This window comes from Campylobacter sp. BCW_6463 (genome assembly GCF_001762785.1).
GTDB classification, from domain to species: Bacteria; Campylobacterota; Campylobacteria; order Campylobacterales; family Campylobacteraceae; genus Campylobacter_D; species Campylobacter_D jejuni.
Genome location: NZ_MJXL01000077.1, coordinates 28709 through 86379, shown reverse-complemented (window position 1 = coordinate 86379; position 57671 = coordinate 28709). Strand labels below are relative to the sequence as shown.

The window sequence follows — 57671 nt, the reverse complement described above, 5'->3', positions numbered from 1 at the left end:
TATGTAATGAAATTGGTGTGCGTAATGAATTTGAGAATAAAAAACTTGCTTTAGTAGATAACATCTATAGTAGTTTGTATCAAAATATTTCAAAAAAAGCAGATAAAAAAGATGAAAAAAGATTTTAAAGCCATTTCAAAAAAGATGCTTAAAGAAAGAAAAATTTGTATAAAAAATATGCAAAATACAAAAGCAGGGGAAAATCCTATTTTGCCTTTACTCAATGCAAGTGATTGCATGCAAGAAGCTTATATTAAGGCTTTATTAGAGCTTATGCAAAGAGCAAAAGATATAAAGACTAAAGAAGTTTTAGAGCAAATTTTTAAAAATAAAGTTGATAAATATGAAAATTTACTCACTCAAAGTTTAAATACCAATAAAGATTTGCAAGATTTTATAGACAGCTTGGCTAAAGAAGATTTGATTGATTCTAGGGCTAAATTAAGCCTTAGGATTTAAATTAATTGCGAATTTAGCCGCTTCAAAATAACTTTTAGTGTTGATTTTAGCATTTTTATAGGCCTTATCAAAGGCCGTGCCATGATCAACGCTGACGCGTATGATGGGTAAATTTAAACTCACATTGATGCTTTTATCAAAATACAAGGCCTTTAAAGGAGCAAGGGCAAGATCGTGATACATAGCCACTAAACGATTGCAGTTTTTTAAACCAGCCTTAGTAAAAGCCGTATCAGCTACTAAAGGATAGGGTAGATAAACACCCTTGTCTTTAAAACTTAAAAGCAATTCTTTTTGTAAATTTTCATCTTTTAAAGCTTTTTTGAAAAATTTTTCATCTTTTTTAGAGCGTAAAAAGGCATTAACAAAAGTTATAGCTTTTTCCATGATTTTTTCTTCTTCTCCGCCTATGACTCCATAATCTCCAGCGTGAGGATTAAAACCTAAAAGCCCTATTTTTTTAAAATGCGTTTCTTTGTAAAAATCTTTTAAAAAGATGCTTAAATTTTTAAAAGTGATTTTTTTACTCACCTTAGCTAAAGGTACATGTTCGCTAAAAAGTCCTACAAACAGCTCTTTACAACCTAGCATCATAATGGCATTTTTTTTAAAAAAATCCCTTAAAGCATCGGTATGTCCTTTGTATTTAAGTCCTGCGTCTTCCCAAGCTTTTTTGTGTATAGGTAGAGTAAGCAAGGCATGGGCGTGTTTTTCATAGACAAAATAACTTGCCGCCTTAAAGCTTAAAAAACCATAAAGTCCACTTTTTGCATCTATTTCTCCGGCTTTGATTTCAAAATTTTCATCTACTTTAAAGCCTAAAGGAAGGCAAAAAGAGTAAATTTCAAGAGAATTTTGCTTTTTAAGAAATTTAAACTCATAGTCTTTTTTATCTTTAAAAGCTACGATTTTTACATTAAAAGGTTTTAAATTTAAAAGTTTTAAAGCTTTATCAAGCAAGCTTTCGTGGATAAAATAAAAAGGCGTGCAGATTTTACTTAGTTCTTCATGAGAACGCACTAAAATTTCAAGTCCTATGCCGTTTATATCGCCTATGCTAATGGCTAGTTTTTTCATCTTTTAATAAGTTCTTTCATTTCTAAAATAGCGTTTTGAAGTCCTGTAAATACAGATCTTGCTACAATGCTTTGTCCTATATTTAGCTCACAAATTTCTTTAATTTTTGTTATAGGTTTTACATTTTTGTAATTTAAACCATGTCCTGCGGCTACTTTTAAACCAAATTCTGTGCCTTTTTTAGCACAGAGTGTTAAATTTTGCAATTCTTTTTCAAAGTGAGCTTGCAGGGTTTTTTTATCTTGATCAAGTTCTTTTAAGGCAAAAGCAGTATGAGAGATATTGCTAAAAAGTGCGTTGTGTAAATTCGCATAATGTCCTGTATGAAGCTCTATGAATTGGGCTTTTAAAATTTTTGATTTTTCTATATCTTCTAAACTAGGATTGATAAAAAGCGAAACTTCAATGTTTGCACTTTGAAGTTTTTCTATGCTTTGTTTTAATTTAGCATGATTTAAACAAAGCCCTCCTTCTGTAGTAAGCTCTTCTCTTTTTTCAGGCACTAAAGTAACGCGGTGGGGTTTGAGTTTAAGAGCTAAATTTAAAATTTCATCATTTAAAGCACATTCTAAATTGATAGGGCTTTTGCAAAATTTTATAATATTTTCCAAGTCAAAATCCTGAGCATGACGGCGATCTTCTCTTACATGCAAAGTGATTTGATCTCCGTGTTTAGCTGCTATAAAAGCAGCCTCTAAAAGATCAGGATCATTTACCATTCTAGCTTGTCTTAACACTGCGATATGATCGATATTTACACCTAAAAGCATATTTTTCCTTTAGAACTTTTTTGCTATTATACTATAAAATCAAACAAGGAAAGTCATGTTAGGTATAGATCTTGGTTCAAATACTTTAAGAGCAGTACAAATGGATGAAAAATTAAATAAATTAAAAGAATATGAATTTGTTATTGGAGCAGCGAAAAATCTAAATCAAAGTGGAGAAATTTCTAAAGAAGCCATACAAAGATTAAAAAATGCTTTGAGTATTTTGGCTAAAGAGCAAGATTTAAGCAAAGCAAGAGCTGTAGCGACTGCAGCTTTTAGAAAAGCAAGCAATACAAATGAAATTTTTGCCCATTTAAAAGAAGAATTTGGGATTGATTTTAAGCTTATAGATGCCAAAAGTGAAGCTAAGATCAGTGTTTTAGGTATGCAAGTGGGCTTAAGAAGGCTTAAAATTTGGGGAGAGTTTGCGTATTGTGATTTAGGAGGGGCTTCTTGTGAGCTTTCTTTTGGAAAAAGTTTTAAAAGTTTTGATTTTGGTATTATTAGTTTTTATGAAAAAAATTGCCATTCTTATTATAAATCTTGTATTTCTTACAAAAAATTGATAAAAAAATATCCTAAATTTATCATCAATATTAAAGATAAAAAACTTAAAATTCATTTTTTAATTGCAAATCCCTATTTAAAGCATTTAGCTTTTATGGCTTTTGATGAGGTGGCTATGATTAAAAAGGAACTTCGTTCTTTAGGGGCTAAAACGGTGGTTTTAAATTCCGGAGTTCCTACTACACTTAGCGCATTAAAACAAAATATAAGCTATGAAAAGTATGAAGCAACTAGAGTAAATGGTAAAAAACTTTGCCATAAGGATTTTTTAAACTATGCTATTAAACTTTTTCATATGGAAGAAAAAAAGGCTATAAAAGAAGTAGGCATGATGAGAAAAAATTATTTGAGTGCAGGTTGTTTGCTGTTTTATGCTTTGTTTGATAAACATAAACTTCTAGTCATTGATGAGGGTTTAAGGGAGGGAGTTTGTTTAGCAAGTATGAAAAATATAAAATTTTAGTTTTTTTGAAATTCGAAAAAATGAAATTTTTCATCAAAATTAAAAAATAAAATTTTAGCTTGAGATAAAAAACTTTCGTAAGTTTTAATGTTTTTATTTTTTGTGTATTCTAATAAATCTTCAAAACCAAAATCCATTAAAGCAAGACTTTGTTTTTTAAAAGCTAAAGGTTTAAAATCATATTCTTTGATGAGTTTTTGAAGATGGGTAAAATTAACATTATAAGTTAGATCGCTTTTGCCGAAAAAATCTTTTAAAGATACTTCAAAAGGGCTAAAAACTTCGTGCTTTTGATAGATTCTTAAGCTAAAATTTTGTGGATTCAAAGTTCCATAGTCAAATCCCGCAAATATAAATCTCTCGCAAGCTTGATCTAAATCTTTAAAAAAATTTTCAAGCTCTAAGCTGAGTTCACCTTTTTTAAGATTTAAAGCTTTACATTTTGTGATCAAATTTTCATCCATATTTTTAAAAATAAGTTTAAAATTTTCTACAAATGCCATTTTATCATGATTTATAAGTTCGCAGGTAAAACTATCAAAAAGTTCATTGCAAAAGAAAAAAGCGTTCTTAAAATGGCATTCTTTAAGACTATTTTTGTGAGTAAATTCCACTCCTTCTAAAGTCTTTTTTTGTAATGTTCTTAATTTTTCATGTGGCTCTATGATGAAAAAAGAAATTTGAGAAAAAATTTCAGGTCTTAATTCAAGCAAAGCGGTTAAAAAATCACGACTTAAGTAGCCTTCATTAGCGCCTATTTCTACAAGTTCTAAAGGGGGTTGTAAAATTTTTTTATCTATTAAATTTAAAAAATGCTTGGCTAAAAGTGTGCCAAAAAGATTTCCTACGCTAACAGCAGTAAAAAAATCCCCATTTTTTCCTATACTTACAGCATTTTTATAATAGCTTTCATGTAGCCAAGCATGGAAAAAGTCGCTAAATTTCATTGAAAAATAGCATTAAATTTGGATACAAAATCCAAAGGATCAACTTGTTTGCCTCCGGCTAAAATTCCAAAATGCAAATGCGGCCCACTTACCCTACCACTAGCTCCGCTAATTCCTATAAGTTCGCCTTTTTTTATCTTTTGTCCTACTTTAACATCGATTTTAGAAAGATGATAGTATTGTGAATAAATTCCAAAACCATGATCAATGACTACTGAATTTCCCGCAAAATAACGATCTTTTGCAATTTTTACTACGCCTGAATTGGCTGCATAAATAGGCGTTCCTGTGGCGGCTCTAAAGTCCGTTCCACTATGATAACTTGCTACTTTTTCATTAAAAGTTCTTGCTTTGCCAAAATCACTTGTGATAAAAGAATTTAAAGGTATATTAAAAGCACTGTTAAATAAAGCTTTTGGAGTATAAGAACTATAAATCGCATTGGCTTCTTTTAATTCTTTAGCGATGCGTTCTTGTACGGTTTTTGGTGGAAAAATCTTTTTGTTTTCAACTTGCAATTTTTCACTTTTATAATTACCTTCTAAAGTTTTTATGAAAATTTCTTCTTTTTTATCTTTATAAAATGCGATAAGTTTTGTATTTTGCGGGGGATTTTTGTAAGGTAAGGAAAAAATAGCTAGAATTTTTTCTTGATTTTTAGGATGTGCAAAGGTGGGAATATTTTTATCATTATTTTTCAAAGATAAAAAATCTTTCTTATCTAGTTCCAAAAATAAAGCTTGACCTTTGATGAGTTCTAAATTTTGAGCTCCAAAAAGCCAAAGAGTAAAGCTTAAAAAAAGCCATAAGGCTTTCATAGGCTTAACTCTTTAAGATCGGCGATTTTTAAAAACTCCGCATAAATTTCATAAACCAAAGCTTGGCGATTATTTTTAAGTTTTTCATCTTCAGCATTAATCATCACTTGATTAAAAAACTCATCAATAAAAGGCTTAAGTGCAAAAAGATTTTCAAGTTTTTCTTGTAAAGAGTTGGCTTTAGTTTTTTCTTGAAAAGCTTTGTAAAGTTTGCTTTCTGCTTCTTGAACAAAAAGACTTTCATCAACTTTATGAGAATTTTTAGTGGCGATATTGGCTAGTCTTTTAAAGGTTACAAAATTTTCATTAAAATTGTCTTTTTTGCTAAGTTTTATAAGAGCATTTACGCTTTGATTGATATGGATAAGATCTGTATTTTGTGAGCTTAAAACTGCTTTTACAAAAGAAGCATTGACTGTATAAAAAGTATAAAGTCTTTCAAAAATAAAATCTTTTAAAATTTGCATATCAAAGCTTTTATAATGACTTGAAAGTTTTTCTAATAAAATTTGGATATCAAATTCTTTATTTAAATTTAGAGCGATTTTAATGATCCCATTGGCTGCTCTTCTTAAGGCATAAGGATCCTTTGTTCCGCTTGGAATTTTTCCTATGCTAAAAAGTCCTATAAGGGTATCAAGCTTGTTTGCAAGGGCTACTATGCTTGAAAATTCTGTGCTTGGAAGTGGAGCTTGTTCAGAATTAGGAAGATATTGTTCTTTGATGGCTAAGCAAATTTCATAATCTAATCCCATTTTTTGCGCATAATAACTTCCCATAATGCCTTGCAAATCAGTAAATTCATAAACCATTTGTGTGGCTAAGTCTGCTTTGGCGTATTTTAGTGCTGTGCTGATATTTTCGATTTTATCATTATGAAGCATTTGACATAAAATTTCAGCAATTTTAATCTCTCTTAAACTTTTATCTTGCATTGTGCCTAAACCTTCAAGATAAGTCATTTTGGCAAGTTTTTCAGGTTGTAAACCATTTTGTAAATCATTTTGATAAAAAAACATTGCATCGCTAAGTCTTGCACGCAAAACTCTTTCATTTCCATGTATGATTTTTGAATAATCCTTACATACTGCATTGCTTACTACTATAAAATGATTACTTAAGCCTTTGTCGTTAAAAACCGCAAAATAGCGTTGATTTTCTCTCATTGAAGTGATGATGACTTCGCTAGGAATTTCTAAAAATTCTTCTTCAAAGCTTCCTAAAAGTGCATTAGGATATTCTGTGATAGCAACTACTTCAGCTAAAAGCTCTTCATCTTCTCCAATTTGTATATTTTTTTGACTTTCTATGAGTTTAAATTGTTCAAGTATTTTTTCTTTTCTTTTGATTGGATCAAGGATAATATAGTTTTTTTCTAGTAGTTCAAAATATTCTTTTGCATTGTTAAAATCTTTCAAATCATAACTTACACTTCTGTGAATGAAAGTTTTTTTAGCACTTTTTACCCCATAACTTTGAAAATCAACAAGTTCATCATTTAAAATGCAAGCTATAGAACGGATCGCACGAATGAATTCAAAAGAATTTGCACCCCAACGCATACTTTTGCCAAAACTAAGACTTTTTAGAAATTTTTCTACCATTTCTCCTAAAATTTCTTGACTTTGTAAACCTTTGATAGCTTTTTGATGATATAAAACTTCCTTACCTTTGATTTCTTTAAAAGCGAGTTCATTTTCACTGATCCCTGCTTTTTGCAGGAAGCTTTGTCCCGCAGGAGTTAAAACTCCATCTTTATAAGCAACATTTTTAGGTGCTCCTATAAATTCAGCAAAACTATCTTCTTGTTTGTCTGCAAAATCTTCATGAAAAAAAACTAAACGACGCGGAGTATAATAAAATTTAAAATCACTTACCAAGCGATATTCTTCTAAAACATTTTTCCATTTTTTTTCTATATTAGCTAATTCTTTTAACAAAGGAATAGCAGGTAATTCTTCTGTGCCAATTTCTATTAATAATTCACTCATAATTTACTCTTTTTAAAATTTGTTTCTAATTTTAACTAAAATTTCATTAAAAAACTTATAAATACTTTTGCAAAAAGCCTTTAAGTTCACTAGCGTTGCTAAATTCATTTTCTTTTAAATCTTTTTGATACCATTTGGCATGAAAATAAGGCAAATTGGCATTTTTAGCACATTCTTTATCTTTTTGACTATCTCCTATAAAAACGCTTGTTTTATGTGGAGCCTCGCTTTTTAAAAGCTCTAGCATCATAGGATGAGGTTTGGGTTCTATGCCTAAACTTATGCCTAAAATTTTATCAAAATAAGGAATGATATCGTGTTTTTTAAGTATACTTGAAAGTGAGCTTTGAGGGGCGTTAGTAGCAATAGCTAAAAAACAATTTTTGCTTTTTAAAAATTCTAAAAGTTCTTTCACTCCTTCAAAAAGCACCACGCTTTGTTCATAGTGTTTGACAAAATATTTTTCATAGCCTTCTTTAAAACTAGAATGATGGAAATTTTCTATATTATAAAGTTCTTTTGCCCAGTCAATATTGGGAGTATTGATGGTTTGCATAATGATTTCTCTTGAAAGTGGGGCTAGGTTTAAATCCTGCCTTATTTCATTAACTGCACAAGAAATGGCATTTGCACTATCGATTAAAGTTCCATCCATATCAAAAAATACATTAATCATTCATAATCCTTTAAATAATTTTTATGTTTTTCTTTTTTCTCACCTTGTTTTTTTTGCTTATCTAAAGCATTGGCAAGATTTAAAAGTTCACTTTTTTCTTTGGAAAAATCTAAACAAGCATTGACAAAAAATTCAAGATTTTTTGCATAGGTTGAGTTAAGATTTACTGCGAGATTTTTTTCAAAAAATTTAGCATTTTTTAACATTCTTTCTTGAAATTTAATTTTATCAAAATCTTCTTTTTTAAGCGCAGATATGGCGCCATTGAAAAATTTTTCAAGATTTCTTAGGTATTTTACACGTAAGGCTTTTTCTTCATTTTTTGTCAAAATTCTTCCTTAGGTATTTTTATGAATGCGACATTCTAGCGCTTCTTGAACTAAATTTCTAGCGATTACTTTTTCAGAGCGAATGATGCGTATATTTTCATCTATGCTTGAAAAAAGCATCTTTTTCAAAGTTCCATTTACATGAATGATAGTATCTATAGGTTTTGGATAATTAGCTAGCACTTGACATAAAATTTCAAGTTTAGCTTCATTTGTAACTGTGATAATAGCTACTGCACATTCTTCTATATTGGCAATTTTTAAGGTTTCTTCTTGAGCAGCATTGGCAAAAACGACATTTTCACCCCGACTAACTCCAAGTTCTACTAAATTTAAATCACTTTCTAAAACAAGATAAGGTACGCCTGTGTTTTTGATTTTTTGTACGACTTCTTGTCCTAAGCGTCCATAGCCAAAAACAACAAGATGATTTTTAAGCTTGATATTGCTGTCAATATTTTGCACAGCGTTGGTATTAAGTGCTATATCTTCTACAACATTGGTAATTTTTCTTATATTGTTTAAAATAAAAGGCGTGATAATCATGGTTAAAATAGAAACAACAATTAAAATTTGTGAAGTTTTGATATCAAGCATGTTTTTTGCTTGCAAAAGAGAAAAAATTGCTAGGGCGAATTCGCCAATTTGCGCTATGGCAAAAGCTGTTTTAAGCGCTACTCTTTTTTTGGTGTAAAGAAATAAAAAGCCAAAAACTATGCCAAATTTTAAAGCCATTACAAGAAGGGTTAAAACTATGATTAAAAACCAATTTTGTGCCACTACATCAAGTTGAATTTGCATGCCTACAGTTATGAAAAAAAGCCCTAAAAGCAAATCTCTAAATGGGATCAAGTCCGCTTCTATTTTGTGTTTATATTTTGTTTCTGCTATCAAAGCACCTGCTATAAAAGCACCCAAAGAATAAGAAAATCCAAAATAATTTGCTAAAAAACTTGCTCCAATAACCATAAATAAAACAGTACTAATAAAAATTTCTTGAGAAGAAGTGTGGATAATGAGTCTAAAAATTCTATCCACTAGATATTTACCTATGAAAAATAATAAAGTGATTAAAATAAGTGCTGAAATTAAAGTGGTAAAAAGGAGTTTTTCTATGTTTTGATTGTTGGATGAAAAAATATCTACAAGCAAAAGCAAAGGAATAACAGCTATATCTTGAAAAAGCAAAATTCCCAATGCTTTTCTGCCATATTGCTCATTTATATCGCCATTATCATTTAAAATTTTAAGCACCACTGCGGTTGAAGAAAGTGCTAGTGTAAAGCCTACTATGGTAGCGCTTTTATCTCCAAGTCCTAAAATTCCTATAGCAAGTAGCATAAAAACAAAGCCACAAGTAAGTATCTGCAAAGAGCCGTTTAAAAAAACTTCTTGTTTCATCGCCATTAAATGCTTAAAAGAAAATTCAAGCCCTATGGTAAACATTAAAAACACTATACCAAATTCGGCTATATGGGTGATTTCGCCTTTGCCGCTTAAATGATAAATTTCAGAAATGATTTCTCCAGCAGCTATATATCCAATGATAGTTGGAATTTCAAATTTTTTAAATATGACATTTAAAACTATAGCTATAGCAACGGTGATTAAAAAAATTTCTAAAAAATTATCCATTATTTTTTATTTTTTCTCATAAAAAATCAAATCAAAGCTATTTTTATGCTTGACAACGGCTTTGCTAGCCGCTTCTTTATCTTGTTGTTTACTTAATTCTAAGCGTAGTTCATCAATTAAATTTTCAAATTCGTGAAGTTGGTTTTTCAATTTTAAGATAACATCTACCCCAGCAAGATTGATTCCCATGTCTCTTGTTAAACGCAATATAAGTTTAATACGGTCAATATCTCTTTGAGAATAAAGTCTTATTTTGCCATCGGTTCTACTTGGTTCTATCAATCCTTCTCTTTCGTATTGCCTTAAGGTTTGTGGATGTATGCTTAAAACTTTAGCCACAACACTGATTAAATATACAGGTTCATCATAATGGTGTTCCATATTTTATTCCTTTCTTTAAGGTAATTTTTCTTTTAAGAGTTCTATAAATTTTTCATCAAGAGTATCTAAATTTGGCAAAACAACATTTAAAATCAAATACATATCCCCATAAATATCACTTTTTCTATTTTGCACTCCATAACCTTTTAAACGAATTTTTTGGTTATTTTTTGAATTAGGCGTTATGTTAATTGTCGCTTCTTCCTTGCCTTCTTTGAGTGTTTTTATATTTATTTTTCCACCAAAAAGTGCAGTTTTTAAAGAAATATCAACTTTTTGATATAAATCATCGTCTTCTCTTGTGTAAATAGGACTTTCTTCTATTTTTACAATAATGATTAAATCGCCTCTAGTTCCATTTCTGCTTTGTTTTCCTTTAGAGCGAATTCTTAGTTTCTCGCCTTCTTTTATACCGTGTGGAATTTTAAATTTAATGGTTTCGCCTTGAAAATTAAAACTATGCTCCCCGCCTTTAACAGCTTTTTCAAAAGGAATGTGAAGCTCTAGATTGCTGTCTAAATTTTCTTCTTCAAAACCTCCAAATCCTCCAAAACCACTGTTAAAGCCTTTTGAAGAAAAGCCGTTAAAACCCCCTCTTGAGCGTCCACCAAAGCCTCCTCCAAAGAGATCTTTTAAAATATCGTCTAAATTTACCCCACCAGTATTTCTTGAAAAATCATGAAAACTTTGTCCACCAAACATAGAATCGCCGTATTGGTCATACTGAGCTCGTTTTTTTTCGTCACTTAAAATTTCATAAGCAGCATTAATTTCTTTAAATTTTTCTTCCGCACCTTTTTCTTTGTTGATATCAGGATGGTATTTTCTAGCTAGGCGACGGTAAGCTTTTTTTATTTCATCTGCACTAGCGTTTTTGCTAACTCCAAGAGTTTCGTATAAACTATTCATGTTATATTTCCTTAAAAATTTTTACTTGATTATATAAAGGATTAAATTATAACATAAACTTTAGCCTAAGTCAATCAAGTTTTATAAATTTTTATCACTCAAGGTTTTATTTACAATTTTGTAAATTTTCAGTTTTATACTATGAAGACAGTAAAATATTTTACGAGATAATTTATCTTTAAGAACAAAAGGAAATGAAATGAAAAAGATTTTTTTATCATTAAGTTTAGCGAGTGCTTTATTTGCCGCAAGTATTAATTTTAACGAATCAACTACAACGGCTAATCGTGTAAATCCTGCTGCTGGAAATGTAGTGCTTTCTTATCATGATTCTATTAAAGATGCAAAAAAATCAGTGGTTAATATTTCTACCTCAAAAACTATTACAAGAGCGAATCGTCCAAGTCCTTTGGATGATTTTTTTAATGATCCTTATTTTAAACAATTTTTTGATTTTGATTTTCCTCAAAGAAAAGGAAAAAATGATAAAGAAGTAGTGAGTTCTTTGGGATCAGGGGTGATTATTTCAAAAGATGGCTATATAGTAACAAATAATCACGTTGTAGATGATGCTGATACGATTACAGTAAATTTACCAGGAAGTGATACAGAATATAAAGCAAAACTTATAGGTAAAGATCCAAAAACAGATTTGGCTGTTATAAAAATAGAGGCTAATAATCTTTCAGCTATTACTTTCACAAATTCTGATGATTTAATGGAAGGAGATGTTGTTTTTGCACTTGGAAATCCTTTTGGAGTCGGTTTTAGTGTTACAAGTGGGATAATATCTGCTTTAAATAAAGACAATATAGGTTTAAATCAATATGAAAATTTTATACAAACAGATGCTTCTATCAATCCAGGAAATTCAGGTGGAGCTTTGGTGGATAGTCGTGGATATTTAGTAGGTATTAATTCAGCTATTCTTTCTCGCGGAGGTGGAAACAACGGCATAGGTTTTGCTATACCTTCAAATATGGTTAAAGATATAGCTAAAAAACTTATTGAAAAAGGCAAGATTGATAGAGGATTTTTAGGTGTGACTATTTCAGCTTTGCAAGGTGATACTAAAAAAGCTTACAAAAATCAAGAAGGAGCTTTAATTACTGATGTTCAAAAAGGTTCAAGTGCTGATGAAGCAGGGCTTAAGCGTGGAGATTTAGTTACTAAAGTTAATGATAAGGTTATAAAAAGTCCTATTGATCTTAAAAATTATATAGGAACTTTAGAGATTGGTCAAAAAATTTCATTAAGTTACGAAAGAGATGGAGAAAATAAGCAAGCAAGTTTTACTCTTAAAGGTGAAAAAGAAAATCCTAAAGGCGTACAAAGCGATTTGATTGATGGTTTGAGTTTGAGAAATTTAGATCCAAGACTTAAGGATCGTTTGCAAATTCCAAAAGATGTTAATGGTGTTTTGGTTGATAGTGTTAAAGAAAAGAGCAAAGGAAAAAATTCTGGTTTCCAAGAGGGTGATATTATCATAGGTGTTGGACAAAGTGAAATTAAAAATTTAAAAGATTTAGAACAAGCCTTAAAACAAGTTAGTAAAAAAGAATTTACTAAAGTTTGGGTATACCGCAATGGTTTTGCGACTTTGCTTGTGCTTAAATAAAAATAAAGGAAGGATTTTCCTTTCGTTATAAATTTTAGTTTAAAATTAAAATTAAGTTTAAAATAAAGGAAAACTATGACAAATATTCTTATGATAGAAGACGATTTAGAATTAGCAGAAATTACAGCTGAATATTTGGAAAAATTTGATATGAAAGTTGATATAGCTCATGAGCCTTATATAGGTCTTTCTAAGCTCGCATTAAAAGAGTATCAGCTTATCATTTTAGACCTTTCTTTGCCAGGGCTTGATGGGCTTGAAGTGTGTGAAGAAATTCGTAAAAAGTATGATACGCCTATTATTATTTCAAGTGCAAGACATGATATTACAGATAAGGTTAATGCTTTAGAGCTTGGAGCAGATGATTACCTACCAAAACCTTATAATCCAAAAGAATTACAAGCACGTATTAAAAGTCATTTAAGACGTATTTCAAATACAAAAAGCGCCATAGCAAAAAGTGTAAAAGATCTTGTTTATGATCAATATAAGCATATTATTACCATGAAAGGACAAGAGCTTACTTTAACTAATGCTGAATTTGATATTTTAAGCTATTTGATTAAAAAAGAGGGTGGAGTGGTAAGTCGTGAAGAGCTTGTTTATAATTGTTCTTCTATTAGTGAGGATTCTAGCAATAAAAGTATAGACGTTATTATTAGTAGAATTCGTCAAAAGATGGGAGATGATCCAAAAACTCCAAAATATATTCACTCTATACGTGGAATAGGTTATAAGCTTACTCAATGAATAAATCTTCGATTTTTTATACTATAACTTTTATTTTTATTTTTGCTGGGGTTAGTGTTATACTAGGCTTTTTGTGGCTTATAGAATACGATCAGCAAAATTATACTAGAGAATTAAATACAAAATATTCTTTAATAGCTAATGCAAGACTCTTAAATTTTGCAGGAGTTATCAGCGAAAAAGAATTTGAAGAGCAGACAAAAAATTATAATAAAATGGATGAGATAACAGAAGCAAAGCAGATCCGTAAAATTCTTTTTAGAGGTGATGTTTTAGCTAGGGTTGAGGTTAATAATGGCTTAATCGAGATTATTTCTTATAATAGACAGGTGTATTTAAATATTATTTATGATGGAAAGGTTTATCTTTATAAAGATCAAGATTATCAAACCTATAGGTATTTTATTATCAAAGCTATAGCTGTAGCTATGATTTGTATTCTTGTATTGCTTTATATTTATATATTTAAAAAATTAAAACCACTCAAAAGACTTAAAAAACAAATTGATAAATTTGCCCAAGGAAAGCTTAGTGATATAGAAGATGTAAGCACTGGGGTGGATGAAATTTCACAAGTAAGTGAAGCTTTTTATCAAGCCATTGTTCAAATTCGAAAGCTAAACCAATCTCGTCAGTTTTTTTTAAGAAATATTATGCATGAACTCAAAACTCCTATTACTAAAGGGCTCTTAACGTTAGAAATGATAGAAGATAATAAATATAAAGAGCGCTTAAATGGGGTTTTTACTAGACTTGAAATTTTAATTAATGAATTCGCTGCTATTGAGCAAATTACTTCAGGGGCTGCTTTTATAAATAGAAAAAAATACAATATTTTAGATGTTTTAGATGAAGCCAAAGAAATTGCAATGCGAGATGATAGCAATATACGTATTTTTATGGAAGAAAGTTTTTTTGTAAATGTGGATTTTAAACTTTTTACTACAGCGATTAAAAATATGATAGATAATGGTATTAAACATTCTGAAGATGGGTTTGTGCAAATTGATATTATAGACGATTATATTTGTTTTAAAAATCGTGGTCCTGAGCTTAACAATACTTTAGAATATTATACTCAAGCTTTTACTCAAGGATCAAAACAAAAATCAAGTTTTGGATTAGGGCTTTATATTGTAAATACTATTTTAGAAACACATGGAATGAAGCTTGATTATTTATATGAAGATGGGGTAAATTTGTTTTATTTTAGAAATTTAAAAAGTGTTATTGTTAAGGAGTAAATTAATTTTTTGTATAAAAAATGCATTTTTGTGTAAAAACCCTTGACAAAGTTTTTTAATTTCACTATAATTACATTTTACTTTTAAATATTCCGGATTAGCTCAGCGGTAGAGTAGTCGGCTGTTAACCGATTGGTCGTAGGTTCGAATCCTACATCCGGAGCCACTTTTTAACTCCATTTTTAATATTCGTAAATGTATTTTAACATAAAAAATTAATAAGTCTTTATCACAAAAAATTGTGATAAAGTTTTTATTTTGTTTGTTTAAGATTTTTGACAATTTTATCTATTTTTTTACTTGCCTTTTGATAATCCCCATCTTTAAGTTCTTCTAAAGCTTCAATAGCAAAATCAAAATCACCAAGTTCGTTATCATTAGAATCTTCTTGAAGATTTTTGACAATTTTATCTATTTTTTTACTTGCCTTTTGATAATCCCCATCTTTAAGTTCTTCTAGGGCATTAACAGCAAAAGAAAAATCTTCAACTTCATTAAGATAAGCTTCTATAGCTTCTTTTACTATAGCTGATTTTGGCTTAGAAAGATTTTTACTTAAATTATCCAAACGCTCCTTAAGCTCTAAAGGCATTCTAAAAGAATAAGTTTTTACATTGTGTTTCATTTTATCCTCCTTAAGAATGTTTTTTGTAAAATTTTATAATTTGCTTACAAGTTTTGCAGGTAAATTTGTGACCTTGTAGTTCTATTTTTTGATGAATATTATAAGGAACATCGTGAATTTTACCAGGACAATTACAGGTATAAAGATAAAATTGTGGATGCTCATTATCTTCATCTTCTGCTGCTTCAAAGCTAATATCACTGCCATCATCTGTAGACAAAGAAGAACTTCTCCATTTTTCAACTTTCATGTCTTCGTATAGTATGTGTTCTAAAAGCCACTTTTTAGCCACTATATAAAGTTTTTCTTTAAGATCATTGGTTGATTTGATATCTTTGATTAAATTAATCATGGTTTGGATGATTTCTTTATGTATTTTTCGATGTTCTTCTAAATTTGGATAGCCTATTAGCTGCATGTATTTTTCTTCATCATTAAAGTGATCTTTCATATAATTAAAAAATTCAGCCAAAAGTTCTTTGACTTCATTTTTACTTACAGATCTATCTGATACAACTTCAACTTTTGCAGCAAGTTCAAAAAGCTTTTTATGTTGCTCGTCAATTTTAGCATTGTGCACACTATAGCTATTATCCCATTTTGGAAGCATTTTAACTCCTTAAGGAAAAATTTATTTATATAAAAGGATTATAGATAAAAATAAATTAAATAAAAATGAAATTTTATTAAATAATTGATAAGAATTTTGATACAATGATATATATTTTAAGAGATTTGAAGTTAGAAAGATTTAAATTATGGCTGTTAAAATTTTACTTTTAGAAGATGATTTGAGTTTGAGTGAGATCATTGAAGAGTTTTTAAATGATGAAGGATATGAAGTATTTTTATGCAATAATGCGCAAGAAGCTTTAGATATAGCTTATGAAAGATATTTTGATCTTTGGATTTTAGATGTAAAAGTTCCTTTAGGAGATGGATTTTCATTGCTTAAAGAATTAAGAAAAAGCGGAAAGCAAACCCCAGCAATTTTCATGACTTCTTTAAACACAACAAACGATTTAAAACAAGGTTTTGATGCAGGTTGTGACGATTATATAAAAAAACCTTTTGAACTTGCTGAGCTATCTATTAGGGTTAAAGCTTTGCTTAAAAGAGCTTTTTCACATAAAAATGAAGATTTTGAAGATTTAGGGGATGGATTTAGATTTGAATTTACTACACAAATTCTTTACTATAATAATAAAGCCTTGACTTTACCGAGTAAAGAAATTAAGCTTTTGTCTTTATTACTTAAAAATAAAAACAACTTTTTAAGCACAGAGAGAATTTTTGAAGAACTCTGGGATTATGATGAGGAGCCTAGTGAGCTAAGTTTAAGGGCTTATGTGAAAAATTTACGTAAAATTTTAGGAAAAGAAAAAATTATAAATCAAAGAGGCAGGGGATATTGCTATGGCTAAAAAAGTCATTAGGCAAATTTTATTAATCTATCTAACAACTACAGGTATTTTTTTAACTATTTTTTTTGCATTATGGTATCAAAAATTATATGAAGAATTAGTTGTTTTAAAGGGTGCCACTTTGAGAGAAAATCATAGAAATATTGTTATAAGCATCTTAAATTCTCGTTTTACCCCTATAGATATAAGTGCAAAAAATATTGCTCAAAGCACAGCATTAAAATTTGCTATATTTGATACTAAAAAGATTGTTTTTAGTAATATAGATTTTGATTTAAGAAAGGCAAAGATAGAGCTTAAAGGTAGAGGTATTTGTGATAATAAGGTTTTTTTTCTTGCTCCTATGAGTGCAGATCATTATTTTTTAAGACATGCTAGCAATGAAGAAGTAAATACTAACGATGGTTTGCAAATTTTAATACAGGGTGAAGATGTTGGTAAAGATCTTTTTTGGATTAGAACGAAAGTTTTTGGTTTTGCTATTATGGCTTTTTTCATATTGGGCTTAATATCTTATATTCTAGTAAAAATTGCTCTAAAGCCTTTAGAGGATAAAATCAGCACACTAAATCGTTTTATTAAAGATTCAACTCATGAACTCAATACCCCATTAAGTATTATTTTGATGAGTATAGAACAACTTGATCATCAAAATTTAGGAGATAATGCTAAATTTACAAGGATTAAGCTTGCTGCAAAAAGTTTGTCTCAAGTGTATTCTGATCTTGTTTTTTATAATTTTCCTAATACCTTAGAAACAGAAAAACAAAAATTTGATTTAAGAATGCTACTTGAAGAAAGATTGGAATATTTTAAAGTATTTTTTGAGCAAAAAAAAATTACACTAAAGCTTGATTTAAATCAAGCAAATATTTTTGCCTCTAAAAATCAAATTTCTAAATTGATTGATAATCTTATAAGCAATGCTATTAAATACAATAAAAAAGGTGGAGTAATTTCTATAATTTTGAAAGCCAATTTTTTAAGTATTGCGGATACAGGTTGTGGAATTTCAAAGTCAAATTTAAATCAAATTTTTGATAGATATACAAGATTTAATACCGATCAAGGAGGATTTGGTATAGGGCTTTCTTTGGTAAAAAAAGTTTGTGATGATAATGATATTAAGATTATTTGCGAATCTGTAGAAAATCAAGGGAGTGTTTTTAAATTAAATTGGTAATCAGCAAGAATTTTTCTTGCTGATTAGAGGTTAGAGCAGATATTACATCATTCCGCCCATACCACCCATTCCTCCCATACCGCTCATATCTGGCATAGCAGGTTTATCTTCTTTAATTTCACTAATTGTTGCTTCTGTGGTTAAAAGCATACTAGCTACAGAAACTGCGTTAAGTAAAGCTACTCTTTCTACTTTAACAGGGTCGATAATTCCACTTTCAAGCATATTGACATATTCACCTTTTGCAGCATCAAATCCTGTGTTTTCATCTTTAGCATTTTCTACACTATTTACAACCACACCTGCATCAAATCCTGCATTTTCAGCAATTTGTCTTAAAGGTGCTCTTAAAGCTCTTTCAACGATAGCTGCACCAATTGCTTCATCACCTTTTAAATCAAGTTTGATTTTAGCTTTTGCTTTGATAAGTGCTGCACCACCACCGATTACTATACCTTCTTCCACTGCTGCTTTGGTAGCACTTAAAGCATCATCAACGCGATCTTTTTTCTCTTTCATTTCAGTTTCAGTTGCTGCGCCTACTTTAATAACTGCAACACCGCCACTTAATTTTGCAAGTCTTTCTTGCAATTTTTCTCTGTCATAATCTGAAGTTGTTTCAGCAATTTGTGCTTTGATTTGATTTACTCTTGCATCGATATTTGCTTTTTCACCTGCGCCATTTACTATGGTTGTATTGTCTTTATCGATAATTACGCTAGAAGCTTGTCCAAGATCTTGTATGGTCGCACTTTCAAGAGTTCTTCCAAGTTCTTCAGAAATCACTTCTCCGCCTGTTAAAATTGCTATATCTTCAAGCATAGCTTTCCTTCTATCGCCAAAACCTGGAGCTTTTACGGCTGAAATATTAAGAACACCGCGAAGTTTATTTACAACTAAAGTTGCAAGCGCTTCACCTTCAATATCTTCAGCGATAATTAAAAGTGGTTTGCCTGTTTTTTGAATTTGTTCTAAAACCGGTAATAAATCTTTTAAATTTGCAATTTTTTTATCAAAAAGCAGGATATAAGGGCTTGAAAGCTCTACGGTCATTTTTTCTGCATTAGTGATAAAATAAGGGCTTAAATAACCTCTGTCAAATTGCATACCTTCAACTACATTTAATTCATCATTGATTGATTTTGCCTCTTCAACAGTGATAACACCATCTTTGCCCACTTTTTCCATAGCATCAGCGATTAAATTTCCGATTTTTTCATCAGAGTTGGCTGAGATTGTAGCAACTTGTGCAATTTCTTTTTTATCTTTTACTTCGCGAGAAAGTTTTTTAAGTTCGCCTACTATAGCTTCGCAAGCCTTATCCATACCGCGTTTTACTTCAATAGGATTTGCGCCTGCTGTGATATTTCTTAAACCTTCTTTGAAAATTGCATGAGCTAAAACCGTTGCAGTAGTTGTTCCATCCCCTGCTTGATCAGCTGTTTTGCTTGCTACTTCTCTTACAAGTGAAGCACCCATATTTTCAAGACTGTCTTTAAGTTCTACTTCTTTAGCAACACTTACGCCATCTTTAGTAATGCTTGGAGCACCAAAGCTTTTTTGTATTAAAACATTGCGTCCTCTTGGCCCCATAGTTACTTTTACCGCGTCATTAAGTTTTTTAACGCCCTCATAAAGTTTATTTCTTGCTTCATCTGAAAAAATAATTTCTTTTGCCATTTTTTATCCTTTTTATAAATTATTTTAAAATTCCTAAGATATCATCTAAATTTAAAACTAAATATTCATTATTATCAAGTTTAATTTCTGTTCCACCGTATTTAGCAAACACGATTTTATCACCATTTGCAATATCAGTGATTTCTTTACTTGCTGCCACTACTTCACCCATTAAAGGCTTTTCTTTAGCATTATCTGGTATAATTATGCCTGAGGCTGTTGTTTTGGTTTCTTCAACGCGTTTAACTAGAACACGCTTTCCTAAAGGTTGAAAATTCATTTTTGTCCATCCTTAAAAATATTGATTTTAGCACTCTTTTATTTAGAGTGATAAAATCATACTATAAAAAATGAATTTTGTCAATACTTTAAATTAAAATATTTATAAAAGTTTAGTTTTATAGACTAAAGTTATTTTATAAAATAAACTAAAGGATAAAAATGAAAAAGATTTTTTATGGAGTTATAGCTTTTGTTGTTGTGCTTTTAATTGCTATTTATACCATACTTTTCACAAGTTTTGGTAATAATATAGTGGCAAATATAGCACAAAAAAAAATCAAAGAAAGTGCGAGATTAGATGTAAATATCACGCATTTTAATTTACGTTTTTCAAGTCTTGAACTGCAAGCAAATATCGCAAATATGGCAGATTTTAATCTTAAGGGAGCTTTGAGTCCTTTTAAGCTTGGATTTGATCTTGACTATCTTATTTCTTTAAATCAAAATTATGCTAAAAATTTAGGTTTAAATTTAAATCAAAACCTTTCTTTTGGCGGTAAGATTCAAGGTAAAGCAAGTGATTTTACTTTAGATGGAAAAGGTTATTTATTAGGTTCAAATGTACTTTTAAATGCAAGAATGTATAATTACAATCCTATTGCTTTAAATTTAGATGCGCAAAATCTTAAGGTAGAAGAAATACTTCATCTTTTATCTTACCCTAGTTACGCTAAAGGTTTTTTAAATGCTCAAGCAAAAATTTCAGCACAGGATTTAAAACCTGATGGAAATATTATCATAAAACTTGATACAAGTTATATAAACTATGAGGCGATAAAAAAAGATTTTTCTTTAGACTTGCCTTTAAATTCTAATCCTAAAGCAGAAATTTTGGCCAATGTTAAAGAAGATAAGATTTATGCTGTAAGTAAAATTTACAATGATTATCTTAACTTACAAACCCAAAAAACTCTTTATGATATTAGCAAGAATGCTTTAAGTACTGATTTTAATTTAAGTATTCCTTCTCTTGCAAAGCTTGAAAAACTTACAAAAACTAGACTAAATGGTAGTTTGGGTGTGATAGGTCAAACAAGTGTTGTAAATAATGCCTTATCAAGTTTAAATGCTCAAGTTATCGGACTTGGTGGAGAGGTAAAGGCAAGTTTGAAAAATAATAAAATTTTTGCAGATATTAATGAAGCAAGTTTGGAAAAATTATTAGCTCTTGCAGGATATGGAGCTTTGGTTTCTGGAAATTTAAATGCTAAGCTTCTAAATGCGGATTTAGATTTTTCTAATTTCGATCTTGAAGCAAAAATAAACAATGCAAAGATTAACACCAATGAGCTTAAAAAAATAGCCAAAATAGAACTTCCAAATACAATTTTTAGTCTTGATACTAAAGCAAATGCAAAAAATAGCAATATTTCTTACAATGCTTTACTTGCTTCAAATTTGCTTAATATTAAAAAACTTCAAGGAACTTATAATTTAAAAAATAGTGAGTTAAATACAGATTTAAATGCTTTTATTGATGACTTGTCTCAGTTTAGTACTATAGCAGGACAAAAATTACAAGGTAAGGCAGATCTTACTGCAAAAGCTCATATTATAGGCACTCAAATACAAAATTTAAATGCAAATGCAAATTTGGCAGATGGTGTAATCAAGGCTGATTCAAATGGTAAAAAACTTGATTTAAACATTGATAAACTTGATTTATCTAAACTTTTTGTTATAGCAGGTATGCCAAATTATGCCAGTGGAATTGTTAATGCAAAAGTTAATTTAGATAATATCGATTTTAACAACCTTAATGGTAAAGCAAATTTAGAAGCTAAAGGTATTTTAAATGTTACAACTTTAAGTAACATTTTAAATAAAAATTTTCCAAACAATACAAGTTATGATTTAAATACCAAAATTAATTTTAAAAATAATATCGCTCAATTTGATTCCGTTTTAAATTCATCTTTAGCTGATCTTACAAAACTACAAGGAAGTTTTGATATAGGCAAAATGCTTTTAAATTCGGATTTTAGTCTAAAGATAAATGATTTTTCAAAACTAGGCTTTTTGTTGGATAGAAAACTTAAAGGTAAGGCAGAATTTAATGGAAAGGTAGGTTTTGATAAGAGTTTAAATTTTGTTGTAAATAGTCCAAATTTATTTGAAGGGAAGCTTCAAAGCACACTTAAAAATAACCTTTTGCTTGCTGATTTAAATGGAGTGGATTTAAGTAGTCTAGCTCAAAGTTTGGACTTTATGGATGTTTATCAAGGCAAGGCAGATGTGAAGGCAAATTACAATCTTTTAAGCGAAGAAGGCGAGGTTAATTTGGACATGAAAGAGGGTAAATTAAAACCAAATCTTATTACCAATGCTTTAAAAATTTTAATGCTAAAAGATATTACAAATGATGTTTATCGCACTGTTAATGCTAAAGCTTTGATTAAAAAAGAAAATATCAAACTTGATCTTAATATGCAAGCGGATCGTTCTTATATTTTAGTACAATCAGGAGCTTTAAATTCTAAAAGCGGGGCTTTAAATTTGCCTTTTGATATTAAACTCGATAGAGCCAATTTTAAAGGAAGCATTACAGGAACTACGGAAAACCCTAAAGTAAATTTAAATGCAGGAAGTGTGTTAAATTCTATTAAAAATGTAGTAGGTGGTGGTGTGAGTGATGGTGCTAAAAGTACAGGCGATAAAGTAGATAAAGCGGTAAATAAATTATTAAATAAGATTTTTTAAGGTAAAAAATGTTTAATGGACTCATAAGAGAAATTGCTAAAGTTCAATCTTATCAAAACAATACTTTAAGTTTAAAAGCAAAATATCGCCCAAATCTTGGCGATAGTATAGCTGTGAATGGAGCTTGTTTGAGTGTGACAAAACTTTATGAGGGAGGTTTTGAAGTGGAGCTTTCTCGTGAAAGTCGCACTCATATAGCTATAGAAAATTTAAAAGATAAAGTTCATATAGAATCTGCTTTAAGATACGGTGATAGAATTGATGGACATCTTATGCAAGGACATATTGATTTTATTGGCACACTTGAAAAAATTCAAAAAGATGAAAATGGAGTAGATTTTCATATATCTTTACCTAAAGAAGCTATGAAATTTATAGCAGAAAAAGGAAGTATAGGCGTTGATGGAGTAAGTCTTACTATCAATGAAATTTTAAAAAATGGTATCAGGCTTACTATTATTCCTATTACCTTTAAAGAAACGCTTTTTAAAGACTATCAAGTAGGTAGAAAAATCAACATAGAAAGTGATTTGCTTGCTCGTTATATTTATGCACAATTACAAGGTAAAAACAAAGGATTGTCATGGGAAGAAGTGGAAAGAATTTCTTATCTTTATTAGAAAATGATAAAGTCGGTATTTTTTGCGCTTTTGATAAGGATTATAATGTTTTTAGAGCTAAAATTTATAATGAGAATTTATTTTCTCATTTAGGTTTTAAAGACATTGAAAAATGTGTTTTTATGGATCAAATTCACTCCCATAAAGTTATTATTTATGATAAAAATTTAAAAAATCTCAGTTGTGATGGACTTATAAGCAAGGAAAAAAATACTGCTCTTTGTGTTTTAAGTGCGGATTGTTTGCCTTTAATTTTATATCATGAAAGTGGTATTATAGCAGCTTTGCATTCAGGTAGAAAAGGAAGCTTTGAAAATATCCTAAAAGAATGCGTTGATCAAATTGCTATGCAAAATTCACATTTAGATAAAAATAAATTTCATCTTTTTATCCTGCCTGGAATTTGTGCTAAAAATTATGAAATAGATGGAGAAATTTTAGAATTTGCTAAAAAAGAATTTAAAGAATTTGTTCAAGACGATAAACTTGATTTAAAAGCTTTAGTAAAATTTCAAGCGCAAAATTTAGGCATTGAAAATATTAAAGATTGTGGAATTTGTAGCTTTGATGATGAGAGTTTTTTTTCTTATCGTCGAGATAAAACGACTAAGCGTTTTGTGAGTGTGGTTTATTTAAAGGATTAAAATGTACGAAAGAAAAGATTTAAGAGTGTTAAAAATCATTCAAAAAGCTAGAGAATTTGGCGATGGGGATTTGCTAAATGAAGCTTTGGTGAAACAATTGATTGATGCAGATTTTTGTGAAATTAATGAAAAAGAAAAAGAAGAGCTTGCAACTCTTCTAAATTCTTTAATCAATGCGAAAGATAAAGCGTTATTGAGTAATTAAAATTCTATATAGTTTTCAAAATCTTCTTCTTTTGGAGGATTAGGTTGATTTGAAGCTAGGGCTTCTTTAACAACCTGGTCGTATCCAGCTATGATATGCTTAAAATTCTCTTTCGCTTTTCCACTAAGTTCTGATTTGGTGATTTTTACAACAGATGCAGGATTTATAGCTCTATTATTTAAATATACTCCAAAATGCAAATGAGGACCTGTGCTCATACCTGTTGAACCAACATATGCAATTACTTGTCCTTGATTTACCTTTTGTCCGTTTTTAATTTTTGCAAAACGACTAAGATGAGCATATAAAGTCATATAACCTGAGTCATGCTTGATTTGAATTACATTTCCATAACCACCTTTTGTGCCTATAAAGGTTACTACTCCTTTGCCAGCACTTTTCACAGGAGTTCCGGTAGGTGCAGCATAGTCTATACCAAGATGGGCGCGATAGCGTTTTAATATAGGATGATATCTTGCTGTTGTAAAAGGAGAAGAAATTCTAGTGTAATTCACAGGTTTTGTAAGTAAAAAAGATTCCAATTCTTTGCCATCACGATCATAGAATATATCATTATAAGAAAAGACTTCTCTTGCGCTTTTATTGATTTCTACCATTGCCATTTTTATATTTATATCACCCCAAAGTTTACCCATGCGTCTTTTTTGTTCATAATATAGGGTTACTTCATCACCTTTTTGGATATTGTGAAAATTTATACTTCCTCGAAAAGCACGAACCATAGCACGAGCTAAAGTGCTGCTACCACTTTCTTCATAGACATCTTGATAAGCAGAGCTTTTAATGGTTAAATGTAAAATTCTATCTTCTTTTTGATAAGATACAGGAGTAAAAGCAAGAGTGTATTGTCCACCTTTATCTTTATAGATATGAATTTGTAAATCATCACTAATTGGAATTAAAACTTGTTCTATGTTGTTGTTTTCATCTTTTAAAACTTGATATTTTATTTTGTAGGCTATATCAGAAGCAAGCTCTTGATCTTCTCTATCAAGTCCATAATAAAGCGACATAGGTATGGAATTTCTTTGTAAGAATTTAAGTAAGGTATCTCCATTATCCCAAGTTAGCTCTTCAACACTTAAAGCTGCAAAACTTTGAATAACAAAAATAAATAAAAGTAATAATTTTTTCATGAGATAACCTTAATTTTTAAAAGAATTTTGAAATTTTGAAAGCTATATTTTACTTTATTTTTCTTACAATTGCTTAACAAAAAAGGATTATAATTCTATAAATTTTTATTTAAGGAGTAAATTTGTTTAAAACTATAGTGTGTTTTTTAGCTTTAAACCTTAGCCTCTTTGCGGTTGGATTTGATTTAAAACCTATAAAAAGTAAACTTGTAAAAGTTGATGATATTTATGGCTATATTAAAGATAGTGATGATATAAAACTTTATTCAAGTGGTGTAGTAGTGCAACATTTTAGCAATTCGCAAAGTATCATCGCTAGAGCAAGTGTTATAGATAAAAAAAATGGTTTGGCAAAATTAGAATTTAGTGTTTTTTCAGCTCTTAAGCAAGATGCTTTGCCTTTACCAAATGTTTTACCTAAAGTAGGTGATGAGGTTGTTTTAAATTTTCTTTATGATAGAGGATTGGTAATTGCTCCTGATGAACAAACTTATAATGAACTTGTTAGAGAATTTCCGCAGATATATTTTACCCATATTGACATTTTTGGAGCACAATTAATTAGAACGGCCACTCTTTCTCCTAAGCGTTCAGATTTTAGGCAATTTTGTGATGATAATGCGGTTGGCATTTTGGTTGTGGCTTTGGAAAATCAAGCAGAAGTTGTGGATTGTCAAGATTTTAATAAGCTTTATGAAGTGCCTATAAGCAAGCCAACTAGCGTTCAGGTTCCTTTTTATTCTCGTATAGGTGGATATAAAAGTAATTTTTTTGATTTTAACTCTCAAGAAATAGGAAATTATTATAGGTATTATGATGCTTTGATTAATCTTCCTAAGGTGCAATAAACATGAAAAAAGAATTTGAACAATATTTTAAACGATTTTTAGGAGAAGAAAACGCTTATTTTGATGAAATTCACAAAAGAGCTTATAGCTATGATGCGACAAAAAAACATTATTTACCCGATGGGGTTCTTTTTCCAAGACATGAAGAAGATATTGCTCAAATTTTAAAATTTTGCAATGAAAATAATATCATAGTCATACCACGAGGCTCAGGATCTGGTTTTACAGGAGGAGCTTTAGCTGTTAATGGCGGGGTGGTGCTTGCTTTTGAAAAGCATATGAATAAAATTTTGGAAATTGATCTTGAAAATTTAGTGGCTGTTGTGCAACCTGGGGTTATTAATATACATTTACAAAAAGAAGTGGCTAAATACGGACTTTTTTACCCGCCTGACCCTGCTAGCATGGAGTATTCTAGCTTAGGGGGTAATGTAAGCGAAAATGCTGGGGGAATGAGAGCTGCAAAATATGGCATTACAAAAGATTATGTGATGGCTTTAAGGGCTGTTTTGCCTAGCGGAGAAATCATTCGTGCAGGAAAACGCACTATTAAAGATGTGGCAGGTTATAATTTGGCAGGAATTTTAATCGCTAGTGAAGGTTCTTTGGCAGTTTTAAGTGAGCTTACTTTAAAATTAATGCCTTTACCTAAATTCAAAAAAACCGCTTTTGCTATTTTTCCAAGTATAAAAAGTGCTATGAATGCGGTTTACAAAAGTCTTGCTAGCGGCGTAAGTCCTGTATCTATGGAATTTTTAGACAATCTTAGCATTAGAGCGGTTGAGAGTAAATTTAATAAAGGTTTGCCTATAGAAGCTGGCGCTATTTTGATTGCTGATGTGGATGGTAATGTTAAAGAAGCTATTGATGAGGATTTAAGAAATTTAGAACATTATTTTTTAGAAGCTGGAGCTAGTGAATTTAAAATAGCAAAAGACGAACAAGAAGCCGCAGATATTTGGTTTGCTAGAAGAAATTGTTCTCAAAGCATTTCCATGTATGGAACTTTAAAACTTAATGAAGATATTACAGTTCCGCGTTCTAAACTACCTGCCTTGCTTGAAGGTATAGATGAGATTTCTAAAAGATATGGTTTTAAAATTCCTTGTTTTGGGCATACAGGGGATGGAAATGTGCATACTAATGTGATGGTTCCTGATAAAAATGATCAAGAGCAAGTGAAAAAAGGCTATGAAGCTGTGGAAGAGATTTTTAAATTAACAGTGAAACTTGGAGGAACTTTAAGCGGAGAGCATGGTATCGGACTCTCTAAAGCACCTTTTATGAATTTAGCTTTTTCTGAAGCCGAAATGAATTTAATGAGAAATATTAAAAAAGCTTTTGATCCAAATAATATACTAAATCCTTTTAAAATGGGACTTTAGAAGGTGAAAAATTTTTTTACTATTTTGCTAAATTTGCGTGATAAGGAAATTTTAAATTATGCAGCAGCGCTTAGTTTTTATACTGTATTATCTTTAATACCTATTTTATTTGTATGTTTTTCTGTTTTTACGCAAATTTCTAGTTTTAAAGCTTATTATGAAAAAGCAAAGCAAGTAATTTTTGCTTTTTTAATACCAACGCAACAAGATGTTGTTGCTACTTACATCGATACTTTTTTAAAAAATAGTGTAAATTTGGGTATTGTAGGTCTTATTGCTATGGCATTTACTTCTTTAGCTTTTTTTTCAGGCTATGATTTTGTAATCAATCGTATTACTAAAAATGAACCTAAAGGACTTTGGCAAAGCATTAGTTCTTATTGGACTCTTTTAACTCTTGTTCCTTTGGGGCTTGGGCTTAGTTTTTATATTTCAGGTTTTATCCAACAAGCTTTAGATGATTATAAAATAGGGTTTAATTTTTTTGAAATTTTACCCTTTGTAATTATTTGGGGTTTATTTTTTATATCTTATTCAAGTTCTGTTCATAAGGGAACTCTTAAAAGTTTAGCTTTAGTATCTTTTGGAGCGGGTGCTATTTGGTATATAGGAAAAAATTTATTTGTATATTATGTGGTATATAATAAAACATACGCTAGTGTTTATGGATCTTTTTCTACTATTTTATTCTTTTTTATTTGGATTTATATTTCTTGGATTATTTATCTTTTTGGGCTTAAACTCTATTATTTTCTAAATTACAATCATAATGAAGGGAATAAAATTCGCAAAAATACAAAGAAAAGCTAGATATTTAAATCGTACAGAGATTAAAGAAGCAATAAGATAACTTATAAAAATCCAAAATGGGATATGGATATTAGTTCCATAAATTTTAAATTTAAAAAATTCATCTAAGATAAAATTGAGCAAATCTCCATAGTTTATAAGATGCAAAAATAATACTAAAGGATAAAATATTACAAAAATTCCACTCAAAATAATACCTAAAATTTGTTGGTAGCTTATAAGTGGAAAAAAATAAAGCACAGGTAAAACCATAGCAAAAAAAGTCCAAATATTAAGCAAAATAATATTTATAAGATTATTAAATTTATTTGCAAAATGATGCATTTATAAAAAAATATAAAAAACACCTAAAATAGAAAATAAAAATCCAATGCTAAATAAAAGTCTAGGGTAAAGAGAAATGCATAATAAAATACTACAAAAAAGCGTAAAGAAATTAATAATTTTTATATTTTTACACAATAGATAAAAAACCCAAAAAGCCATAATCAAGGAGCGCACAAAAGAAGGGACAAATCCTATTAAACAAGCATAAGCTAAAAGTAGTGTAAAAATTAAAATACTTAAATCTAAACGTAAATTTCTATAAGGAAAATATCTTTTTTGGAAAAAACTATAAATTGGAGCTAAAATAAAGAAAATTAAACTAAAAAGCAAGCCTATGTGATAACCGCTAATTGCTATAAGGTGTGCTATGCCGTAGTAATTTACATCGTTTCTAAGCTCTAAAGATATGGGCAGTGCAAAAAATAAAGCACCATAAAATTCTTTAATTTTTTCATTTGTATGTTGATTTAAGAAGTAAGATATAATGGGATTGTATTCTTTTTCTTTTAATTTTTTAAAATCATAAGAAGGTGCATAAAAACTTTTGCTCAGATAGTCTTTAAAGTTAATATTATGGGTGATAATTCTAAGGCTTAAAAGTTGATTCTTGCTTAAATTTAAATCCTTAAAACTTGTAGTATAAAAAGTGAAGTTTTCAGTTTGTAGCTTTAAAACCCAGTATTTTTTATTTTTTTTATTATATTTTATATATTGGTGCGTTAATAGAGCGTTACTTATAAAGTAATGTTTTTGGTTTTTAAAGTTTAAAAAATTATTATATTCTAAAAGGATATTAAAAATAAAAATAATAACAACAGATAAAAATAAATAATGAAATTCTTTAAAAGAGTAAAAAAAAGAATTCCATAGAGACATTATTTTTTGGAAAATTTACTTAAATAAAACCAAATTATTCCAGCTAAAAATAATAAAAATAAAGGAGCAGCATAAGGATATAAACTCAGTTTATCAAAAATTGCTTCAATAATATACCCAAAAGTATAAGCAGTAAAACCTAGAACAATAGCCCATGACAAACTAGCTAGAGTATTGATAATAAAAAATTTAATAAAATTATATTTTGCCATACCTGCAGCTATAGGAATGAAAGTTTTTAAACCATAAATAAATTTTTGAGTTACAAATAAAATAATTCCGTGTTGTTTTGTTTTCATCATAGCAAGGGCTAGCTTGCGTCGGTGTTTTTTAAAATAAGGCATAATATCTTTTTTATAATATTTTCCAAGTATAAAAAGCAAAGTTGAACCTATGGTATTAGCAATAAAAGCAAGAGCAATGCAAAAACTAAGATCCATTTTTCCTTGAGAACTTAAAACTCCTGCAGCTAAAATTCCAACCATTCCACCTCCTAAAGAGTAAAAGAATAAAACAATATAACCATATTTTATTAAAGTATCAATCATATCTTGCATAATAAACCTTATTTAGCGTATTCTACAGCTCTAAGTTCACGTATAACATTGACTTTAATTTCACCAGGATATTGCATTTTTTCTTGAATTTCAGCTGCTATTTCCTTAGCTAAAAGTACACTTTCATCATCATTAACAAGCTGAGCATTGGCTATGACGCGAATCTCTCTTCCGGCATTGATTGCATAGGCATTTTTAATTCCTTCTTTACTTTTAGCGATATCTTCTAGCTCACTGACTCTTTTTAAGAAAGCTTCTAACACTTCTCTTCTAGCTCCAGGTCGTGCAGCACTTAAAGTATCTGCTGCACAAACAGCTGCTGATTCTATGCTTGTAGCTTCTTCGTGTCCATGATGTGCGTAAATAGCATTGATTACTACAGGATGCTCTTTGTAGCGTTTGCAAAGTTCTGCACCTAAATCCACATGAGATCCTTCAAAATCATGGGTTAATGCTTTTCCTATATCATGTAAAATTCCCGCACGACGTGCTAAATTCTCATCTCCACCACACTCAGCAGCAATGATTCCTGCAAGGTGAGCCACTTCCAAAGAATGTGCTAAAGCGTTTTGTCCATAGCTTGCTCGGTATTTGAGTTTTCCTATGAGTTTTACAATTTCAGGGTGTATTTTATTTAAACCTAGATCCATAACTATGGTTTCGCCTTCTTCTAGAATGGCACTATCAAATTCTTTACACACTTTTTCGTGAATTTCTTCTATGCGCGCGGGTTGAATTCTGCCATCTTCAACTAAAAGTTCTATAACTTTTGTAGCAATAGCACGGCGATAAAGATTAAAACAACTTACTATAATAGCACCTGGTGTATCATCGATGATAATATCAACACCTAAAACCATTTCCAAGGTTTTAACATTGCGTCCTTCTTTACCAATGATACGTCCTTTAAGTTCATCGTTTTTAATGTTAATAACATTGATAAGTCTTTCAGCCGCAAATTCACCTGCAAAACGAGAGGTAGCTTGAGCAATGATGAAATTAGCTTTTCTTTTGGCTTCATTTTTTGCTTCTTCTTCATATTTTCTTACTATATGTGCAATTTGCTCGCGAGAATTTTCTTCTACTTTTTTAAGAATGATTGCTTTAGCTTCATTTTGTGTAAGTCCTGTAGAATGTTCTAAAATTTTTAAAACATCGTCAAGTTTTTCTTGATATTTATTTTTTAATTTATCAACATCAGATTGTAAGTCTTGAATGTGTTTTTGTGACTTACAAAGGTATTCTTTATCTTCTTTTAGTTTTTCTTCTTCTTGCTGAAGTTTTTGTTCTTTTTTAGAAAGATCATCAAATTTTTGATTAAAATCTTTTTGAATTTTGTGAGTTTTTTCTTCATATTTTTTTTTAACTTCTAATTCTGCATTAAGAATTGAATTTTTTGCATCTTTTAAAATAAGCTCTGCTTCGTATTCTATAGCTTTAGCTTTAGCTTTAGCTTGCTCTACGAAAATTTCATATTTGGCATCATTGATTTTTTTTGCAACTAAATATCCTATACCGAGTCCGACTATAGCGGCTATAAATGCGATAAGTGATTCTATCATTTTTTCTTTCTTTCTTGTAATATTTTTTATAAGGGTTTATGTATAATTTTCCTGAAATATCATGCTTTTGTGTTAGATTATTTTGACTTAAAGCATCTATACTTTGGACAAATATTATATGAGGTTTGTAATTTAAATTTTCAAAAAATCTATCATAAAAACCTTGCCCATGTCCTATTCTTTTTAAATTTTTATCGACGCCAATTACAGGCACAATAGCTAAATCAATTTTTGCTTTAAAAAAAGAATCTATAGGCTCTAAAACCCCAAACCTTTTTTTAATAAAAGGCAATCTTAATTTTACAATTTTTAAACTTTTATCTTGCATAAATGGAACAAAAAGTTTGTAATTTTTATTAAGAATATGGCGAAATTTTATTAAGTTTGGTTCATAATGCAAGGGAATAAAAATTAAAATATTTTTAGCTTTAAATAGTTTTATTATTTTAAGACATTCTTTAAATATTTTATAATCTTGTTTGAAATTTAGTTTTGAATGTTTGAAAAGGCGTATTTTTTGCAATGCCCTAAAATCTGTTTTTTCCATTAATATGCCTTTAAAAAAATATTATCTTATATATGTTATAATTTTAGCATTTTTATAAAGAAGAATAAAGGATTGATAAATAATGAAGATTAAAAAAATACTTTTACTAGTGGTAATATCTTGTTTATTTGTTGCTTGTAGCAATGATAAAGAAAAACAGCAAAATGATGTAAATTTAAGCACCGAGGCAAGTATAAATCAAAGTGATGATATGAATTTTAAACTTAATTTGATTGATGGAGGATCAATTTCAGTAAAAAAAGAAAATGCCGTTTTAAATTTCAACGATGAAGATAAGGCAACTTTGTTTGTATTTTTTACTACTTGGTGTACTCCTTGTATTGTCGAAATTCCTCATCTTAACAAACTGCAAGAAAAGTATAACAATGATTTTAATATAGTTGGAGTTTTATTAGAGGATAAGTCTAATGAGGAGATTCAAAAATTTATAGAACAACATAAAATATCTTATAAAGTCTCTAATGGTGAAAATAACTATCTTTTAGCTAAAGTTTTAGGTGGGGTAAATGGAATTCCTACCATGTTTCTTTACAACAAGCATTCTAAATTGATTAATCAGTATTTAGGGCTTATTCCTGAAGAAATGCTAGAAATCGATATACAAAAGGCTATACTTTAATGTTTAATTTTTTTAAAAAAGGACTTGCAAAAACTCTTGAAAATATTATTGGAGTTAAAGGAGAGAATAAAAAGATAACCAAAGATTTGCTTGAAGAAATTTTGCTTGAAGCAGATGTAAGTTATGAAATAGTTGAAGAGATAATTTATTATTTACCGCCTCAAAATGAAGTAAAAAAAGAAGATTTAAAGCGTGTTATGGGTTCTTATTTTCTTTATGAAAAAAAAGAAACCAATCAAGAAAAACCTTTTGTAGAGCTTATTTTAGGAGTAAATGGAGCGGGAAAAACAACAAGTATTGCCAAACTTGCTTATTTATATAAAAACCAAAATCAAAAAGTGATTTTAGGAGCGTGTGATACTTTTAGAGCAGGTGCGATTGAGCAATTAAAACTTTGGGCGCAAAAAGTGGATGTAGATATAGTTTTAACTGCACAAGGGCATGATCCTTCAGCGGTTGCTTTTGATACCATTTCTAAAGCAAAAGCAAAGGATTTTGATAGGGTTATTATCGATACAGCAGGGCGTTTGCAAAATCAAAAAAATTTAACTCATGAGCTTGAAAAAATTGTAAGAATTTCAAACAAAGCTTTAGAAGGTGCACCACATAGAAAAATTTTAGTTTTAGATGGAACACAGGGAAATGCTGGAATTTTACAAGCTAAAGCTTTTAATGAGCTTGTAAAACTTGATGGCGTGATTATCACAAAGCTTGATGGGACTGCTAAAGGGGGTGCGCTTTTTAGCATAGCAAGAGAGCTTGAACTTCCTATTTTTTACGTAGGCGTAGGTGAGCAAATGACGGATTTACAAGAATTTAATGCAAGTGCTTATTTAGATACTTTATTAGATCCTATTTTTGAATAATGGCAAAAAATAAAGCACTTTTTGAATGTCAAGCTTGTGGAAATCAACAAAGCAAATGGCTTGGAAAATGTCCTGATTGTGGAGCTTGGGATAGTTTTGTAGAATTAAAAGCTGAGCAAATTAAAGTTTTAAAAGAGCTTGCGCAAGTTAGTATGAAAACAAGTGAAGCTGTTTGTATTGAAGATGTGGAGTTAGAACATTTTGCAAGATACAGCACAGATGATAATGAGCTTGATTTGGTTTTAGGTGGAGGGCTTGTTGAAGGTTCTTTAGTGCTTATAGGTGGAAGTCCAGGTGTGGGAAAATCTACGCTTTTGTTAAAAATTGCTTCAAATTTAGCTAAACAGGGTAAAAAAGTGCTTTATGTCAGTGGCGAAGAAAGTAAAGCCCAGATTAAATTAAGAGCTGATCGTCTTGAGGCTAATACTCCGAATTTATTTTTACTTACTGAACTTTGCCTTGAAAATATTTTAGAAGAATTGCACAAAAAAGATTATAGCATTCTTATCGTTGATTCTATACAAACTCTATATTCAAATAAAATCACTTCAGCAGCAGGAAGCATCACTCAGGTGCGTGAGATTACTTTTGAACTTATGCGTGTTAGCAAGGCTTATAATATCAGTACTTTTATCATAGGGCATATTACTAAAGAAGGTGCTATAGCAGGGCCTAGGGTTCTTGAGCATATGGTAGATGTGGTGCTTTATTTTGAAGGAGATGCCACTAAAGAAATCAGACTTTTAAGAGGCTTTAAAAATCGTTTTGGTGGAACGAATGAAGTAGGTATTTTTGAGATGACTGCTAAGGGTTTGATCAGTGCAAAAGATTTAGCAAATCGTTTTTTTACTCGTGGAAAGGCTATTTCAGGAAGTGCTTTAGGTGTTGTGATGGAAGGATCTCGTGCCTTGGTTTTAGAAGTTCAAGCTTTAGTGTGTGAAAGTTCTTACCCAAAACGCAGCGCTACAGGATATGAAAAAAATCGCTTAGATATGCTTTTGGCTTTGCTTGAAAGAAAACTTGAAATTCCTTTAGGGCATTATGATGTATTTGTAAATATTAGCGGCGGAGTAAAAGTAAGTGAAACTGCGGCGGATTTGGCTGTGGTTGCAGCTATTATTTCAAGTTTTAAAAATCGCCCTTTGAGCAAAGATAGTATTTTTATAGGGGAGCTTAGTTTAAATGGAGAAATTAGAGAGGTTTTTAGCCTTGATATTCGTTTAAAAGAAGCTAAAATGCAAAAATTTAAAAATGCCATTGTTCCTTCTAAGCCTTTGGAAGATATAGGGCTTAAGTGTTTTGTTGCTAAAGAACTTTCGCAAGTTTTAGAATGGATGTAAATTTTCATTAAAATATAAGTAAGATTTTGCTAAAATTTCGAGTTTAGAATAAAATTTTTGAGGAAACCATGAAAGATTTATTTTTATTTAGCTCTTTGCTTGATGCAAGTCATACTTTTTCTTATTTTTTTCACATAGGTTTGGTAGCTTTAATTGCTGTTATAGTGGCTATGATGGCTACTCGTTCTATGCAACTTGTTCCACGCGGTATGCAAAATTTAGGCGAGGCTTTTTTAGAGGGAGTTTTATCTATGGGTAGAGACACCATGGGAAGTGAAAAAGGTGCAAGAAAATATCTTCCTTTGGTTGCAACTTTGGGGATTATAGTGTTTTTTAGCAATATTATAGGTATAATACCTGGTTTTCACGCTCCAACTGCAAGTTTAAATTTGACTTTGTCTTTGGCTATTATAGTTTTTGTATATTATCATTTTGAGGGTATTAGGGCGCAAGGTTTTGTAAAGTATTTTGCTCATTTCATGGGACCTATTAAACTTTTAGCTCCTTTGATGTTTCCTATAGAGATAGTCTCTCATCTTTCTCGTGTGGTTTCTTTGTCCTTCCGTTTGTTTGGAAATATTAAAGGTGACGATTTATTTTTGATGGTAATTTTAGCTTTAGTTCCTTATATAGCTCCACTTCCTGCTTATGTGCTTTTAACTTTTATGGCATTTTTACAAGCTTTTATTTTTATGATTTTAACTTATGTATATTTAGCGGGTGCAACTGTTGTTGAGGAAGGTCATTGATCTATATTTTAGAATTTTTCAAAGGTGCATCTTTAGCTTTAATGCTTTTGTGCACCTTTTTTCTCTTTTTTAAATTTATATCTTATTTTTATCTTGTTTTGGGGTTTATTTTTAGCCTGCTTTTATTTTTGGTTTTTATGTTGTTTATAGAAAACCATGAACTTAAAAATCAGAAAAAATAGTTGTTTTATAATTTCATAATTTTAAAATTAAACAAATACAAATCAAAGTCTAATATTTAAAGCCTTTTCTAAAAGAAAAAAAGATAAAATAAAGCATTTAAAAATTCAAGGAAATTTTATGTTTGAAGTAGTTATAGGTCTTGAAGTTCATACTCAATTAAATACTAAAACAAAAATCTTTTGTTCATGTGCAACTTCTTTTGGAGAAGCTCCAAATACCAATGTTTGTCCCACTTGTTTGGCCTTACCAGGAGCTTTGCCTGTTTTAAATGAAGAGGTTGTAAAAAAAGCTATAGCTTTTGGAAAAGCTGTCAATGCAACAATTAATAAAAAAAGTGTTTTTAATCGTAAGAATTATTTTTATCCAGATTTACCTAAGGCTTATCAAATTTCACAATTTGATATCCCTATAGTAGAAAAGGGTGAGCTTTTTATCAATGTAAAGGGTGAAAATAAACGCATAGGTATTACAAGAGCACACTTAGAAGAAGATGCAGGTAAAAATATCCACGAAAATAATTTTTCTAAAGTGGACTTAAATCGTGCAGGAACTCCTTTGCTTGAGATTGTCAGCGAACCTGAGCTTAGAAGTAGCGATGAGGCAGTAGCTTATCTTAAAAAGCTTCATTCTATCATACGCTTTTTAGACATTTCAGATGCAAATATGCAAGAAGGAAGTTTTAGATGCGATGCAAATGTTAGTATAAGACCTAAGGGTGATACAAAACTTTATACTAGGGTAGAGATTAAAAATCTTAATTCTTTTCGTTTTATCCAAAAAGCTATAGAATATGAGGTGAAAAGACAAAGTGAGGCTTGGGAAGATGGAACTTACGAACAAGAAGTAGTTCAAGAAACCAGACTTTTTGATACAACAAATTTAGTTACAAGAAGTATGCGTGGTAAAGAAGAAGCGGCAGAATATCGCTATTTTCCAGATCCTGATTTATTGCCTGTTTTATTAAAAGATGAGTTTTTGGATATTAAAATCCCTGAACTTCCTGATGAGAAGAAAGCACGCTTTATAGACGAGCTTGGTATAAAAGAAAGTGATGCTGAGGTTTTAATCAGTTCTTTAGAAATGAGTCGTTTTTTTGAAAGTCTTATTTCTCAAAATTTAAATCCTAAGCTTTGTGTAAATTGGTTAAATACTGAACTTATGGGACTTTTAAAAGGAGAATTGACTATAGAAAATTCTCCCGTAGATGCTCAAAAGCTTGGAGTTTTAATTAAACGTATAGAAGATGGCACTATCAGTGCAAAAGCGGCTAAAGATGTCTTAGCTTTTGTGTTTGAAAATACTAGCATGGAAATTGATGAGGCTATAGAAAAGCTAGGACTTAAGCAAGTAAGTGATGATTCAGCTATAGAAGCGGTAATTGAACAAATTTTAAATGCAAATGCTGATAAGGTTGCAGAGTATAAAAGCGGTAAAGACAAGCTTTTTGGATTTTTTGTGGGTCAAACAATGAAAGAGGGTAAGGGAGCTTTTAACCCTGCAAAAGTAAATGAAATTTTAAAAGCAAAGCTTGGTTGATGCGTATAGCGGTTATTGGTGCGGGAAAATGGGGCAGTGCTTTACATCTAGCCTTAAAAGAAAATCACAATTGTTTTATCAGTTCTTTGCATCAGCGTGATTTAGAAGATTTTGTTAGCATAAAAGAAGCTTTAGAATGTGAATACCTTGTTTTTGCTTTAAGTTCTCAAGGGATGCGTGCTTGGCTTAAAGAAAATTTCATCAACAAAGGACAAAAAATTTTAATTGCTTCAAAAGGCATAGAAGATCAAAGTTGTCAATTTTTAGATGAAATTTTTTTAGATTTTGTGCCAAAAGAAAATTTTTGTGTTTTAAGCGGTCCTTCTTTTGCTGCTGAAGTAATGCAAAAACTTCCTACTGCTTTGATGATTAGTGGGATAAATCAAGAGCTTTGTAAAAAATTTGCGAGTTTTTTCCCTGATTTTATTAAAACTTATATTGATAATGATGTGCGTGGTGCTGAAATTTGTGGTGCTTATAAGAATGTTTTAGCGATTGCAAGTGGGATTAGTGATGGGTTAAAACTTGGCAATAATGCAAGAGCAGCATTGATTTCAAGAGGACTTATAGAAATGCACCGTTTTGGTAAATTTTTTGGTGCTAAAGAAGAAACTTTTTTAGGGTTAAGTGGAGCAGGGGATTTGTTTTTAACTGCAACCAGTGTTTTATCAAGAAATTATAGAGTGGGTTTAAAACTGGCGCAAAATCAAAAGTTAGATAGTATTTTAGCCGAGCTTAATGAAGTAGCAGAAGGTGTAAAAACTGCTTATGCTATAGAAAAATTAGCAAAAATGAAAGGAATTTATACACCTATTGTAAATGAAGTAGTGGCAATTTTTAAGGGTAAAAGTGTGCAAGAAGCAACGCAGAATTTATTAAAGCAAAATGATTAAGGAAAAATCATGATAATTAAAAATGCAAAAATTTATGGAGATTCTTTACAAGATATAGAGATTAAAGAAGGAAAAATTACCAATATTGGTTCTAATTTACAAGGTGAAGAAATTTTAGATGCTAAAGGTATGACTTTACTTCCATCTTTTGTGGATTTGTGTGTAAGTTTGAAAAATGATAAATTTTCTTTAGCTAATTTAGAGCTTTTAGAAAATGAGTGTCTAAAAGGAGGAATTTCTAGTATAGTTTTGCGTGATTGCATGGATTTTGATGAAGAAAGTTTTGCTTTATTTTTACAAAATTTAGCTCAAAGAAAGATGCAAATTTTTTCAAGTGTGCGGGTTAAGGATGCAAATGGCAAGCTTAAAAATTTAGCCACTCTTTTAAACAAGGGGGCTTGTGCTTTAGAGCTTGATAGCTCTTTGGATGCAAATACTTTAAAAGTAAGTTCACAATATGCTTTTATGAAAGACTCTCCAATTTTTGTGCGTTGTTATGATAAGGATTTTGATGATAATGGAGTGATGAATGATTGTGAAATGAGTTTTGAGCTAGGGCTTATAGGCATGAGTAAAATTGCTGAAACTAGCCAGATAGCTAAAATGAAAGAATTGGCTAAATTTTATAAAAATAAGGTTATTTTTGATCTTTTAAGTTTGAAAGATTCTTTAGTATTATTAGATGAAAAGGATTTAAAACTTGTAAGCATTCATCATCTTATCAAAGATGATAGTGCTTGTGAAGATTTTAATACGGCTGCGAAACTTATGCCACCTTTAAGAAGCAAAGAAGATGTTTTGGCTTTAAGAGAGGCTTTAAAAGAAGGAAAGATCAGCTTTTTAACTTCCTTGCATAGTGCAAAATCAATTTCTTTAAAAGATTTAGCTTTTGATGAAGCGGCCTTTGGAATCCATAGCGTATGCGAATTTATAAGTCTTTGCTATACTTTTTTAATCAAAGAAGGATTTTTAAATTGGCAAGAGCTTTGTCAATTTACAAGTAAAAACCCTAGTGAATTTTTAGGTTTAAATAGTGGAGTTATAGAAGTTGGCAAAGAAGCTAATCTAGTTCTTTTCGATGAGAATGAAGAAATTTTTGCTCCAAAAAGTTCTCTTTATTCTGAGGATAAACTTTTTGGAAAGATTAAAATGCATATAATTAAAGGAAAAAATATTTTAGAAAAATAAGCTTTACTTAAATTCCTAAAGATAGTTTAAATCCTAAAAATACAAGTGCTGCCATAATACCAGCGGCTGGTAAAGTGATAATCCAAGCCAATCCTATAGGCTTCATCATAATCCAATTTGCGTTTTTATTATACACTCCTATACCCAATATAGCACCTATGAGTATATGGGTGGAGCTAACAGGAATTCCAAATTGTGTAGCTAAGAGTATAACTATACTTGCACCAAGTTCTGCAGAAAATCCAGTAGTAGGGCGTATGGTTGCAAGTTTTGAACCCACTGTAGTAATCACTTCTTTACCTAAAAACCAAAGCCCTACAACTAGAGCAACTCCAAACATAGCTAAAGCAGCAAAAGGTACAGGAGAAGTCGCGTTAATTGTGCCGTTTTTTAAGACATCTAAAATCGCTGCAAAAGGACCTATAGCATTGGCTATATCATTGGCTCCGTGTGAAAATGCAAAACTAGAGGCTGTAAATATTTGAAACCATGAGAAAATTCTATCAGTAGTTTTATTAAGTTCTGTTTTTTTAACGATTTTGACTATAGCAAATGTTACAACATAACTTATAGTTCCTATAATTCCGATAATCCAAAAGTTTTGTAAAATATCTAAAGTGCTAACATTATTTAAACCTTTAAATAAAAACATTGCCGAAATGATAGCAGCAGCAATACAAGCAATGATTGGCATATGAGTTTTTAAAATAGAGTAAATATCTATATCTTTTTCTTGATCCTTAAATTCCTTCATTTTATTTCTATAGAAATTATTTTCTTGTTCTTCCTCATCTAAAGCTATAGCGGAAAGTTCTTTGATTTGTTCTTCTTGGGATTTTGTTTTTAAATTTAAAAAGTATTCTTCTTTGAATTTTTTTCTTTCTTTTTTGATATTTTTCAAATCATCATTTAGTTTTTCTGATGGTTTTAAAATTTTCTTATCAATATATGAATAAATAATATAAGCTACAATACCCCCTAAAAGAGGAGAAGCTACCCAAGAAATAGCTATTCTTAAAATTTCGCTCCATTTAACCATAGAGAGTGTTTGGATCCCATCAAATTTTAAAAGCCCCATCATAATACTAGCACCTACAATCCCACCAACTATACTGTGCGTGGTTGATACAGGTAAGCCTTTCTTGGTTGCAATAAAAATCCAAACCCCAGAGCTTAAAAGTGCAGCAAGCATAATGATAACAAAAAGCATAGGATCTAAAGAATTTGGAAAAATAACAATACCGCTGCGTATGGTCTTAGTAACTTCTGCGCCTGCGAAGATTGCCCCGCTTAGCTCAAAAACAGCTGCTATAATTAAAGCTTGTTTAATGGTTACTGTTTTTGCGCCAACGCTTGTTCCAAAAGAATTGGCTACATCATTTCCACCTATATTAAATGCCATAAAAATACCAAATATAGAAGCAAGAATAAAAAGAATCAGTTGATGTTGCGAAATATAACCAAATCCCCAAATAACAAATGCGATAGTACTGATAATAAAAATAACAAAAGCTATGAGGTTGTCTTTTTGCATTAATAACCCTTTTTTATTTTAATTATACACTTATTTACTTTAAATTTGCTAATTTTATTTTTTAGTCTTTGTGGAATTTTTATTTATATTATTTTTTTATAATAAATACTCAAACAAGAAATAATAAGGAATATAAGAATAATGAGGGGTATTTTTTATATAATAGCATTGTTTTCTTTACTCAATGCCGATGAACTTACAGAGGCTTTAGCAAAAAATAATAATCAAAATTCTTGGGAGCACTTTGATTATAAAAATACCAAAGAAGCTCCAAAAATTCAAGAAGAGAATGTGGATTTTAAAAGCACTTTTGATAGCTTACTTTCAAAAACTTTAGAAAATAATAATGGTATAGATAAAACAGATGGGAATTTAGATTTTCAAAACGAAAACGCGCAGGTTAAAAATTTAAGTTCTCTTTATGAGGGAGAGAATAATTCTTTACTTTTTCAAAAAGAACTTTTTGTGGCTCAAGATAATTATAATTACTCAGGGGGCTTAATCAATCGTTATGAAAAAGATGATTTTTTATTTGGAGTTAATGGTTTTATTGACAAACAAAAGGAACAAAAAGATACTAAAAGCTTTGGTACAGAGTTTGGTTATAGTAAATTTATAAAGGCTTATAGTAATTATTACATACCCAATGAAGCAGAAAAAAATTTACAGCTTGGAATGAGTTTTGTAATTCCAACTTACACCGCTTTTGCTTTTGATATAAGCAAGGATAATGATAAAACTAATTATCAAGTATCTTACTCTCCTTATAGTGTATTTAGTTTAAATTTATTGCGTCGTGATTATAGCGCAAGAGAGACTGTTGATGATACCGTTGTTCAAGTTGGATTTAGTTTTAATTTCAATGAAAGTTTTTTAAAACAATTTAGGAAAAAAGATAATACTTTAGAGGAGGTTAATCGATATGATTTCCTCCAAAGAACCCATTAGTTCATTCCAGCATTATGGAATTTTTCTGGATTATCTATAGCATAGTTGAATTTTTCCCGATCAATTTGTTTATCCCAGATCGCAACGATTAAGGCTGCTACTGAATTTCCACAAAGATTTCCAACAGCCCTCATTTCAGACATAAATTTATCAACACCTAAAAGAACGCCTATAGCAGCTACTGGTAGAACTTGCGCTAAGGTTGCATTTGCTTCTGAAATTTCCATATTTCCTAGAGCTGCAAGCGTACTTCCAAGCACTATAAAACCTGATCCAGTTACACCCACTGCACCTTTTGAAGCTATCATTAATACTATTAAAATACTAATTTCGTGTGTTAAACTTAAATTTACATTAAAAGCTTGTGCTAGAAAGATTAAGCTCATAGCTAGATAAATATTTGTACAATCAAGATTAAAACTATATCCCGTTGGTAAAACAAGTCCGACTGTTGCTTTAGAAAGTCCCGCTTTTTCTAGTTTTCTCATTAAAGGAGCAAGTGCAGACTCGCTTGAACTGGTTGCAAAAACGATCAATACTTCTCTTGAGATAAATCTCATAAATTTGAAGATATTTACTTTTGCAAAATAACAAATCAGACCTAAGATTCCAAATATAAAAACAAGACATGAAATCAGCATTACTAAAAGTAAATATGCTAAGTTGATCAAAGAGCCAATTCCGTATTGAGCTATGAGTACAGCCATTGCTGAAAAGGCGGCAATAGGACTAAAATACATAATGATTTGTAGAATTTTAAAAACAAAATTTTGCACCACTTCAAAAACTCTTTGAATTGCCTGTTTATCTTCTATTCTCATTAAAGAAATAATCAAAGCAGTAATTATAGCAATAACTAAAACTTGTATGGTTTTTCCTTCTGTAAAAGGCGTGATAATATCAGTAGGCATAGCATCTTTTAAAATATGCATAATCTCAGAGCTTGCGCTTACTTCTGTGGTTTGAGAAATGTATTTTTGAACGCTTTTTGTATCAAGTTGACTTGGATCAAGATTCATTCCATGACCTGGTTGCATAACATTTGCCATAAAAATACCTATAGCAAGTGCTAAAGTACTTACAACTTCAAAGTAAATAACCGCTTTAGCACCAATACTACCTACTTTTTTTAAACTTTCAAGACTAATGATACCCAAAACCAAAGTAACAAAAATAATAGGACCTATAAGAACCTTTAAAGCACCTATAAAATAATCAACTCCTGGTTTGCTAGCAATGGCTAATTCTTTATCTGTATAGCCAAGTATAATACCTGTAATAATGCCTGTAATCACCCAAAATCCAAGACTTTTTATAATACGTTTATATAAAGGCGGTTTTCTTTCAGCTAAAGTTTGACTTAAAGTTTCCAAGTTTATTCACTCCTTTTGATCTTTTGTGAAATATAATTTTAACAATGCGTATTGTAAATTTTAACAAAAAAACAACTCTAGAAATACTTTCTTTTATATGATATGACAATTTTTTATATAAATGTTACAAAATTTCTCATTATTTGCATTATAAAATTTAAAATATTTTTTGAAAATTTTATAATTTAGTATACTTTTTATTGTTTATTATTAGTAATAATTCTATTTTTGATTTATTTGTTTTATTGGGATGTTTTAATTATGAAAGAAATAGTTTTGTCTGAAAATGCTTTAATTACTTCTAAAACAGATCTTAAGGGGAATATCATTTATGCCAATAATGACTTTTTACAATACGCAGGTTATAAAGTCGATGAGCTTTTGTATAAATCTCATAGTATAGTAAGACATGAAGATATGCCACGTACTGTATTTAAATGTCTTTGGGATTATATTCAAAAAGGAGAAGAAATTTTTGCATTTGTAAAAAATAAAGCCAAGGATGGTAGTTTTTACTGGGTGTTTGCAAATGTAAGTGCTTCATTTGATACCAATGGAGATATCATCAACTACTATTCTGTTCGTCGTGCACCCAATAGAAAATCTCTTCCTATAATTGAAGAAGTTTATAAAATTTTACTTGAAAAAGAGCAAAAATCAGGCATTAATGCTGGAGTTTCAGCTTTAATGGATATTGTAAGTTCTTATAAAATGACTTATAATGAACTTGTTTTTAACTTACAAGAAGATAACTAAATAAGATATATTTAATCTTTTTTATTGTATAATCTTCGCCTAAAAATTAAAGTAATATATATTATTAAAGTATTACTTTAATTTATGACTTCAAAAATTTTTAATAAAGGGGTAAATTTATGGTGAAAAATGGATTATTATTAACTATTTTTCTAAGTATTATCGGTGTTTTAGGTGCCATTTTTATTCATATTTATGTTGGAGTGATAATTTTTATTTTAATCGCTGTTTTAATGATTTATTTGCTTAGACAACACAAAGATGAGCAAATAATGATAGATAAACTTTTGGTTCTTTGTAGAGAGTTAAAAGAAGGAAATTTTGACAATAGAATGATCTATGTAAAAACAAAAAGCAAAAAATTAGCCGAAATAGCAGATAATCTTAACAATACTATTGATGGACTAGAAGCTTATTTAAGGGAAATTAATACTTCTATTTCTTGTTCCCAAAAAGGCGAATTTTATCGTAAGGCTTTGCCTGAAGGTTTAAAAGGAATTTTTGCTCATAATATCGAATTTATAAATAAAGCTTTAGCAAACATAGAAGTGACAGCAAGATCCACTTTTAAAAATGCTTTATCAAGAACTTTAATGGATTTAAGCCTTGGAAATCAAAATAAAGATATGTCTCAAATTTCTAGCTCATTAAATCAAGATATTAGCATGATGAAAAATGTATATGATACAGTTGATGCCATTACTCATACAGCTACAGAAAATGGCTCAGAGGTGGATTCTTTGCAAAGTGCTATGGGTTCTTTAATGGATGTTGTAAATTCGAGCAAGGAAACAGTGCAAACTTTTGTAGCTAATTCCCAAAATATTACTTCAGTGGTTGAAGTAATACGCGATATAGCTGATCAAACCAATCTTCTAGCTTTAAATGCTGCTATTGAAGCTGCACGTGCAGGAGAACATGGTAGGGGCTTTGCGGTTGTGGCTGATGAAGTTAGAAAGTTAGCAGAAAGAACTCAAAGATCTACAAGCGAAATTTCCATTGCAATTCAGACTATGCAACAGGATTTTGTAAATATCCAAAGTGGCAGCGATCAAGTTTTTAACATTGTTAGTGAATCTGAAGAAAGAATTAATAAATTTTCTCAAGCTTTTAAACGTCTAGAAGAAAATAGTAGTGCTCTTGGTGTTAATTTTGGATCCTTTGCAAAGAGATTGATTTTATCTGTAGTTAAAATCGATCATATTCTTTATAAATCAAATATATATTTAAATTTAAATGGAGCTCAAAATTTCAATCTTGAAAGTGTAGATCCAATTTCTAATCTTTGCCAAGATGAGAGAGCTCAAGGTGTTATTAATGAACTTAGTTCTGAAACTGAGTTAAATTTAGCTAAAGAATTTATAAAAGATAATGCTAAAAAAGCAATAGAAGAATCAAGTCAAGATTATATCGATCAAAAAGCTTATGATGCGATTGTAAATGATATTAAATCACTAGAGCAAAGAAGTGCTGAAATCTTAGCAAAATTAAAAATATAAATTAAGAGGGTGGGAAAATGTCAAGAGAAATTTTTTTACAAGAAGATAGTTTAATTACTTCTAAAACAGATTTAAAAGGTAAAATAGTTTATGCAAATGATGATTTTTTAAAGTATGCAGGTTATACCATGGGTGAAGTTTTAAATAAACCTCATAACATAGTAAGACATGAAGAGATGCCAAAAACTGTTTTTAAATATTTATGGGATTATATGAGAGAGGGTAAGGAAATTTTTGCTTACGTAAAAAACAAAACTAAAGATAACAATTACTACTGGGTTTTTGCAAATGTAACTCCATCAATAGATATTAATAATAATATCATAGGCTATTATTCCGTTCGTCGTATGCCAAATAAAAGCGCTATTTCTACAATAGAAAGCCTTTATAGCGATCTTTTAAGAGTAGAACAGCAACAAGGTTTAAATAAGGGTGTTGAGATGCTTAAAAATTTCTGCAAAGATGCAGATAAAACTTATAATGAGTTAATTTTCTCTCTCCAAGAAGTTAAATAAATTTTTGTTAGGCTTAAAACGAGTTTGTTTTAAGTCTAAATATTATATAATCTTTCTTTTAAAAATTCACATTTTTCAAGGCAAAATATGTTTGATGTCATTGTTATAGGTGGTGGACATGCGGGTGTTGAAGCAAGTGCTGCTGCTGCTAGAATGGGTAAAAAAACCTTACTTTTAACTACATTGATTGAGCAAATAGGAGCAGCAAGTTGTAATCCAGCTATAGGTGGACTTGCAAAAGGGCATTTGGTAAAAGAACTTGATGCCATGGGTGGTCTTATGGGTGAAATCACCGATGAAGCGGGAATACAATTTCGCATTTTAAATGAAAGTAAGGGTGTAGCCGTTCAAGGAAGTAGGGCGCAAATTGATATGGATAAGTACCGTATCATTGCACGTAATAAACTTTTAAAACTTCCAAATTTAGAAATTTCTCAAGAACAAGCGAATGCTTTAATCGTAGAAAATGATGAAGTTAAAGGCGTAAAAACAAATTTAGAAAATACATATTTTGCCAAAAAAGTGATACTTACAACAGGGACTTTTTTAAATGGACTTATTCATATAGGCGAAAATAAACTTCAAGCAGGAAGGGTAGGGGAGCTTGCTTCAGTAAATTTAGGCAATTATCTACAAACTTTGGGTTTAAAAATGGGGCGTTTAAAAACAGGAACTTGCCCAAGAGTAGATGCAAAAAGTATTGATTTTAGCGCACTTGAAATCCAAGATGGCGATGTAAATCCTAAAGCTTTTAGTTTTCGTTCAAGAAATTTTAATCCTACTCAACTTCCTTGTTATATCGCACGCACTAATACAACTACACATGAGATTATTAAGAATAATTTTTATCGTGCCCCACTTTTTACAGGACAGATTGAAGGCGTGGGGCCAAGGTATTGTCCTTCTATAGAAGATAAGATCAATCGTTTTAGCGACAAAGAAAGTCATCATCTTTTTATAGAGCCTCAAACTATCGATGCGACGGAGTATTATATCAATGGTTTTTCTACTTCTTTGCCTTATGAAGTGCAAACTCAAATGTTGCATTCTGTAAAGGGTTTTGAAAATGCTAAAATAACCCGTTTTGGTTATGCTATAGAATATGATTATATAGAGCCAACTGAACTTAAGCATACTTTAGAACTTAAAAAGATTAAAAATCTTTATTGTGCAGGACAGATTAATGGAACTACAGGTTATGAAGAGGCTGCAGCACAAGGCTTTATGGCAGGAATCAATGCAAGTTTAAGCATAGATATGAAAGAGCCTTTGATTTTAAGGCGTGATGAAGCTTATATAGGAGTTTTAATCGATGATTTGGTGATAAAAGGTACAAAAGAACCTTATAGAATGTTTACTTCAAGAGCGGAATTTAGACTGCTTTTAAGGGAAGAAAATGCTATACTTAGACTTGGAAAATATGGCTATGATTTAGGGCTTTTAAGTGAGCAAGATTTTACTTATATACAAAATATTGCAAACAATCTTCAAAAAGGACTTGAATTTTTACTTTCTAAAGAATTTACGCCTAATAACCAGAATAATGCTTTTTTAGAGAGTTTGGGAGAGGATAAAATTTCTTCTATAGTCAATCTTCAAAAAATTGTTGCAAGAGCAAGTTTTGATATAGAAAAATTAAAAAAACTTGACCCTATGTTTGAAACCATGGATCATTACTCCTTAAGAGAAATTTTAAATGAGGCAAAGTATTATCATTACATTAGTATGCAAAAAGTTCAAGTAGAAAAAATGAAAAATCTTAGCGAGCTTAAAATTCCTGAAAATTTTGATTTTAAAAGTGTAAGCGGTTTGAGTAATGAGGTTGTAGAAAAGCTTAATCATCATAAACCTCCAACCATTTTTGCTGCAAGTCAAATCAGTGGAATCACTCCTGCGGCGTTGGATATTTTGCAAATTTATATCAAAATGCAAAAGAAAAAAGCTTAAATGCTTGCTTTTTTTATTTTTTTATCTACTTTAATTTTACTTTTTTGGCGTCCATGGAATTTACCTATTTGGGTATTTTCTAGCTTGGGAGCTTTTTTTGTTTTTATTTTTCAATTGGTAGATTTTAAAGATGCTTATTTTGTTTTTTCTTTAGTTTGGGATAGTTCTTTAACTTTGGTTGGGTTGATTATTCTTTCTTTTAGCTTGGAAGCTTTGGGATTTTTTGATTTTATTGCGAGTAAAATTTTGCATTTTTCTAGAGAGAAAAATCAAGAAAAAATTTATATCAGCACAAAAAAATTGATGTTATTTTTGTTGATTTTTGTCTTTTTTCTTTCTGCATTTTTTGCTAACGATGGAGCGATTTTAATCATTACACCTATTATTATAGCTTTATTTTCAACTCTTAAAAATTGTAAAAATCATGTTTTTATTTTAAGTTCTTTTTTGCTTAGTCTTTCTTTTTTATGTGATGCAAGTTCAAACGCTTTGGTTATTTCAAATTTAACCAATATCATTACAGTAAATTATTTTAAGATAGAATTTTTAGAATTTGCTAAAAATATGTTTTTGCCAAATTTTTTTGTTTTGCTTTTTACTATAGTTATGGTTTTTGTGCTTTATGTGAGAGTTTTACCTAAAAGGCTTGAATTTAAATTAGTCAAAAAAGAGCAAATTTCATTAAAGTTGTTTTTTCTTTGTATGGTATTTTTGCTTCTTTTTGTGATCAGTTTTTTTATAGGTGAAATTTTTGATATTAAAATAAGTTTTTTTGCTTTGCTTTGGGCGGGAATTTTTTGGCTTATTGTTTTAAAAATTCAAGGTAAAAAAAGTGTTAAAATTCTTTTTGAAGCACCTTATGGAGTTTTGCTTTTTAGTTTTGGGCTTTATATGGTGGTTTTTGCTTTACATAAAATAGGCGTGAGTGAAATTTTGGTTAAAAGCTATGCTTTTTTGATGCAAGATAAGAGTGGAATTTTTGGTGTGGCTTTGATTTCAGCTTTTGGATCTTCTGTGTTTAATAATTTGCCTATGGTTTTAATCGGCGATTTGGCATTAAAAGAATATTTTGAGAATTTTTCTTTTGATTCCTTGATGATTTATGCGCATCTTTTGGGGGTAAACATAGGCCCAAAACTTACGCCAATAGGTTCTTTGGCAACTTTGCTTTGGCTTGGAGTTTTGGCTAGAAAAGGCATTAATATTTCTTTTTGGCAATATTCTAAATTTGGCTTTTTGATAACTTTACCTGTGCTTGTTTTTTCTCTTTTTGCTCTTATTGTCTAAATATCAAAATTTGTTAAACAAAGAAAAAATTTATTTTAATTTCGATAAACTTTTAACTTGGTTAAAAAATAAAATCGAAAGGACAAGTTATGGCTACATCTGAGAGTAGACGAAGCTTTATGGGCTTTGCATTTGGAAGCGTAGCTGCTGTAGGCGGTGTTTTCTCGCTTGTTGCGATGAAAAAAACTTGGGATCCACTTCCAAGTGTCAAAGCTGCAGGTTTTACTACAGTAGATTTATCAGGAATGCAAGATGGAGAGCTTAGAACTATAGAATGGCGTAAAAAGCCTATTTTTATATTAAAAAAAGATGCGAGTATGCCAAAAGATGAAAAACGTGATGTTGTGGTAGATAACGCAGCTTATACTGTGGTTATAGGACTTTGTACGCATTTGGGTTGTATACCTGCTTACCAACCAAGCGAGCAATTGTTTAAATGTGCCTGTCATGGTGGAGAATTTGACACAAGTGGAAAAAATGTCTTTGGACCTCCTCCAAAGCCTCTTGAAATTCCTCCTTTTAAGATCGATGGAACCAAACTTGTTTTAGGCGAAGAGGGTCCTGAATATAAAAAAATGATAGCGGAGGCTTAAGATGGCACAAATTAGAAAAGCTAATGGTCTTGTAGATTGGCTTGATCAAAGACTTGCAGTACATAAACTACTTGATGTTTTAATGGTAAAGTATTGGATACCAAAACAAATTAACTTTCTTTGGGCAATGGGGGTTATTTTAACCACTCTTTTTGCAGTGCTTTTTGTTACAGGACTTTTACTTGTAATGTATTATAAACCAGATACTGCACTTGCTTTTGATAGTGTGAATAAGACTATTATGCAAGAGGTGGATTATGGATGGCTTTGGCGTCACATGCATGGTGTTGCCGCTTCTGTTGTATTTTTGATTATATACATACATATGCTAACAGGAATTTATTACGGTTCTTATAAGAAAGGTCGTGAGATGATTTGGGTTAGCGGTATGCTTTTGTTTGTTGTATTTTCTGCTGAAGCTTTTAGTGGGTATATGCTTCCTTGGGGACAAATGAGTTATTGGGCAGCTCAAGTAATCACTAATCTTTTTGGAGGGATACCATTTATTGGCCCTGAGCTTGTGATTTGGATTCGTGGAGATTATGCGGTTTCTGATCCAACTTTAACAAGATTTTTTATGCTTCATGTGTGCTTGCTTCCTATAGTTATCATTGCTATTATAGCATTTCACTTCTATTCTTTAAGAATTCCTCATGTTAATAATGAAATTTCTGAAGAACTTGACTTTGACTTAGAGGCTGAAAAGTACATGGCAGGTGACACAAAGGGTTCTAAAGTGATTCCTTTTTGGCCAGGATTTTTATCAAAAGATTTTATGTATATAAGCTTTTTTATGATTTTCTTCTTTTATTTGGTCTGTTTTAAATTTGAATTTGCAATGGATCCAATTAATTTTGATCCGGCTAATGCGCTTAAAACACCAGCTCATATTTATCCTGAGTGGTATTTCTTATGGAGTTATGAAGTTTTAAGAGGATTTTTCTTTGATATTGCAGGTATTAAAGCTTTTGATATAGGTTTGGCTGCATTTGGTATTGCTCAAGTGATTTTCTTCTTGCTTCCTTGGCTTGATAGAAGTGATGTTGTAAAACCGGCTCATGAAAGACCTTTATTTTTCATTTGGTTTTGGATATTGCTTATCGATTTAATTGTTTTAACAGTTTATGGAAAATTACCTCCAACAGGTGTAAATGCTTGGGTAGGATTTTATGCTTCTATAGTATTTTTACTTTTACTTATTGTAGTTTTACCGGTTATTACTATTATGGAGAGAAAAGGAGCTAAACAATGAGAGAAATAAAAATATTTTTAGTTGTGGTAGTTTTTACTGCGCTTGTATATTGGGGGGTAGAGCCTTATGCTCATTCAGTGATGAAACCTCATGTTGCTCCTGCAAATTTTGATTTTGCTGTTGAAGATACTACTTTTGCAAAAGGTATAGTTGAAGCTAAAGAATTAGCTCTAAAAGATGCACAAGCTTCAGGAGATGCTAAAAGAATAGAGAGTGCAAACAAAGAACTTGAAAAAGCAAAAGAAGAATTAAGCAAAGTTGAAACACTTTGGGCAGATGTTGCAAAGATCGATTTTGCTAAGGGTGATGCAAAAAAAGGTAAAGAATTTTTTGAAAATAACTGTTTTGCATGTCATGGTGTAAAAGAAGATGGAATAACAGCTAATATTACTGATTCTTCTATGGGAGTAATACCACCTGATCTTAGTGCAGCTGGTGCTATTTTTGATGAAAAATTTTTAGCTGCTTTGATTATGCATCCTGCGCTTGCTTTAAAAGTAGATCATAAATTTGGTGATGCTTTTATTATGACAGCTTACAATAAAGATACTTCAGGAGAAAGTGAAGAAGCTACAAATGCAAATATAGCCAATGTAATTGCTTATCTTAAAGATGTGAGTGTTAAATTTGAAGCCAATGAAGATGCTACTATTAAGAAAGATGTTGAGGCAAAATATGCTAAAATGGAAAATAGTGCTCAAAAAGTGGCTTTAATGGAAAAAGATATAAAATTTGCTAAAGATAAAGCAACTTTTATTGAGGCTTGCGGACGTTGTCATGATATGAAATACGATAGCTTTTTTACTCCATCAAATCAAAATGATTTAAAAACTTATTTAGGTTCTGTTCCGCCTGATCTTTCTATGATGATAAGATCTCGTGGTGAGCAATATTTACATGATTTTATTAATAATACTCAAAAACTTCTTCCAGGAACCGCTATGCCAAGAGTAGGCTTAACAGAAGCTGCACAGGCTAAGGTTGTATCTTATATTGATCAAGTGGGTGATAGCAAGAAAGAAGAAAGAAAAACTACAGGAATTTATGTAATGATATTCTTTGTAATTTTAAGTATTTTTGCTATAGGTTGGAAGCGCTCTGTTTGGTCTAAATTACATTAATATTACATTTTTTGCCATTATTTAATGATAATGGCAAAAATCTTATTTTTTCTTCATTTTTATTAATTTTTAAACCTAATTAAGAGATACTATCTAATAATAATTATTATTAATTGGAGTATGTCATGCTTGAAAAACAAATGATTAAATTTATTCTTTCAAAATGGAATTATGGAAATTTTAGAATTGTATTTTGGGATCAAGAAGAATTTCATGTGGGTAATCAGTCTGCTAAATTTTCTTTAATTTTTAAAGAAAAAATACCTTTTTTAAAATTATTTAGTGATACGAGTTTAGTTTTTGCAAAACATTATATGGAGTCTAAACTAGAAATAGAAGGTGATTATGATGAAATAGCTAAAGTTTTGTATTATTTTTCAAATAAGCGTTTTTTAAAAAATACAGAGGATATCTTGAGTAAAATAGCCCAAAAACAGGAAAGTAAAAATATTAAAAGTCATTATGATATAGGTAATGATTTTTATAAGCTTTGGCTTGATGATACTATGAGCTATTCTTGCGCTTATTTTAAAGAGCCTAATAATACTCTTTATGAAGCTCAAATTAACAAAATAGAACATACTCTTAAAAAACTTGATTTAAAAGAAGGAGAAAAGCTTTTAGATATAGGTTGTGGCTGGGGTTGGCTTTCTATTATGGCAGCTCAAAAGTATGGAGTTAAGGTTGTTGGAATTACTATTTCAGAGGAGCAGTGTAAAAAAGCCAAGGAAAGAGTAAAAGAACTTGATCTTGAAGATAAAATAGAAATAAGACTTCAAAATTATCAAGATTTAGAATTTGAAAATTATTTTGATAAAGTTGTTTCTGTGGGTATGTTTGAACATGTAGGCAAAGAGAATTTAGGACTTTATTTTATGAAAGTAAAACAAGTTTTAAAACCTGGAGGTTCTATGCTTTTACATTCTATTTTAGCCATGTTTGAAGGAAAAACAAATGCTTGGATAGATAAATATATTTTTCCAGGAGGATATTTACCTTCTTTAAGAGAGGTTGTAAGTGCTATGAGTGAGTGGGATTTTCATCTTCTTTTAGCAGAAAGTTTAAGAATGCACTATGCAAAAACTTTAGATTTATGGGATGAAAATTTTAACAAAGCATTGGACAAGGTAAGGGAAAAATATGATGAAGAATTTATAAGAATGTGGGATTTATACCTTCGTTCTTGTGCCTCTGCTTTTCGTGTTGGAAGCGTGGATTTGTTCCAATTTTTAATCACAAAAGAAATCAATAATAATCTAAGCCTTACCAAGGACTACATATATAAGTAAAAACTAAACTTAAATTTGATAGAATCTTAGCTTCATTTCACACACATCAATCCTTTTTAGCTTGTGTAAATTAAGGGATGTGGAGGAATAAAGCTAAATTTGTAAGGAGAAACTCATGGTTAGTATGAGAGATTTATTAGAATGCGGTGTGCATTTTGGACACCAAACAAGACGCTGGAATCCAAAGATGAAAAAATTCATTTTTGGCGAGAGAAAAGGTATTTATGTAATTGATTTACAAAAAACTTTAAGATATTTTAGATATACCTATAATATCGTTCGTGACACTGCTGCCGAAGGAAAAACTATACTTTTTGTTGGAACAAAAAAACAAGCAGGTGGAGCGATTAAAGAATACGCTGAAAAATGCGGTATGCCTTATGTAAATCATAGATGGCTTGGCGGTATGATGACAAATTTTGGTACTATTCGCCAATCAATTAGAAAATTAGAAGTAATTGAAAAAATGGAAGAAGATGGAAGTATTAAGCTTTTAACTAAAAAAGAAGCTTTAATGCTTACAAGAAAAAAAGAAAAATTATTAGCTTATTTAGGTGGAATTCGTTATATGAAAACTCAACCTGATATGATTTTTGTTGTTGACACAGTAAAGGAAAAAATTGCTGTTCAAGAAGCAAATAGATTAAGAATTCCTGTTGTAGCTCCACTAGATACAAACTGCGATCCTGATTTGGTAGCTTATCCTATTCCAGGAAATGATGATGCAATTCGTTCAGTGCAACTTTTCTGTCAAGAAATGGCTGAAGCGATTAATGAAGGAAAAGCTTTAAGAGAACAAGATGGTGAAGCTTTAGCAAATGAAGAAAAAGAAATCACCGATGAAGAGAAAAAAGAAGTTTTAGATGAAGCGATGAGCGAAGAAGATTTCGGTGAGGAGCAAGAATAATGGCTGAAATCACTGCTGCAATGGTAAAAGAACTCCGCGAAAGTACAGGTGCGGGGATGATGGATTGTAAAAATGCTTTGAGTGAAACTAATGGAGATTTTGATAAAGCGGTACAACTTTTAAGAGAAAAAGGTTTAGGTAAGGCTGCTAAAAAAGCAGATAGACTTGCTGCAGAAGGTTTAGTAAGTGTAAAAGTAAGCGATGATTTTACAAGCGCAACTGTAAGCGAGATTAATTCCGAAACAGATTTTGTGGCAAAAAATGATCAGTTTATAGCTTTAACAAAAGATACTACAGCTCATATTCAAAGTAATAGCTTACAAAGTGTGGAAGAACTTCATTCAAGCATAATCAATGGCGTAAAATTTGAAGAATATTTAAAAAGTCAAATTGCAACTATAGGAGAAAACTTAGTTGTAAGAAGATTTGCAACTTTAAAAGCAGGTGCTAACGGCGTTGTAAATGGTTATATCCATACAAATGGCCGTGTTGGTGTTGTGATCGCTGCAGCTTGTGATAGTGCTGAAGTGGCTTCAAAATCAAGAGATTTGTTAAGACAAATTTGTATGCATATTGCAGCAATGAGACCAAGTTATTTAAGTTATGAAGATTTGGATATGACTTTTGTTGAAAATGAATACAAAGCTTTGGTTGCTGAACTTGAAAAAGAAAATGAAGAAAGACGCAGACTTAAAGATCCAAATAAACCTGAACATAAAATTCCTCAATTTGCAAGTCGCAAACAATTAAGCGATGCAATTTTAAAAGAAGCTGAAGAAAAAATCAAAGAAGAGCTTAAAGCTCAAGGTAAACCTGAAAAAATTTGGGACAATATTATCCCAGGTAAAATGAATAGCTTTATAGCAGATAATTCTCAACTTGATAGCAAACTTACTTTAATGGGTCAGTTTTATGTAATGGATGATAAAAAAACCGTAGAACAAGTAATTGCCGAAAAAGAAAAAGAATTTGGCGGAAAAATTAAAATTGTCGAATTTATTTGCTTTGAAGTTGGCGAAGGTTTAGAAAAGAAAACTGAAGATTTTGCGGCTGAAGTTGCTGCACAACTTTAAAAACGGTTAATAATGGAACTCTTAAGAGCGGAAAATTTAAGCCATAGTTTTGATTATCCGCTTTTTGAGGGTTTAAATCTTGCTTTAAATACTAAAGATTGCATTGCTATTCAAGGGAGTAGCGGTTGTGGTAAATCTACTCTTTTGCATATACTTTCTTCCTTATTAATTCCAAAAAAAGGTGAAGTTTTTTTTAAAGGTTCTAGTCTTTATCAGATAGATGAAAACGAAAGATTAAAAATTCGCCGTTATGATTTTGGTATTATTTTTCAGACACATTATCTTTTTAAAGGTTTTTCAGCTTTAGAAAATATCGAACTTGCTAGTGTTTTATCGGGTCAAAATTTAGATGAGAAAATTTTAAAAAGATTAGGTATTGATACGCTTTTACATCAAAAAATAGGAAAGCTTAGCGGCGGACAACAACAGCGTGTGAGTATCGCGCGCGTGCTTTGTAAAAAACCAAAGATTATTTTTGCTGATGAAGCAACTGGAAATTTGGATTTTGATAATGCTAAAAATGTTATCGAACTTTTAATTTCCTATGTTAAAGAAAATGATGCAGCTTTATTTTTTGTAACTCACGATAGCAAACTTGCAAGTTTTTGTGATAAAACTTATACTATAAACGCCAATGGAATTTGTTAATTATTTAGGTGATAAAAATGTTGTAACTTTTATGTTGCTTCTTGCTAGAATGAGTGGTCTTATAGTTTTTTTTCCTTTTTTTTCACATAATTCTATTCCTATGGTGATAAAAAGTACTATAGTTTTATTTTTGACTATGTATTTATATCCTTTGGCTAGATTAGAATCTTTGCATTTAGATAGTTTTTTTGTTTTACAGCTTATTAGTGAAGTGATTTTTGGAATGATAGCAGGATTAATGCTTCAAATTATTTTTGCTATTATTATGATGGCAGGTGAGCAGATTGCTTTTACTATGGGATTTACTATGGCAAGTATATTAGATCCAAGTTCTGGAACGAGTATGCCTATTACGGCACAAATTTTAAATTTGCTTGCTTTGATGTTTTTTCTTGCTTTTGATGGTCATCATTTAATGCTTTTGTTTTTAAGTCATTCTTTAGGTTATATTAGTTTAGGTGGATTTTATCCGCATGAGAATTTAATGCATTATTTAAATATGGGTATGTTTAATATTTTCATCATAGGTTTTACTATGAGCTTTCCCATACTTGGAATTTCACTTTTAGCCGATGTTATTTTTGGACTTTTGATGAAAACAATGCCACAATTTAATCTTTTAGTTATTGGATATCCTATAAAGATAGCTTTAGGCTTTGTAGTTTTGATTGCTATTTTACTAGTTATGATGCAATATTTTAAAAATTTAATTTTAGAACTTTTTACTCATATGCAAACTCTTTTTTTCTCCTAAGGAAAGGATAAATGAAATTATCGTAAAATAGTGATTATTTTTCAAGGATTAAAGTGATGAAAATTTTACTTTTAAATGAAAACCCTGTAGTTTCAAGACTTGTAAGCCTTAGTGCTAAAAAAATGTCTTATGATTTTGAAGAACTTAATGCTTATAGTGAAAATTTGGGTAATTATGATGTGATTGTTGTAGATAGTGATACTCCAGCACCTTTAAAAATTCTTAAAGAAAAATGCGATAGATTGATTTTTTTAGCCCCGCGAAATCAAAATGTAGATATAGATGCACAAATTTTACAAAAACCTTTTTTACCTACAGATTTTTTAAATTTACTTAATAATAAAGATACAAACAAACATACATCTATTGATTTGCCAATATTAAGTAATGATGAAAATCCTTATGCCGATATAAGCTTGGATTTAGATAATTTAAATTTAGATGATTTGCCTGATGAAAATTCTTTAGATATAAATTCAGATGGAATGGAAGATTTGAGTTTTGATGATGATGCGCAAGATGATAATGCAAACGAAACTTTAGAAACTCAAAATTTAGAAGATGAAAATTTAGAACAAGAAGCAACTAAAGAACAGACTCAAGAAGACATTCAAACTGATTTAGATTTAACTTTGGAAGATGGCGGAAGCGAAAAAGAAGACTTAAGCCAAGAACATACAGCTTTGGATACTGAGCCTAGTTTAGATGAACTAG

The 57671-nt window shown here is 30.3% G+C and carries 54 protein-coding genes, 1 tRNA gene and 5 pseudogenes (1 of these 60 cut by a window edge); 38 read left to right on the top strand and 22 right to left on the bottom strand.

Going from position 1 to position 57671, the window contains the following annotated elements; all coding sequences use genetic code 11:
* Nucleotides 1-459: pseudogene (locus AJ884_RS08720) on the top strand (hypothetical protein) (it extends 73 nt beyond the left edge of the window).
* Here the strand turns inward: AJ884_RS08720 and pdxA are convergent.
* Nucleotides 442-1536 carry a 4-hydroxythreonine-4-phosphate dehydrogenase gene (gene pdxA, locus AJ884_RS08715; protein WP_070286639.1) on the bottom strand — a complete coding sequence of 365 codons (1095 nt, stop codon included), beginning with the start codon at nucleotides 1534-1536 and terminating at the stop codon, nucleotides 442-444. The pseudogene AJ884_RS08720 and the gene pdxA sit on opposite strands and share 18 nt — an antisense overlap.
* Nucleotides 1533-2306, bottom strand: coding sequence for a pyridoxine 5'-phosphate synthase (locus AJ884_RS08710; protein ID WP_002861932.1), 774 nt, complete (start codon nucleotides 2304-2306; stop codon nucleotides 1533-1535). The genes pdxA and AJ884_RS08710 overlap by 4 nt, the downstream gene beginning before the upstream one ends.
* A gap of 55 nt (nucleotides 2307-2361) precedes the next feature.
* Between AJ884_RS08710 and AJ884_RS08705 the strand changes: the two genes are divergently transcribed.
* Nucleotides 2362-3336, top strand: coding sequence for an exopolyphosphatase (locus AJ884_RS08705; RefSeq protein WP_070286638.1), 975 nt, complete (start codon nucleotides 2362-2364; stop codon nucleotides 3334-3336).
* Here AJ884_RS08705 and AJ884_RS08700 read toward each other — a convergent pair.
* From AJ884_RS08700 to AJ884_RS08665, 8 genes are read right to left on the bottom strand one after another with little or no spacing between them, the layout of a single operon-like run.
* Nucleotides 3333-4283: an SAM-dependent methyltransferase gene (locus AJ884_RS08700; protein ID WP_070286637.1), complete on the bottom strand. Its 951-nt coding sequence runs from the start codon at nucleotides 4281-4283 to the stop codon at nucleotides 3333-3335. The two genes, AJ884_RS08705 and AJ884_RS08700, sit on opposite strands and share 4 nt — an antisense overlap.
* The gene (locus tag AJ884_RS08695) at nucleotides 4280-5101 is read right to left on the bottom strand and encodes a M23 family metallopeptidase (protein WP_070286636.1); all 822 of its coding nucleotides are present in this window, start codon (nucleotides 5099-5101) and stop codon (nucleotides 4280-4282) included. The genes AJ884_RS08700 and AJ884_RS08695 overlap by 4 nt, the downstream gene beginning before the upstream one ends.
* Nucleotides 5098-7092 (bottom strand): glycine--tRNA ligase subunit beta, encoded by a 1995-nt coding sequence (gene glyS / locus AJ884_RS08690; protein WP_070286635.1) that lies wholly within the window; start codon nucleotides 7090-7092, stop codon nucleotides 5098-5100. The genes AJ884_RS08695 and glyS overlap by 4 nt, the downstream gene beginning before the upstream one ends.
* Before the next feature lie 55 nt (nucleotides 7093-7147).
* Nucleotides 7148-7768, bottom strand: a complete 621-nt coding sequence (locus tag AJ884_RS08685) for an HAD family hydrolase (protein WP_044779052.1) — start codon at nucleotides 7766-7768, stop codon at nucleotides 7148-7150.
* Complete coding sequence (locus tag AJ884_RS08680) at nucleotides 7765-8097, bottom strand: hypothetical protein (RefSeq protein ID WP_070286634.1); 333 nt, start codon at nucleotides 8095-8097, stop codon at nucleotides 7765-7767. Before AJ884_RS08680 ends, AJ884_RS08685 begins: the two co-directional genes overlap by 4 nt.
* Before the next feature lie 9 nt (nucleotides 8098-8106).
* Entirely contained in the window at nucleotides 8107-9732 is a 1626-nt protein-coding gene (locus tag AJ884_RS08675) for a cation:proton antiporter (protein WP_044779055.1), read from the bottom strand.
* Nucleotides 9733-9738: 6 nt separating this feature from the next.
* A complete protein-coding gene (gene hspR, locus AJ884_RS08670) occupies nucleotides 9739-10113 on the bottom strand; it encodes a heat shock transcriptional regulator HspR (RefSeq protein ID WP_002861924.1) in 375 nt (124 codons plus the stop codon).
* Between the two features lie 15 nt (nucleotides 10114-10128).
* Complete coding sequence (locus tag AJ884_RS08665; RefSeq protein ID WP_044779056.1) at nucleotides 10129-11022, bottom strand: DnaJ family protein; 894 nt, start codon at nucleotides 11020-11022, stop codon at nucleotides 10129-10131.
* A 199-nt stretch (nucleotides 11023-11221) separates the two neighbouring features.
* Between AJ884_RS08665 and htrA the strand changes: the two genes are divergently transcribed.
* The 4 genes from htrA (at nucleotide 11222) to AJ884_RS08645 (ending at nucleotide 14800) form a co-directional block, all read left to right on the top strand.
* Nucleotides 11222-12640 carry a serine protease HtrA gene (htrA, locus tag AJ884_RS08660; protein ID WP_044779057.1) on the top strand — a complete coding sequence of 473 codons (1419 nt, stop codon included), beginning with the start codon at nucleotides 11222-11224 and terminating at the stop codon, nucleotides 12638-12640.
* A 75-nt stretch (nucleotides 12641-12715) separates the two neighbouring features.
* Nucleotides 12716-13390, top strand: coding sequence for a response regulator transcription factor (locus AJ884_RS08655; protein ID WP_002777451.1), 675 nt, complete (start codon nucleotides 12716-12718; stop codon nucleotides 13388-13390).
* On the top strand, nucleotides 13387-14634 hold the full coding sequence (locus AJ884_RS08650) for an ArsS family sensor histidine kinase (protein WP_044779058.1): 1248 nt from the start codon (nucleotides 13387-13389) through the stop codon (nucleotides 14632-14634). The genes AJ884_RS08655 and AJ884_RS08650 overlap by 4 nt, the downstream gene beginning before the upstream one ends.
* 91 nt (nucleotides 14635-14725) lie before the next feature.
* Nucleotides 14726-14800: transfer RNA gene (locus AJ884_RS08645), tRNA-Asn, on the top strand.
* 87 nt (nucleotides 14801-14887) lie between these two features.
* Here AJ884_RS08645 and AJ884_RS10320 read toward each other — a convergent pair.
* From AJ884_RS10320 to AJ884_RS08635, 3 genes and pseudogenes are all read right to left on the bottom strand, one after another.
* Nucleotides 14888-14974, bottom strand: a pseudogene (locus AJ884_RS10320) (CopG family transcriptional regulator); the annotation flags it as partial.
* A gap of 45 nt (nucleotides 14975-15019) precedes the next feature.
* Nucleotides 15020-15259: pseudogene (locus AJ884_RS10210) on the bottom strand (ribbon-helix-helix domain-containing protein); the annotation flags it as partial.
* A gap of 10 nt (nucleotides 15260-15269) precedes the next feature.
* The gene (locus AJ884_RS08635) at nucleotides 15270-15869 is read right to left on the bottom strand and encodes a bacteriohemerythrin (protein ID WP_002870843.1); all 600 of its coding nucleotides are present in this window, start codon (nucleotides 15867-15869) and stop codon (nucleotides 15270-15272) included.
* A gap of 148 nt (nucleotides 15870-16017) precedes the next feature.
* Here AJ884_RS08635 and dccR point away from each other — a divergent pair, with 148 nt between their 5' ends.
* The gene (gene dccR, locus AJ884_RS08630; protein WP_070276679.1) at nucleotides 16018-16683 is read left to right on the top strand and encodes a two-component system response regulator DccR; all 666 of its coding nucleotides are present in this window, start codon (nucleotides 16018-16020) and stop codon (nucleotides 16681-16683) included.
* Entirely contained in the window at nucleotides 16676-17866 is a 1191-nt protein-coding gene (gene dccS, locus AJ884_RS08625) for a two-component system sensor histidine kinase DccS (protein WP_070286633.1), read from the top strand. Before dccR ends, dccS begins: the two co-directional genes overlap by 8 nt.
* A gap of 42 nt (nucleotides 17867-17908) precedes the next feature.
* On the opposite strand, the gene groL is transcribed toward dccS, so the two are convergent.
* Both groL and groES read right to left on the bottom strand, forming a co-directional pair.
* Nucleotides 17909-19546, bottom strand: a complete 1638-nt coding sequence (gene groL, locus AJ884_RS08620; protein WP_044779061.1) for a chaperonin GroEL — start codon at nucleotides 19544-19546, stop codon at nucleotides 17909-17911.
* Nucleotides 19547-19565: 19 nt separating this feature from the next.
* Nucleotides 19566-19826 carry a co-chaperone GroES gene (gene groES, locus AJ884_RS08615; protein WP_052834033.1) on the bottom strand — a complete coding sequence of 87 codons (261 nt, stop codon included), beginning with the start codon at nucleotides 19824-19826 and terminating at the stop codon, nucleotides 19566-19568.
* A 161-nt stretch (nucleotides 19827-19987) separates the two neighbouring features.
* Between groES and AJ884_RS08610 the strand changes: the two genes are divergently transcribed.
* From AJ884_RS08610 to AJ884_RS08595, 4 genes are read left to right on the top strand one after another with little or no spacing between them, the layout of a single operon-like run.
* On the top strand, nucleotides 19988-22528 hold the full coding sequence (locus AJ884_RS08610) for a hypothetical protein (RefSeq protein ID WP_070286632.1): 2541 nt from the start codon (nucleotides 19988-19990) through the stop codon (nucleotides 22526-22528).
* 8 nt (nucleotides 22529-22536) lie between these two features.
* On the top strand, nucleotides 22537-23148 hold the full coding sequence (locus AJ884_RS08605) for a riboflavin synthase (protein ID WP_052857481.1): 612 nt from the start codon (nucleotides 22537-22539) through the stop codon (nucleotides 23146-23148).
* Nucleotides 23112-23792 carry a polyphenol oxidase family protein gene (locus AJ884_RS08600; RefSeq protein WP_052857484.1) on the top strand — a complete coding sequence of 227 codons (681 nt, stop codon included), beginning with the start codon at nucleotides 23112-23114 and terminating at the stop codon, nucleotides 23790-23792. Before AJ884_RS08605 ends, AJ884_RS08600 begins: the two co-directional genes overlap by 37 nt.
* A gap of 1 nt (nucleotide 23793) precedes the next feature.
* Nucleotides 23794-23997, top strand: coding sequence for a hypothetical protein (locus tag AJ884_RS08595; RefSeq protein WP_002853612.1), 204 nt, complete (start codon nucleotides 23794-23796; stop codon nucleotides 23995-23997).
* Here the strand turns inward: AJ884_RS08595 and AJ884_RS08590 are convergent.
* On the bottom strand, nucleotides 23994-25154 hold the full coding sequence (locus AJ884_RS08590; RefSeq protein WP_070286631.1) for a M23 family metallopeptidase: 1161 nt from the start codon (nucleotides 25152-25154) through the stop codon (nucleotides 23994-23996). The two genes, AJ884_RS08595 and AJ884_RS08590, sit on opposite strands and share 4 nt — an antisense overlap.
* 122 nt (nucleotides 25155-25276) lie before the next feature.
* Here AJ884_RS08590 and AJ884_RS08585 point away from each other — a divergent pair, with 122 nt between their 5' ends.
* Genes AJ884_RS08585 through AJ884_RS08575 form a run of 3 tightly spaced genes read left to right on the top strand, consistent with a single transcriptional unit; the run spans nucleotide 25277 to nucleotide 28197 of the window.
* Nucleotides 25277-26002 carry a plasminogen-binding N-terminal domain-containing protein gene (locus AJ884_RS08585; protein ID WP_070283112.1) on the top strand — a complete coding sequence of 242 codons (726 nt, stop codon included), beginning with the start codon at nucleotides 25277-25279 and terminating at the stop codon, nucleotides 26000-26002.
* Nucleotides 26003-26004: 2 nt separating this feature from the next.
* Entirely contained in the window at nucleotides 26005-27387 is a 1383-nt protein-coding gene (locus tag AJ884_RS08580) for an FAD-linked oxidase C-terminal domain-containing protein (protein WP_070286630.1), read from the top strand.
* Between the two features lie 3 nt (nucleotides 27388-27390).
* Entirely contained in the window at nucleotides 27391-28197 is an 807-nt protein-coding gene (locus AJ884_RS08575; RefSeq protein ID WP_070286629.1) for a YihY/virulence factor BrkB family protein, read from the top strand.
* Here AJ884_RS08575 and AJ884_RS08570 read toward each other — a convergent pair.
* The 4 genes and pseudogenes from AJ884_RS08570 to AJ884_RS08555 all read right to left on the bottom strand — a co-directional run bounded on the left by AJ884_RS08570 (nucleotide 28141) and on the right by AJ884_RS08555 (nucleotide 32066).
* A pseudogene (locus AJ884_RS08570) lies at nucleotides 28141-29400 on the bottom strand (ComEC/Rec2 family competence protein). The gene AJ884_RS08575 and the pseudogene AJ884_RS08570 sit on opposite strands and share 57 nt — an antisense overlap.
* Complete coding sequence (locus AJ884_RS08565) at nucleotides 29400-29957, bottom strand: DedA family protein (RefSeq protein ID WP_053872364.1); 558 nt, start codon at nucleotides 29955-29957, stop codon at nucleotides 29400-29402. Before AJ884_RS08565 ends, AJ884_RS08570 begins: the two are co-directional and overlap by 1 nt.
* An 8-nt stretch (nucleotides 29958-29965) precedes the next feature.
* A complete protein-coding gene (gene rny / locus AJ884_RS08560) occupies nucleotides 29966-31519 on the bottom strand; it encodes a ribonuclease Y (RefSeq protein ID WP_052857493.1) in 1554 nt (517 codons plus the stop codon).
* Nucleotides 31440-32066, bottom strand: a complete 627-nt coding sequence (locus AJ884_RS08555) for a 5-formyltetrahydrofolate cyclo-ligase (protein WP_044779072.1) — start codon at nucleotides 32064-32066, stop codon at nucleotides 31440-31442. The genes rny and AJ884_RS08555 overlap by 80 nt, the downstream gene beginning before the upstream one ends.
* 82 nt (nucleotides 32067-32148) lie before the next feature.
* Between AJ884_RS08555 and AJ884_RS08550 the strand changes: the two genes are divergently transcribed.
* The 8 genes from AJ884_RS08550 to AJ884_RS08515 all read left to right on the top strand — a co-directional run bounded on the left by AJ884_RS08550 (nucleotide 32149) and on the right by AJ884_RS08515 (nucleotide 39461).
* Nucleotides 32149-32706, top strand: coding sequence for a TlpA family protein disulfide reductase (locus AJ884_RS08550; RefSeq protein WP_053872365.1), 558 nt, complete (start codon nucleotides 32149-32151; stop codon nucleotides 32704-32706).
* Nucleotides 32706-33572 carry a signal recognition particle-docking protein FtsY gene (gene ftsY, locus AJ884_RS08545; protein ID WP_053872366.1) on the top strand — a complete coding sequence of 289 codons (867 nt, stop codon included), beginning with the start codon at nucleotides 32706-32708 and terminating at the stop codon, nucleotides 33570-33572. The genes AJ884_RS08550 and ftsY overlap by 1 nt, the downstream gene beginning before the upstream one ends.
* Nucleotides 33572-34912, top strand: coding sequence for a DNA repair protein RadA (gene radA / locus AJ884_RS08540; protein ID WP_070286628.1), 1341 nt, complete (start codon nucleotides 33572-33574; stop codon nucleotides 34910-34912). Before ftsY ends, radA begins: the two co-directional genes overlap by 1 nt.
* Nucleotides 34913-34980: 68 nt before the next feature.
* Entirely contained in the window at nucleotides 34981-35661 is a 681-nt protein-coding gene (locus tag AJ884_RS08535; RefSeq protein WP_002858390.1) for a F0F1 ATP synthase subunit A, read from the top strand.
* A complete protein-coding gene (locus AJ884_RS10205) occupies nucleotides 35658-35843 on the top strand; it encodes a hypothetical protein (protein WP_053872368.1) in 186 nt (61 codons plus the stop codon). Before AJ884_RS08535 ends, AJ884_RS10205 begins: the two co-directional genes overlap by 4 nt.
* A 118-nt stretch (nucleotides 35844-35961) precedes the next feature.
* On the top strand, nucleotides 35962-37380 hold the full coding sequence (gatB, locus tag AJ884_RS08525; RefSeq protein ID WP_002861904.1) for an Asp-tRNA(Asn)/Glu-tRNA(Gln) amidotransferase subunit GatB: 1419 nt from the start codon (nucleotides 35962-35964) through the stop codon (nucleotides 37378-37380).
* Nucleotides 37377-38273, top strand: coding sequence for an NAD(P)H-dependent glycerol-3-phosphate dehydrogenase (locus tag AJ884_RS08520; RefSeq protein ID WP_074468983.1), 897 nt, complete (start codon nucleotides 37377-37379; stop codon nucleotides 38271-38273). Before gatB ends, AJ884_RS08520 begins: the two co-directional genes overlap by 4 nt.
* A 9-nt stretch (nucleotides 38274-38282) precedes the next feature.
* A complete protein-coding gene (locus AJ884_RS08515) occupies nucleotides 38283-39461 on the top strand; it encodes a metal-dependent hydrolase (RefSeq protein ID WP_002905840.1) in 1179 nt (392 codons plus the stop codon).
* A 7-nt stretch (nucleotides 39462-39468) separates the two neighbouring features.
* Here the strand turns inward: AJ884_RS08515 and AJ884_RS08510 are convergent, their stop codons facing one another.
* Nucleotides 39469-40995, bottom strand: coding sequence for an inorganic phosphate transporter (locus AJ884_RS08510; protein ID WP_002852729.1), 1527 nt, complete (start codon nucleotides 40993-40995; stop codon nucleotides 39469-39471).
* 141 nt (nucleotides 40996-41136) lie between these two features.
* Between AJ884_RS08510 and AJ884_RS08505 the strand changes: the two genes are divergently transcribed.
* Nucleotides 41137-41943, top strand: a complete 807-nt coding sequence (locus AJ884_RS08505) for an inverse autotransporter beta domain-containing protein (RefSeq protein WP_002887816.1) — start codon at nucleotides 41137-41139, stop codon at nucleotides 41941-41943.
* On the opposite strand, the gene AJ884_RS08500 is transcribed toward AJ884_RS08505, so the two are convergent.
* Nucleotides 41940-43316, bottom strand: a complete 1377-nt coding sequence (locus AJ884_RS08500; protein WP_070286627.1) for a cation:dicarboxylate symporter family transporter — start codon at nucleotides 43314-43316, stop codon at nucleotides 41940-41942. The two genes, AJ884_RS08505 and AJ884_RS08500, sit on opposite strands and share 4 nt — an antisense overlap.
* A 261-nt stretch (nucleotides 43317-43577) precedes the next feature.
* Here AJ884_RS08500 and cetC point away from each other — a divergent pair, with 261 nt between their 5' ends.
* From cetC to AJ884_RS10200, 14 genes and pseudogenes are all read left to right on the top strand, one after another.
* A complete protein-coding gene (gene cetC / locus AJ884_RS08495) occupies nucleotides 43578-44072 on the top strand; it encodes an energy taxis response protein CetC (RefSeq protein WP_044779084.1) in 495 nt (164 codons plus the stop codon).
* Between the two features lie 119 nt (nucleotides 44073-44191).
* Nucleotides 44192-45571: a bipartate energy taxis response protein CetA gene (gene cetA / locus AJ884_RS08490; protein WP_002861898.1), complete on the top strand. Its 1380-nt coding sequence runs from the start codon at nucleotides 44192-44194 to the stop codon at nucleotides 45569-45571.
* Between the two features lie 17 nt (nucleotides 45572-45588).
* Nucleotides 45589-46086 carry a bipartate energy taxis response protein CetB gene (gene cetB / locus AJ884_RS08485; protein WP_070286626.1) on the top strand — a complete coding sequence of 166 codons (498 nt, stop codon included), beginning with the start codon at nucleotides 45589-45591 and terminating at the stop codon, nucleotides 46084-46086.
* A gap of 87 nt (nucleotides 46087-46173) precedes the next feature.
* The gene (mnmG, locus tag AJ884_RS08480; protein WP_070286625.1) at nucleotides 46174-48033 is read left to right on the top strand and encodes a tRNA uridine-5-carboxymethylaminomethyl(34) synthesis enzyme MnmG; all 1860 of its coding nucleotides are present in this window, start codon (nucleotides 46174-46176) and stop codon (nucleotides 48031-48033) included.
* On the top strand, nucleotides 48034-49320 hold the full coding sequence (locus tag AJ884_RS08475) for an arsenic transporter (protein ID WP_002881733.1): 1287 nt from the start codon (nucleotides 48034-48036) through the stop codon (nucleotides 49318-49320).
* Nucleotides 49321-49409: 89 nt separating this feature from the next.
* A complete protein-coding gene (petA, locus tag AJ884_RS08470) occupies nucleotides 49410-49913 on the top strand; it encodes a ubiquinol-cytochrome c reductase iron-sulfur subunit (protein ID WP_002852880.1) in 504 nt (167 codons plus the stop codon).
* Between the two features lies 1 nt (nucleotide 49914).
* The gene (locus tag AJ884_RS08465; RefSeq protein ID WP_002852758.1) at nucleotides 49915-51165 is read left to right on the top strand and encodes a cytochrome b; all 1251 of its coding nucleotides are present in this window, start codon (nucleotides 49915-49917) and stop codon (nucleotides 51163-51165) included.
* Nucleotides 51162-52286, top strand: coding sequence for a cytochrome c1 (locus tag AJ884_RS08460; RefSeq protein WP_002866195.1), 1125 nt, complete (start codon nucleotides 51162-51164; stop codon nucleotides 52284-52286). Before AJ884_RS08465 ends, AJ884_RS08460 begins: the two co-directional genes overlap by 4 nt.
* A 125-nt stretch (nucleotides 52287-52411) precedes the next feature.
* Entirely contained in the window at nucleotides 52412-53575 is a 1164-nt protein-coding gene (locus AJ884_RS08455; RefSeq protein WP_070286624.1) for an SAM-dependent methyltransferase, read from the top strand.
* Between the two features lie 115 nt (nucleotides 53576-53690).
* Nucleotides 53691-54482, top strand: a complete 792-nt coding sequence (rpsB, locus tag AJ884_RS08450) for a 30S ribosomal protein S2 (protein ID WP_070286623.1) — start codon at nucleotides 53691-53693, stop codon at nucleotides 54480-54482.
* Nucleotides 54482-55555, top strand: a complete 1074-nt coding sequence (gene tsf, locus AJ884_RS08445; protein ID WP_002866193.1) for a translation elongation factor Ts — start codon at nucleotides 54482-54484, stop codon at nucleotides 55553-55555. Before rpsB ends, tsf begins: the two co-directional genes overlap by 1 nt.
* Nucleotides 55556-55567: 12 nt before the next feature.
* A complete protein-coding gene (locus AJ884_RS08440; RefSeq protein WP_002870701.1) occupies nucleotides 55568-56203 on the top strand; it encodes an ABC transporter ATP-binding protein in 636 nt (211 codons plus the stop codon).
* Complete coding sequence (gene fliR / locus AJ884_RS08435; protein WP_002859266.1) at nucleotides 56190-56957, top strand: flagellar biosynthetic protein FliR; 768 nt, start codon at nucleotides 56190-56192, stop codon at nucleotides 56955-56957. Before AJ884_RS08440 ends, fliR begins: the two co-directional genes overlap by 14 nt.
* Nucleotides 56958-57013: 56 nt before the next feature.
* Nucleotides 57014-57671, top strand: a pseudogene (locus AJ884_RS10200) (highly acidic protein); the annotation flags it as partial.

What these genes read in the sequence shown, in the direction of transcription:
- petA (WP_002852880.1), top strand. Translation starts at nt 49,410, where the DNA reads ATGGCTACATCTGAGAGTAGACGAAGCTTTATGGGCTTTGCATTTGGA.
- AJ884_RS08565 (WP_053872364.1), bottom strand. Translation starts at nt 29,957, where the DNA reads ATGCAAGATATGATTGATACTTTAATAAAATATGGTTATATTGTTTTA.
- AJ884_RS08455 (WP_070286624.1), top strand. Translation starts at nt 52,412, where the DNA reads ATGCTTGAAAAACAAATGATTAAATTTATTCTTTCAAAATGGAATTAT.
- pdxA (WP_070286639.1), bottom strand. Translation starts at nt 1,536, where the DNA reads ATGAAAAAACTAGCCATTAGCATAGGCGATATAAACGGCATAGGACTT.
- dccR (WP_070276679.1), top strand. Translation starts at nt 16,018, where the DNA reads ATGGCTGTTAAAATTTTACTTTTAGAAGATGATTTGAGTTTGAGTGAG.
- AJ884_RS08695 (WP_070286636.1), bottom strand. Translation starts at nt 5,101, where the DNA reads ATGAAAGCCTTATGGCTTTTTTTAAGCTTTACTCTTTGGCTTTTTGGA.
- AJ884_RS08700 (WP_070286637.1), bottom strand. Translation starts at nt 4,283, where the DNA reads ATGAAATTTAGCGACTTTTTCCATGCTTGGCTACATGAAAGCTATTAT.
- AJ884_RS08665 (WP_044779056.1), bottom strand. Translation starts at nt 11,022, where the DNA reads ATGAATAGTTTATACGAAACTCTTGGAGTTAGCAAAAACGCTAGTGCA.
- AJ884_RS08515 (WP_002905840.1), top strand. Translation starts at nt 38,283, where the DNA reads ATGATAATTAAAAATGCAAAAATTTATGGAGATTCTTTACAAGATATA.
- AJ884_RS08650 (WP_044779058.1), top strand. Translation starts at nt 13,387, where the DNA reads ATGAATAAATCTTCGATTTTTTATACTATAACTTTTATTTTTATTTTT.
- AJ884_RS08550 (WP_053872365.1), top strand. Translation starts at nt 32,149, where the DNA reads ATGAAGATTAAAAAAATACTTTTACTAGTGGTAATATCTTGTTTATTT.
- AJ884_RS08655 (WP_002777451.1), top strand. Translation starts at nt 12,716, where the DNA reads ATGACAAATATTCTTATGATAGAAGACGATTTAGAATTAGCAGAAATT.
- cetB (WP_070286626.1), top strand. Translation starts at nt 45,589, where the DNA reads ATGTCAAGAGAAATTTTTTTACAAGAAGATAGTTTAATTACTTCTAAA.
- cetC (WP_044779084.1), top strand. Translation starts at nt 43,578, where the DNA reads ATGAAAGAAATAGTTTTGTCTGAAAATGCTTTAATTACTTCTAAAACA.
- radA (WP_070286628.1), top strand. Translation starts at nt 33,572, where the DNA reads ATGGCAAAAAATAAAGCACTTTTTGAATGTCAAGCTTGTGGAAATCAA.
- AJ884_RS08635 (WP_002870843.1), bottom strand. Translation starts at nt 15,869, where the DNA reads ATGCTTCCAAAATGGGATAATAGCTATAGTGTGCACAATGCTAAAATT.
- htrA (WP_044779057.1), top strand. Translation starts at nt 11,222, where the DNA reads ATGAAAAAGATTTTTTTATCATTAAGTTTAGCGAGTGCTTTATTTGCC.
- AJ884_RS08595 (WP_002853612.1), top strand. Translation starts at nt 23,794, where the DNA reads ATGTACGAAAGAAAAGATTTAAGAGTGTTAAAAATCATTCAAAAAGCT.
- gatB (WP_002861904.1), top strand. Translation starts at nt 35,962, where the DNA reads ATGTTTGAAGTAGTTATAGGTCTTGAAGTTCATACTCAATTAAATACT.
- AJ884_RS08555 (WP_044779072.1), bottom strand. Translation starts at nt 32,066, where the DNA reads ATGGAAAAAACAGATTTTAGGGCATTGCAAAAAATACGCCTTTTCAAA.
- rpsB (WP_070286623.1), top strand. Translation starts at nt 53,691, where the DNA reads ATGGTTAGTATGAGAGATTTATTAGAATGCGGTGTGCATTTTGGACAC.
- rny (WP_052857493.1), bottom strand. Translation starts at nt 31,519, where the DNA reads ATGATAGAATCACTTATCGCATTTATAGCCGCTATAGTCGGACTCGGT.
- AJ884_RS08475 (WP_002881733.1), top strand. Translation starts at nt 48,034, where the DNA reads ATGCTTGCTTTTTTTATTTTTTTATCTACTTTAATTTTACTTTTTTGG.
- groL (WP_044779061.1), bottom strand. Translation starts at nt 19,546, where the DNA reads ATGGCAAAAGAAATTATTTTTTCAGATGAAGCAAGAAATAAACTTTAT.
- AJ884_RS08465 (WP_002852758.1), top strand. Translation starts at nt 49,915, where the DNA reads ATGGCACAAATTAGAAAAGCTAATGGTCTTGTAGATTGGCTTGATCAA.
- AJ884_RS08685 (WP_044779052.1), bottom strand. Translation starts at nt 7,768, where the DNA reads ATGATTAATGTATTTTTTGATATGGATGGAACTTTAATCGATAGTGCA.
- AJ884_RS08605 (WP_052857481.1), top strand. Translation starts at nt 22,537, where the DNA reads ATGTTTAATGGACTCATAAGAGAAATTGCTAAAGTTCAATCTTATCAA.
- ftsY (WP_053872366.1), top strand. Translation starts at nt 32,706, where the DNA reads ATGTTTAATTTTTTTAAAAAAGGACTTGCAAAAACTCTTGAAAATATT.
- AJ884_RS08710 (WP_002861932.1), bottom strand. Translation starts at nt 2,306, where the DNA reads ATGCTTTTAGGTGTAAATATCGATCATATCGCAGTGTTAAGACAAGCT.
- dccS (WP_070286633.1), top strand. Translation starts at nt 16,676, where the DNA reads ATGGCTAAAAAAGTCATTAGGCAAATTTTATTAATCTATCTAACAACT.
- hspR (WP_002861924.1), bottom strand. Translation starts at nt 10,113, where the DNA reads ATGGAACACCATTATGATGAACCTGTATATTTAATCAGTGTTGTGGCT.
- AJ884_RS08590 (WP_070286631.1), bottom strand. Translation starts at nt 25,154, where the DNA reads ATGAAAAAATTATTACTTTTATTTATTTTTGTTATTCAAAGTTTTGCA.
- AJ884_RS08580 (WP_070286630.1), top strand. Translation starts at nt 26,005, where the DNA reads ATGAAAAAAGAATTTGAACAATATTTTAAACGATTTTTAGGAGAAGAA.
- AJ884_RS08505 (WP_002887816.1), top strand. Translation starts at nt 41,137, where the DNA reads ATGAGGGGTATTTTTTATATAATAGCATTGTTTTCTTTACTCAATGCC.
- AJ884_RS08460 (WP_002866195.1), top strand. Translation starts at nt 51,162, where the DNA reads ATGAGAGAAATAAAAATATTTTTAGTTGTGGTAGTTTTTACTGCGCTT.
- AJ884_RS08510 (WP_002852729.1), bottom strand. Translation starts at nt 40,995, where the DNA reads ATGCAAAAAGACAACCTCATAGCTTTTGTTATTTTTATTATCAGTACT.
- fliR (WP_002859266.1), top strand. Translation starts at nt 56,190, where the DNA reads ATGGAATTTGTTAATTATTTAGGTGATAAAAATGTTGTAACTTTTATG.
- AJ884_RS08440 (WP_002870701.1), top strand. Translation starts at nt 55,568, where the DNA reads ATGGAACTCTTAAGAGCGGAAAATTTAAGCCATAGTTTTGATTATCCG.
- groES (WP_052834033.1), bottom strand. Translation starts at nt 19,826, where the DNA reads ATGAATTTTCAACCTTTAGGAAAGCGTGTTCTAGTTAAACGCGTTGAA.
- tsf (WP_002866193.1), top strand. Translation starts at nt 54,482, where the DNA reads ATGGCTGAAATCACTGCTGCAATGGTAAAAGAACTCCGCGAAAGTACA.
- mnmG (WP_070286625.1), top strand. Translation starts at nt 46,174, where the DNA reads ATGTTTGATGTCATTGTTATAGGTGGTGGACATGCGGGTGTTGAAGCA.
- AJ884_RS08610 (WP_070286632.1), top strand. Translation starts at nt 19,988, where the DNA reads ATGAAAAAGATTTTTTATGGAGTTATAGCTTTTGTTGTTGTGCTTTTA.
- AJ884_RS08600 (WP_052857484.1), top strand. Translation starts at nt 23,112, where the DNA reads ATGGGAAGAAGTGGAAAGAATTTCTTATCTTTATTAGAAAATGATAAA.
- AJ884_RS08675 (WP_044779055.1), bottom strand. Translation starts at nt 9,732, where the DNA reads ATGGATAATTTTTTAGAAATTTTTTTAATCACCGTTGCTATAGCTATA.
- AJ884_RS08535 (WP_002858390.1), top strand. Translation starts at nt 34,981, where the DNA reads ATGAAAGATTTATTTTTATTTAGCTCTTTGCTTGATGCAAGTCATACT.
- glyS (WP_070286635.1), bottom strand. Translation starts at nt 7,092, where the DNA reads ATGAGTGAATTATTAATAGAAATTGGCACAGAAGAATTACCTGCTATT.
- cetA (WP_002861898.1), top strand. Translation starts at nt 44,192, where the DNA reads ATGGTGAAAAATGGATTATTATTAACTATTTTTCTAAGTATTATCGGT.
- AJ884_RS08705 (WP_070286638.1), top strand. Translation starts at nt 2,362, where the DNA reads ATGTTAGGTATAGATCTTGGTTCAAATACTTTAAGAGCAGTACAAATG.